51 protein-coding genes and 2 pseudogenes are annotated in these 56429 nt (G+C 64.7%); 21 read left to right on the top strand and 32 right to left on the bottom strand.

The genetic code is table 11. The annotated features are described in order from the left end of the window. The 4 genes and pseudogenes from H7225_RS01515 to H7225_RS01500 all read right to left on the bottom strand — a co-directional run. A pseudogene (locus H7225_RS01515) lies at positions 1-632 on the bottom strand (DUF692 domain-containing protein); the annotation flags it as partial. A 4-nt stretch (positions 633-636) separates the two neighbouring features. After that, positions 637-936, bottom strand: a complete 300-nt coding sequence (locus H7225_RS01510; RefSeq protein WP_290658880.1) for a hypothetical protein — start codon at positions 934-936, stop codon at positions 637-639. 119 nt (positions 937-1055) lie between these two features. Continuing rightward, positions 1056-1922 (bottom strand): AraC family transcriptional regulator, encoded by an 867-nt coding sequence (locus tag H7225_RS01505; RefSeq protein WP_290658878.1) that lies wholly within the window; start codon positions 1920-1922, stop codon positions 1056-1058. Continuing rightward, positions 1903-2457 (bottom strand): peroxidase-related enzyme, encoded by a 555-nt coding sequence (locus tag H7225_RS01500; RefSeq protein ID WP_290658876.1) that lies wholly within the window; start codon positions 2455-2457, stop codon positions 1903-1905. Before H7225_RS01500 ends, H7225_RS01505 begins: the two co-directional genes overlap by 20 nt. A 482-nt stretch (positions 2458-2939) precedes the next feature. Between H7225_RS01500 and H7225_RS01495 the strand changes: the two genes are divergently transcribed. After that, a complete protein-coding gene (locus H7225_RS01495; RefSeq protein WP_290658875.1) occupies positions 2940-3764 on the top strand; it encodes a hypothetical protein in 825 nt (274 codons plus the stop codon). On the opposite strand, the gene H7225_RS01490 is transcribed toward H7225_RS01495, so the two are convergent. After that, entirely contained in the window at positions 3755-4465 is a 711-nt protein-coding gene (locus tag H7225_RS01490; RefSeq protein ID WP_290658873.1) for a hypothetical protein, read from the bottom strand. The two genes, H7225_RS01495 and H7225_RS01490, sit on opposite strands and share 10 nt — an antisense overlap. A 291-nt stretch (positions 4466-4756) precedes the next feature. Between H7225_RS01490 and H7225_RS01485 the strand changes: the two genes are divergently transcribed. Both H7225_RS01485 and H7225_RS01480 read left to right on the top strand, forming a co-directional pair. Further along, entirely contained in the window at positions 4757-6580 is a 1824-nt protein-coding gene (locus tag H7225_RS01485) for an acyl-CoA dehydrogenase C-terminal domain-containing protein (RefSeq protein WP_290658871.1), read from the top strand. A 165-nt stretch (positions 6581-6745) separates the two neighbouring features. Continuing rightward, positions 6746-8476 carry an AMP-binding protein gene (locus H7225_RS01480; protein WP_290658870.1) on the top strand — a complete coding sequence of 577 codons (1731 nt, stop codon included), beginning with the start codon at positions 6746-6748 and terminating at the stop codon, positions 8474-8476. A gap of 81 nt (positions 8477-8557) precedes the next feature. On the opposite strand, the gene H7225_RS01475 is transcribed toward H7225_RS01480, so the two are convergent. The 3 genes from H7225_RS01475 to H7225_RS01465 are packed head-to-tail and all read right to left on the bottom strand — an operon-like array spanning position 8558 to position 11896. Next, complete coding sequence (locus tag H7225_RS01475; protein ID WP_290658868.1) at positions 8558-9574, bottom strand: alpha/beta hydrolase; 1017 nt, start codon at positions 9572-9574, stop codon at positions 8558-8560. Positions 9575-9577: 3 nt separating this feature from the next. Beyond that, positions 9578-10420 (bottom strand): SDR family NAD(P)-dependent oxidoreductase, encoded by an 843-nt coding sequence (locus H7225_RS01470; RefSeq protein ID WP_290658866.1) that lies wholly within the window; start codon positions 10418-10420, stop codon positions 9578-9580. A 9-nt stretch (positions 10421-10429) separates the two neighbouring features. Then, a complete protein-coding gene (locus H7225_RS01465; protein WP_290658864.1) occupies positions 10430-11896 on the bottom strand; it encodes an NAD(P)/FAD-dependent oxidoreductase in 1467 nt (488 codons plus the stop codon). A 72-nt stretch (positions 11897-11968) separates the two neighbouring features. Here H7225_RS01465 and H7225_RS01460 point away from each other — a divergent pair, with 72 nt between their 5' ends. Beyond that, positions 11969-12661, top strand: coding sequence for a TetR/AcrR family transcriptional regulator (locus H7225_RS01460; protein ID WP_290658862.1), 693 nt, complete (start codon positions 11969-11971; stop codon positions 12659-12661). Positions 12662-12817: 156 nt separating this feature from the next. On the opposite strand, the gene H7225_RS01455 is transcribed toward H7225_RS01460, so the two are convergent. The 5 genes from H7225_RS01455 to H7225_RS01435 are packed head-to-tail and all read right to left on the bottom strand — an operon-like array spanning position 12818 to position 18239. Further along, a complete protein-coding gene (locus H7225_RS01455) occupies positions 12818-14242 on the bottom strand; it encodes a phospholipase D-like domain-containing protein (protein WP_290658860.1) in 1425 nt (474 codons plus the stop codon). Between the two features lie 27 nt (positions 14243-14269). Then, positions 14270-15229 (bottom strand): lipoyl synthase, encoded by a 960-nt coding sequence (gene lipA / locus H7225_RS01450; protein WP_290658858.1) that lies wholly within the window; start codon positions 15227-15229, stop codon positions 14270-14272. A 17-nt stretch (positions 15230-15246) separates the two neighbouring features. Continuing rightward, on the bottom strand, positions 15247-15927 hold the full coding sequence (lipB, locus tag H7225_RS01445; protein ID WP_290658856.1) for a lipoyl(octanoyl) transferase LipB: 681 nt from the start codon (positions 15925-15927) through the stop codon (positions 15247-15249). Beyond that, entirely contained in the window at positions 15927-17051 is a 1125-nt protein-coding gene (gene dprA, locus H7225_RS01440) for a DNA-processing protein DprA (RefSeq protein ID WP_290658854.1), read from the bottom strand. Before dprA ends, lipB begins: the two co-directional genes overlap by 1 nt. Positions 17052-17069: 18 nt before the next feature. Next, positions 17070-18239 (bottom strand): LysM peptidoglycan-binding domain-containing protein, encoded by a 1170-nt coding sequence (locus H7225_RS01435; protein WP_290658852.1) that lies wholly within the window; start codon positions 18237-18239, stop codon positions 17070-17072. Positions 18240-18493: 254 nt separating this feature from the next. On the opposite strand from H7225_RS01435, the gene def reads away from it, so the two are divergent. From def to H7225_RS01415, 4 genes are all read left to right on the top strand, one after another. Further along, positions 18494-19009, top strand: coding sequence for a peptide deformylase (def, locus tag H7225_RS01430; protein ID WP_290658850.1), 516 nt, complete (start codon positions 18494-18496; stop codon positions 19007-19009). Positions 19010-19017: 8 nt separating this feature from the next. After that, entirely contained in the window at positions 19018-19995 is a 978-nt protein-coding gene (gene fmt / locus H7225_RS01425; protein WP_290658849.1) for a methionyl-tRNA formyltransferase, read from the top strand. 39 nt (positions 19996-20034) lie between these two features. Beyond that, the gene (gene htpX, locus H7225_RS01420) at positions 20035-20886 is read left to right on the top strand and encodes a zinc metalloprotease HtpX (RefSeq protein WP_290658847.1); all 852 of its coding nucleotides are present in this window, start codon (positions 20035-20037) and stop codon (positions 20884-20886) included. Between the two features lie 127 nt (positions 20887-21013). After that, on the top strand, positions 21014-24301 hold the full coding sequence (locus H7225_RS01415) for an EAL domain-containing protein (RefSeq protein WP_290658845.1): 3288 nt from the start codon (positions 21014-21016) through the stop codon (positions 24299-24301). A 474-nt stretch (positions 24302-24775) separates the two neighbouring features. Here the strand turns inward: H7225_RS01415 and H7225_RS01410 are convergent, their stop codons facing one another. The 11 genes from H7225_RS01410 to H7225_RS01360 form a co-directional block, all read right to left on the bottom strand. Then, positions 24776-27121, bottom strand: coding sequence for a DUF1631 family protein (locus H7225_RS01410; RefSeq protein ID WP_290658843.1), 2346 nt, complete (start codon positions 27119-27121; stop codon positions 24776-24778). 65 nt (positions 27122-27186) lie between these two features. After that, a complete protein-coding gene (gene secF / locus H7225_RS01405; protein ID WP_290658841.1) occupies positions 27187-28212 on the bottom strand; it encodes a protein translocase subunit SecF in 1026 nt (341 codons plus the stop codon). A gap of 29 nt (positions 28213-28241) precedes the next feature. Continuing rightward, positions 28242-30146, bottom strand: a complete 1905-nt coding sequence (secD, locus tag H7225_RS01400) for a protein translocase subunit SecD (protein ID WP_290658839.1) — start codon at positions 30144-30146, stop codon at positions 28242-28244. Between the two features lie 24 nt (positions 30147-30170). Next, a complete protein-coding gene (yajC, locus tag H7225_RS01395; protein ID WP_290658837.1) occupies positions 30171-30497 on the bottom strand; it encodes a preprotein translocase subunit YajC in 327 nt (108 codons plus the stop codon). Between the two features lie 77 nt (positions 30498-30574). Then, positions 30575-30868 carry a DUF493 family protein gene (locus tag H7225_RS01390; RefSeq protein ID WP_290658835.1) on the bottom strand — a complete coding sequence of 98 codons (294 nt, stop codon included), beginning with the start codon at positions 30866-30868 and terminating at the stop codon, positions 30575-30577. Positions 30869-30898: 30 nt separating this feature from the next. Beyond that, complete coding sequence (locus H7225_RS01385; protein WP_290658833.1) at positions 30899-32113, bottom strand: D-alanyl-D-alanine carboxypeptidase family protein; 1215 nt, start codon at positions 32111-32113, stop codon at positions 30899-30901. 26 nt (positions 32114-32139) lie between these two features. Beyond that, the gene (locus H7225_RS01380; RefSeq protein ID WP_290658831.1) at positions 32140-32775 is read right to left on the bottom strand and encodes an alpha/beta fold hydrolase; all 636 of its coding nucleotides are present in this window, start codon (positions 32773-32775) and stop codon (positions 32140-32142) included. Between the two features lie 22 nt (positions 32776-32797). After that, positions 32798-33121 (bottom strand): (2Fe-2S) ferredoxin domain-containing protein, encoded by a 324-nt coding sequence (locus tag H7225_RS01375; protein WP_290658882.1) that lies wholly within the window; start codon positions 33119-33121, stop codon positions 32798-32800. A gap of 17 nt (positions 33122-33138) precedes the next feature. Continuing rightward, positions 33139-33417 (bottom strand): hypothetical protein, encoded by a 279-nt coding sequence (locus H7225_RS01370; RefSeq protein WP_290658830.1) that lies wholly within the window; start codon positions 33415-33417, stop codon positions 33139-33141. Positions 33418-33446: 29 nt separating this feature from the next. Further along, the gene (locus H7225_RS01365) at positions 33447-34595 is read right to left on the bottom strand and encodes a VanZ family protein (protein ID WP_290658828.1); all 1149 of its coding nucleotides are present in this window, start codon (positions 34593-34595) and stop codon (positions 33447-33449) included. 25 nt (positions 34596-34620) lie between these two features. Further along, on the bottom strand, positions 34621-35049 hold the full coding sequence (locus H7225_RS01360; RefSeq protein ID WP_290658826.1) for a CopD family protein: 429 nt from the start codon (positions 35047-35049) through the stop codon (positions 34621-34623). Positions 35050-35349: 300 nt separating this feature from the next. Here H7225_RS01360 and hemB point away from each other — a divergent pair, with 300 nt between their 5' ends. Together hemB and H7225_RS01350 are read left to right on the top strand one after the other, a co-directional pair. Next, positions 35350-36363: a porphobilinogen synthase gene (gene hemB, locus H7225_RS01355; protein ID WP_290658824.1), complete on the top strand. Its 1014-nt coding sequence runs from the start codon at positions 35350-35352 to the stop codon at positions 36361-36363. A gap of 29 nt (positions 36364-36392) precedes the next feature. After that, positions 36393-37505 (top strand): magnesium transporter CorA family protein, encoded by a 1113-nt coding sequence (locus H7225_RS01350; RefSeq protein ID WP_290658822.1) that lies wholly within the window; start codon positions 36393-36395, stop codon positions 37503-37505. Between the two features lie 17 nt (positions 37506-37522). Here the strand turns inward: H7225_RS01350 and H7225_RS01345 are convergent, their stop codons facing one another. From H7225_RS01345 to tsaB, 3 genes are read right to left on the bottom strand one after another with little or no spacing between them, the layout of a single operon-like run. Next, entirely contained in the window at positions 37523-38371 is an 849-nt protein-coding gene (locus H7225_RS01345) for a uracil-DNA glycosylase (protein WP_290658821.1), read from the bottom strand. Further along, positions 38368-38904: a GNAT family N-acetyltransferase gene (locus tag H7225_RS01340; RefSeq protein WP_290658819.1), complete on the bottom strand. Its 537-nt coding sequence runs from the start codon at positions 38902-38904 to the stop codon at positions 38368-38370. Before H7225_RS01340 ends, H7225_RS01345 begins: the two co-directional genes overlap by 4 nt. Before the next feature lie 17 nt (positions 38905-38921). After that, positions 38922-39695 carry a tRNA (adenosine(37)-N6)-threonylcarbamoyltransferase complex dimerization subunit type 1 TsaB gene (gene tsaB / locus H7225_RS01335; protein ID WP_290658818.1) on the bottom strand — a complete coding sequence of 258 codons (774 nt, stop codon included), beginning with the start codon at positions 39693-39695 and terminating at the stop codon, positions 38922-38924. Positions 39696-39736: 41 nt separating this feature from the next. Between tsaB and dacB the strand changes: the two genes are divergently transcribed. Together dacB and H7225_RS01325 are read left to right on the top strand one after the other, a co-directional pair. Beyond that, a complete protein-coding gene (gene dacB / locus H7225_RS01330; RefSeq protein ID WP_290658816.1) occupies positions 39737-41293 on the top strand; it encodes a D-alanyl-D-alanine carboxypeptidase/D-alanyl-D-alanine-endopeptidase in 1557 nt (518 codons plus the stop codon). After that, complete coding sequence (locus tag H7225_RS01325) at positions 41290-41595, top strand: SemiSWEET transporter (protein WP_290658814.1); 306 nt, start codon at positions 41290-41292, stop codon at positions 41593-41595. The genes dacB and H7225_RS01325 overlap by 4 nt, the downstream gene beginning before the upstream one ends. Here the strand turns inward: H7225_RS01325 and H7225_RS01320 are convergent. The 4 genes from H7225_RS01320 to purE all read right to left on the bottom strand — a co-directional run bounded on the left by H7225_RS01320 (position 41586) and on the right by purE (position 45825). After that, positions 41586-43007, bottom strand: a complete 1422-nt coding sequence (locus H7225_RS01320) for an SGNH/GDSL hydrolase family protein (protein WP_290658812.1) — start codon at positions 43005-43007, stop codon at positions 41586-41588. The two genes, H7225_RS01325 and H7225_RS01320, sit on opposite strands and share 10 nt — an antisense overlap. A 79-nt stretch (positions 43008-43086) precedes the next feature. Next, positions 43087-44148, bottom strand: a complete 1062-nt coding sequence (locus H7225_RS01315; protein WP_290658810.1) for an L-threonylcarbamoyladenylate synthase — start codon at positions 44146-44148, stop codon at positions 43087-43089. Positions 44149-44158: 10 nt separating this feature from the next. Then, entirely contained in the window at positions 44159-45352 is a 1194-nt protein-coding gene (locus tag H7225_RS01310) for a 5-(carboxyamino)imidazole ribonucleotide synthase (protein ID WP_290658808.1), read from the bottom strand. Beyond that, positions 45349-45825, bottom strand: a complete 477-nt coding sequence (gene purE, locus H7225_RS01305; RefSeq protein ID WP_290658881.1) for a 5-(carboxyamino)imidazole ribonucleotide mutase — start codon at positions 45823-45825, stop codon at positions 45349-45351. Before purE ends, H7225_RS01310 begins: the two co-directional genes overlap by 4 nt. 82 nt (positions 45826-45907) lie before the next feature. On the opposite strand from purE, the gene H7225_RS01300 reads away from it, so the two are divergent. From H7225_RS01300 to H7225_RS01260, 9 genes are all read left to right on the top strand, one after another. Beyond that, positions 45908-46876, top strand: a complete 969-nt coding sequence (locus H7225_RS01300) for a tetratricopeptide repeat protein (protein ID WP_290658806.1) — start codon at positions 45908-45910, stop codon at positions 46874-46876. 21 nt (positions 46877-46897) lie between these two features. Further along, a complete protein-coding gene (locus tag H7225_RS01295) occupies positions 46898-47803 on the top strand; it encodes an alpha/beta hydrolase (RefSeq protein ID WP_290658804.1) in 906 nt (301 codons plus the stop codon). Then, entirely contained in the window at positions 47800-48648 is an 849-nt protein-coding gene (locus H7225_RS01290) for a sulfurtransferase (RefSeq protein ID WP_290658802.1), read from the top strand. The genes H7225_RS01295 and H7225_RS01290 overlap by 4 nt, the downstream gene beginning before the upstream one ends. 161 nt (positions 48649-48809) lie before the next feature. After that, a complete protein-coding gene (locus H7225_RS01285) occupies positions 48810-49292 on the top strand; it encodes a type IV pilin protein (RefSeq protein WP_290658800.1) in 483 nt (160 codons plus the stop codon). Between the two features lie 6 nt (positions 49293-49298). Then, positions 49299-49922 carry a GspH/FimT family pseudopilin gene (locus H7225_RS01280; RefSeq protein ID WP_290658798.1) on the top strand — a complete coding sequence of 208 codons (624 nt, stop codon included), beginning with the start codon at positions 49299-49301 and terminating at the stop codon, positions 49920-49922. Further along, on the top strand, positions 49922-50362 hold the full coding sequence (locus tag H7225_RS01275) for a pilus assembly protein PilV (RefSeq protein WP_290658796.1): 441 nt from the start codon (positions 49922-49924) through the stop codon (positions 50360-50362). Before H7225_RS01280 ends, H7225_RS01275 begins: the two co-directional genes overlap by 1 nt. A gap of 3 nt (positions 50363-50365) precedes the next feature. Then, entirely contained in the window at positions 50366-51484 is a 1119-nt protein-coding gene (locus H7225_RS01270) for a PilW family protein (RefSeq protein ID WP_290658794.1), read from the top strand. Beyond that, positions 51481-52134: a hypothetical protein gene (locus H7225_RS01265; RefSeq protein ID WP_290658793.1), complete on the top strand. Its 654-nt coding sequence runs from the start codon at positions 51481-51483 to the stop codon at positions 52132-52134. The genes H7225_RS01270 and H7225_RS01265 overlap by 4 nt, the downstream gene beginning before the upstream one ends. 28 nt (positions 52135-52162) lie before the next feature. Beyond that, a complete protein-coding gene (locus H7225_RS01260; RefSeq protein ID WP_290658792.1) occupies positions 52163-56284 on the top strand; it encodes a PilC/PilY family type IV pilus protein in 4122 nt (1373 codons plus the stop codon). A gap of 10 nt (positions 56285-56294) precedes the next feature. Here H7225_RS01260 and glcF read toward each other — a convergent pair. Further along, positions 56295-56429 (bottom strand): annotated as a pseudogene (gene glcF / locus H7225_RS01255) (glycolate oxidase subunit GlcF); the annotation flags it as partial.

Below are 56429 nucleotides of genomic sequence, written 5' to 3'. Positions count from 1 at the left end.
TGGATCTGCTGCACGCGGCCCACGGGGATGTGATTGATGAAGTCCAAAGCATCAAAGCCATGGTTCACGCTGCTGACGTGGATGTTGTTCACATCCAGCAGCAACAGGCAATCGGCCTCGTCACACAGGCGGGCAATGAAGTCCCACTCCGTCATGTGCGAGCTTTGAAATTGAACATAGCTGGACACGTTTTCCAGCACCAGGCGCCGGCCCAGCGCGTCTTGCACCTGGCGCACATTGCGCACGACCAGCGCCAGCGCTTCGTCGGTGTAGGGCAAGGGCATGAGGTCATGCAGCTGGCGGCCATGCACACCGGTCCAGCACAGGTGGTCTGACACCTACAGAGGATCGACGCGTTGCACCAGCGCGGCCAGTTTCTTCAAGTAATCGGGATCGGGCCCTGCCACCGAGCCGATGGACAGCGAGACGCCGTGCATGGCCATGGGGTAGCGCTCGCGCAGGGCATCAAGCATGCGCAAGGGCTTGCCGCCGGGCACCATGTAATTCTCGGAAATGATCTCCAGCCAGTCCACTTTTTGCGGTTCGGCCAGAAAGTCGGGGTAGTGCACGGTGCGCAGCCCCAACCCGAATCCGGGCGAGGGCCGCGTCAGCGCGGCAGGCCGCGTGGTCATGGGATTACTTGGCCGCGCCCAGATCACCAATGGTGCCGCCCTTGCTCAGGCAGGCCTTGGCGTCCATGGCCTTGAAGCCGTGGCCCTTGCAGGCGTTCTGGCCCTTGCAAGCGCTTTCCGTGGTCTTGCAATCGCTGTTGCCCTTGCAAGAATGCACGCCGTAGCAATGCACTTTGTCGCTGGCGGCCACGGCCGAGCCCATGCTGCCGGCAGGTGCTTCGGCTGCGAAGGCGGCGCCCGACATGGCGATCAGGGCAGCAGCGGCGGCCAGGCCAGCGAAAGAAGAGGTGGTGCGTTGGGTCATGGTGATTCTCCGATGGGGTCAAAAATGGGTTTGTGAACAAGGCCCGAACGCTGTTTTTCGTTCTGGACAAGGAGGTAGTCGGGGCCACCCGCCAGTTCTCACACCTCACCGGTCAAAAATCAAATCTCTTCGCGCGACTGCGCCAGCCACTGCCTTGGCGATACCCCGATCCTTTGCGCAAAGCCCCGCGACAGGGCCGACGCGTTGGCATACCCCAGCTCCGAGGCCAGCAGCTTGACCGCCTTGCCCTGGCGCAGTCCGGTCTGGGCCAGGCTCATGCGCCAGTTGGCCAGGTAGTCGCCCGGGGTGGCGCCCACCACGCTTTTGAACCGGGCCGCGAAAGCGGTGCGCGACATGCCGGCCTCTTGCGCCAGCGTGTCCAGGCTCCATGGCTGGCCGGGGTGGTCGTGCATGGCAACCAGGGCGCGTGCCAACCGCGAATCGGCCAAACCGGTCAGCATGCCGACAGGCACACCACCGTCTTCGGGGTGGTCCAGCAGCCAGCGCAGCATCTGCAGCAAGACGACTTCGAACAGGCGATCGGCCAGCAGCCGTTGGCCACACTGAACGCGCTCGGTTTCGGCAAACAGCAAGGCCAGCGCGGGCGCCAACCCCTCGACCCGGCTCAAAGGCAAGAGCACCAGGGACGGCAAGGCCCGCACCAGCGGGTGCGTGGGGCCGCCTTCGAAATCGAGCGTGGCGCAGGCGAAGTCGGCGCCATCCGCCGGGGCATTGTGGAACTGGTGCGCCAGCGGCCTGGGGTAGAACAGCAGGCTGGGCTCAGACACCTGGATGCGCTTGCACAGCCCCTTGCTGGCGCGGTGCGTGACCGCCATCTCGCCTTGCCGCAGCACATGCAGAAAGCCACGCCCGGGCTTGGCGGCGTAGGTGGTCACGCCGCACAAAGGCCCGGTGTGGAACAGGTGCGCCCGAACGCTGAAACGTTCGAGCAGCGAGGACAGTCGATCAATGGGCTGAGTCGCCATGCTGCAAGGCCACCTTGGGGAAGTCGACGGGCACGTTCAAGGCCACGTTGATGTAGTTGGTGAAGAGGTTCAAGGCCACATGGGCCAGGATCTCGACCACCTGCTCATCCTTGAAACCCACTTCATGCAGGGCGGCCACATCACCCTCCGTGACCTGGCCGCGCTCGCTGACCACCTTCAGCGCAAAACGCAAGGCAGCGGCCGAGCGCTGGTCGGTGGACTGGCCGATCTGCGCATCCGCCATCTGCTGCGCTGACGCACCGGCTTTCTGGCCCAGCGCCGTGTGGGCCGCCAGGCAGTATTCACAGTGGTTGCGGTTGGCAATCGCCACGGCGATCTGCTCGCCCAAAGTGGCACCGAGGCTGCCCTTGCTCAAGGCGCCAAAGGCAGCCCACATGCTTTGCAGTGCGACGGGCGAGTTGGCCACGGCCTTGAACATGTTGGGCATGGCGCCAAAGGCCTGCTGGATCTGGCCCAGGATGGCCTGGCTGGCAGCGGGTGCATGAGCGGCTTGGAGAAGAGTGACGCGGGACATGGTGCTTCCTTGGTGGTGAATGGAGCCCTCAGTGTCCCGGCGCATCATGAACCCGTGGGTTCATTCCGTACAGGATTCATGCCCATTCGTCCCAAACGCACCATCGTCGCCGCGCGAGAAACGCAGCCCCACCTCAACGTGTTCCAGCGGCCAGGCCTTGCGGTCCGCGTACATGCGAAGGGTATGGCCGTGCAAGCGCTCAGGCTGACCAACAAAAGGTCGCAGGGCGAGGGGCCTGCGTTGGCGCCACCCAGGGCCTCAGGCTCGCCAGAAACCAGGTCATGGCCTCCAACCTCAATTCGCTTGCTGTACTGATCGCACCCGATGCGGGCCACGCCGTGTGCCATGGTGCTGTTTCCTTTTTATCCAGTGAACCCGGGGCAAGGAGAAGCGGATCAGTCGGATCGCCTCGCCCCTCCAGGCAAGGGGAAGGCGCAGGGGCGAATTGCCGCTAGACTGCCCAAGCATTTCAAGGGAGACAGATGAAAACCACATTCAAATTCACAATGGCTTTGGCCATTTGGCTCAGCGTGGGCACGGCCATCGCGGCCCCCACCGAGACATTCTTGTCGGGCACCGGCACCCTGAACTTTCAGGACAATTACCTGCGCAGAGGGGGTATTTTGTGGATCAGCACAACACCCAAGCTCATCAATCCTGGCAGCCTACCTGCCAATACGGCCAGCTATGACCGAGACACCAGGGTGGTCTCGCTCGCCTACGACGGTGCCACCGTCTCTGCGGCCGATGGCAAAGTCACCTTCAGCGCCGCCAACTCCCACGTGGAATTGTTTTTCGGCATGACGAGGGAAGACAATGATGGCAACCCGCTGTCAACGCTCTACCGTGTGATCGCGCTCGACAACATCGCGGTCGATCTCGGCAACGCCTCGGTATACGCCAATGTGTCAAGCTACTACGGCACGGGTGAAGACTTTCCCATCTACGCCGATTTCGGCAGGCTCGCGGTGTTCAAAAGCATGGCACCGATTGCAAATGGCACACAAGGACTGATTGTCAATGGCCAGGCCAGTGGCAGCACCGCCGCAGACCTGATGCTAACCTCGGCCGCCGCAGACATCGTGATCAATGGCTTGTACCGGCTGGCAGGCGAACCGCCCGTGGATCCGCAATCCACCCTGTACAAGGGCGTCATGAGCGCGCTGTGGGGCAGTGCCAGCGCCTCGGGCACATTCGCATCCCCGGTGCCGGAAGCATCCACCCAAGCGCTGATCGTCGTGGGCCTGTTGCCCCTTCTGGCTTTCAGCCGCCGTACACGCCGCTCAGCCAGCGGGCCTCACTGGTAAGCCGCCACCCGAGCCACGTCCAACTCTTTTTCCATCTGCCCCTGGTCAATCAGCTGATCCTTGAAGCGCTTCATGATCACCGCCTCACGCTCCTTGTAGTCGGCGGTCTGGGCATCCTCTGACTTGAGCTTGGCATCCATGGCCGCGTCGTGCTCCAGGGCGCGCATCAGGGATTGGCGCGCGGCCTCTTCCATGGGCCTGCGCTGCGCCTCGTCGGGGATCATGTCGGCGTAGATCGCGGCCTGCAGCATCAAGGCTTCAGGCCCGGTCACCTCCTGATTGGCAAAGCGCACCGGCAAGGCGTCCAGGATGCGCTGGCCCACTTGCGCGCGCTCCAGCGCATTGGGCTGGTCCTTCAGCGCGGTCCATTTGTCCATGTCGCGCTTGAAGCGCAGGTAGCCCACCAGGCGTTTGAGTTCCTGGTCGCGCTGCGGATGGTTGCGCAAGGCATCCACCAGCTGCTGCCACTCCTTGGGGTCGATGTCGGCCGGGCGCTCCAGATCGTGGGTGCCTGAGGACGAGTCCGCCGCGGCCGGCGGCTCGCTGTCCAGCATCTTGGCGTAGGCCTCGACGTGCGGCGGCGTGGGCTGGGCATCGGCCGAATGCGTGCGGCTGGCGTAGTACGCGCCACCCAGCATGGCCACCACGGCCCCACCCACCACCCAAACGATTTTTGAGCGCTGTTTTTTGATCATTAACATGACTGCCACTTCCTCGATTCGGATCCGCGTTACGAAAGCGATCGTTGCACGCAAGGCATTCAAGCCAGGCAGGGTATCTCCGAATCACCCCCCTCTACAGGGGGCGGAAACTGTCGACAAGGCCAGCAAATTTGACCTTGCGGCGTCAAGACATCCCCCGAACGCTCCACTCTGCGGTATAAATGCGACCTTAATTCGAACGATCGTTTGAAAAGCACGGTCGTTCGAAAATCCCAGATTGCTCCCATGGCCCGGCCGCTGTTCACGCGGCTCACAAAGAGGTGATTCCCTATGCCGCAGTACAAAGCGCCCTTGCGCGACATGCGCTTCCAACTCAACGAAGTGTTTGACTATGCCGGCCACTACGCCAGCCTGTCCAACGGTGGCGACGCCACGCCAGACATGGTCGACGCCATCCTTGAGGGCTGCGCCACCCTCTGCGAAGAGGTGCTGGCCCCCCTGTACGCCACCGGAGACCACGAAGGCTGTTCGATCACCGACGGCGTGGTGACCACACCCAAGGGATACAAGGAAGCTTACGCCCAGTACGTGGCTGGCGGCTGGCAAGGCCTGTCGCACCCACAGGAATACGGCGGCCAGGGCCTGCCCATGTCGCTGAACCTGCTGAAGTCGGAAATGATGGGCACGGCCAACTGGCCCTTCACCATGTACCCCGGCTTGAGCTTGGGCTGCATGAACACCGTCTTTCAGTTCGGCAACACCGAGCAGAAGAACCTGTACATGCCCCCTCTGGTCAGCGGCGAGTGGACGGGCACCATGTGCCTGACCGAGCCCCAGTGCGGCACCGACCTGGCGCAGATCCGCACCAAGGCCGAACCCCAGGCCGACGGCACCTACAAGCTCTACGGCACCAAGATCTACATCTCGTCGGGCGAACACGACCTGGCCGAGAACATCATCCACATCGTGCTGGCTCGCCTGCCCGACGCCCCCAAGGGCACCCGTGGCATCTCGCTGTTCATCGTGCCCAAGTTCATGGTCAACGCGGACCGTAGCCTGGGCGAGCGCAACAGCGTCAAGGCTGGCGCGCTCGAGCACAAGATGGGCATCCGCGCCTCGGCCACCTGCGTGATGAACTTCGACGGTGCCACCGGCTTCATGATCAGCGAGCAGAACAAGGGCCTCGAAGCCATGTTCACCTTCATGAACACAGCCCGCATTGGTACCGCTCTGCAAGGCGTGGCCCACGCCGAGTTGTCCTACCAAGGCGCCGTGCCGTATGCCAAGGACCGCCGCTCCATGCGCGCCCTGACCGGCAAGAAAGACACGGACCACCCGAACGATGCCCTGATCTGGCACGCCGACGTGCGCCGCATGCTGCTGACGCAACGCGCTGTGGCCGAGGGTGGCCGCGCCATGATTTACCACGCTGCCAAGCTGGCCGACCACATGGTCGCGAGCCTGGCCGAGGGCGACAATGCCAAGTACGCAGAATACGACGACCGGCTGGGCTTCTACACCCCCATCCTCAAGGGTTTCCTGACCGAACTGGGTCTGGAGTGTGCCAACCTGGGCATGCAGGTCTTCGGCGGCCACGGCTACGTCAAGGACTACGGTATGGAACAGATCGCCCGCGACGCGCGCATCTCGACCCTGTACGAAGGCACCACCGGCATCCAGGCGCTCGACCTGCTGGGCCGCAAGGTGCTGCTGCAATCGCGTGGCAAGGTCGTCTTCGGCTTTACCGGCGAAATGATCGACCAGGCCAAGCCCTACCTGCTGGACGGTGGCCCGCTCGGCAAGATGGCGCGTACCGCCTTCAAGCGCGCCATCCAGTGGAAAGTGCTGACGGTGCGACTGATGCTGCGCGCTAAAAAGGACCGCGATGTCGTCGGCGCGGCCTCCTACGACTTCCTGATGTACGCGGGCTACATGATGATGGGCCACTTCTGGCTCAAGCAGGCCATCGTCGCCAGCAAGGCGCTGTCGTCGGGCAAGGGCGCTGAGTCTAAGGAGTTCTACACCGCCAAGGGACAGACAGCAGAGTTCTTCTTCGAGCGACTGCTGCCCCGCGCCGATGGCCACAAGGCCACCATGCTCTCGCCCACCAGCTCGATCATGCAGATGAACAACGATCACTTCACCTTCCAGTGATCGCCTTTGGTGCAACGCACCATGCGACAGGCCCTCTTCGGAGGGCCTTTTTCATGCCTGGGCACAACCCCGCACTTGACTGAGGGATGGCAAAAGTCCGGATTCATTGCAAAATGACAGCAGTTGTTTTCAGATTGATCCCCGCCTTTTCCACAGGACACATTCATGTCGATTGCCAAACCTTGGTTGACTCAGTACGGCGAAGGTGTGCCCGCCACGATCAACCCCGACGAGTACGCCTCGCTCGTTGACCTGCTGGAAGCCGCCTTCAAGACGCACGCCAAGCGCGACATGGCCGCGTTCATGGATTCCCGCTGGACCTTCGCCGAGATTGATGCGCACTCCAAGGCCCTGGCCACCTGGCTGCAATCATTGAACCTGGCCAAGGGCACGCGCGTGGCAATCATGATGCCCAACGTGCCGCAATACACCGTGGCCATCGCCGGCGTGCTGCGCGCGGGCATGGTGGTGGTCAACGTCAACCCGATGTACACGCCGCGCGAGCTGGAGCACCAGCTCACCGACTCGGGCGCCGAGGTCATCATCGTCCTCGAAAACTTCGCCGTGACCCTGCAAGAGGTGGTCGAGCGCACGCCCCTCAAGCACATCGTGCTGAGCGCCATGGGCGATGTCTTCGGCGCCATCAAAGGCCCGCTGGTCACCTTCAACACGCGCCACCTTGAGAAGAACGTGGTGGCCTTCACCCTGCCTGACAACGAGCGTTGCAAGCAAACGCCCTTGAAGACGGCGCTGGCCAAGGGCCGCTCAGGCCAGTACGTGCGACCCGCCATCCAAGGCGCCGACCCGGCCTTCTTGCAGTACACGGGCGGCACCACCGGCGTGTCCAAAGGCGCCACGCTGTCGCACCGCAACGTCACCGCCAACATCCTGCAGTGCGAGGCCTGGTTCAAGCCCGAGCTCGACAAGCTGGGCGGCCAGTTGATCAACGTGGTGGCCTTGCCGCTGTACCACATCTTCGCTTTGACGGTGTGCTTCTTCCTGAGTGCGCGCATGGGCACGATGAACGTGCTGATCCCCAATGCACGCGACATCCCTGGCCTGATCAAGACGCTCAAGAAGTACAAGATCACGCAGTTCCCAGCGGTCAACACGCTGTACAACGCGCTGGTTGAAGAGCCCGATTTCGCCAGCCTTGATTTCTCGCGCCTGCGCGTGTGCAATGGCGGCGGCATGGCCGTGCAGCAGTCGACCGCCGAAGAGTGGAAGCGCATCACCGGCGTGGCCATCGTTGAAGGCTACGGCCTGTCCGAGACCGCGCCCGTGCTCACCGTCAACCGGCTGGACAACACGCACTACAACGCCGCCATCGGCTTTCCACTGCCCTCCACCGAGATCGTGCTGCTGGACGACGACGGCAACGTGCAACCCACCGGCACGCCCGGCGAAATCGCGGTGCGCGGCCCACAAGTGATGTCCGGCTACTGGAATCGCCCGGACGAAACCGCCAAGGTCATGACCGCCGATGGTTTCTTCCGCACTGGCGACATCGGCTTGTTCGACGAGACGGGCCTGATCAAGATCGTGGACCGCAAGAAGGACATGATCCTGGTGTCGGGCTTCAATGTGTACCCCAACGAGATCGAACAGGTGGTGAGCCTGCACCCCGGCGTGACCGAGTGCGCGGTGGTGGGCGTGCCCGACGACCGCGCCGGCGAGGCCGTGATGCTGTTCGTGGTGCGCAAGGACTACAGCCTGACCGAGAAGATGGTGGCCGATTACTGCAAGGCGCAGTTGACTGGCTACAAGCGGCCCAAGTACGTGGAGTTCCGCGAAGACCTGCCCATGACCAACGTGGGCAAGATCCTGCGCAAGGACCTGCGCGATGAAGCCATCCGCGACATGGCGTTGCGCCAGAAGGCTCAGAAAGCGGCCTGAGGCCCGGGGGGCCTGTGCCCCTGCAAAAACAAAGAAGGCCGCTTGATGCGGCCTTCTTTCATGGGGCGGTCAGTCAGTGGCTCAGGAGACAACGCCCCATTGCTTCTTCAAAAACGCCGCCTGCCGTTGCAAGGCCAGCGTGGCGCTGGGCATGATGCCCGCGTGGATCTGGAACACGTGCCAGCGGCCCTCGTAGATCTCCAGCTCGACCTGGCGGTCAAAGCGCTTGGCGGCGTGCGCCAGCCAGACCGAGTCATCGTGCAGCACCTCGATCTCGCCGACCTGCACCAGCGTGGGCGGCAAGGTGGCCAGGTTCTGGCGCTTGGGGAAGGCCAGCGGATGATCGTGCTGCGGGCGGTACCACGTGAAGCCTTGGTGGCCCCACTCGATGTTGATCATCGGATCGAGCTTGCGATACTTCTTCACGCTCTGACTGTCGAGCTTGGCATCGAAGGCGGGCGACATCATCACCAGGCACTTGGGGCCCGCGATGCCTTCCAGCTCCAGCGCCTTGGTGACCAGCAAGGTCAGCGTGCCACCGGCCGAATCGCCCGCGATCGCGATGTTCTCGGGCTTGAAGCCGTCTTTCAACAACTGCTTGTAGCCGGTCACTGAGTCGTTGATCTGCGCAGGGAACGGTGCCTCGGGCACGCGGCGATAGTGAATGGCCAGCACCTGGCAATTGGCGAACTTGGCCAGGCGGCTGGTGATGCTGCGGTGGCTGCGCGGGCTGCCCGCCACAAACGCACCGCCGTGCAGGTACAACACGGCATGCTGGGGCTTGCTCAGGCCCTTGGGCGTCAGGCGCTCGGCCGTCATGTTGCCCACCTTGGTCTTCTCAACCGTGACGCCGCCCGTGCCCGGCATGACGACCGACAGCATGTGCAGCACGGCACGCTGCAATTGCGGCGGCAAGGGCGGCTTCATGATCGATTTGAAGAACACGCGCAAGCTGGTGCGCATGGCCAACGCTGTCACCGATTCGAGCAAACCGGGCAGCGGCGGGTAGCGGCGGATCACGGGCTCGGACGAGGCCGTGGAAGCTGCGTCGTCAGACACGTCAGGGCCTTCGGCATTCAAAGCATTGGAGTCGCTCATGGATTAGCCCATCATGCCTTTTTTGGCAAACAAGGTCGTCATCGGCTGGTACCAGGACCCGAACAGGCGCACCACCAGGTCCAGGAACTTGGCATCGGGGCCCACCAGCGCGCGGCGCTTGTTGCCCTCCACTGCGCGGATGATCTGACGGGCCGCGCTTTCGGCGGTGGTGGTGTTGAGCAGCTTGTCGAAACGCTCGCGGGCCTTCTCGGCGTCACCGCCTGTCTTGGCGTTCATGGCCGGGTCCATCTTGGCATCGCGGGCAATGTTGGTGCGGATGCCACCGGGGTGCACGCAGGTGGCGCTGACGCCGCACTTGTCGATGTCCAGCTCCTGGCGCAGGGCTTCGGTGAAGCCGCGCACCGCGAATTTGCTGGCGTTGTAGCAACCCTGGGTGGGCAAGGCCAGCAGGCCAAACAGGCTGGAGGTGTTGATGATGTGGCCTTCGCCCGACTTCTTGAGGTGCGGCAGGAAGGCTTGCGTGCCCCAGACCACGCCCCAGAAGTTGATGTCCATGATCCATTCAAAGTCAGCGGGCTTGACGCTCTCGATCAAGGCCCCCAAGGCCACGCCCGCGTTGTTGAAGATCAGGTTGACCTTGCCGTGGTCGAGCACCACTTGGTCGGCCCAGGCGTTCATGGCTTCGCGGTCGGACACGTTCAGCTTGTGCGTGGTGACCTTGACGCCCAGCTTGCCCGCCATGGCGCCCGTCTCGGCCAAGCCGGCTTCATTGACGTCGCTCAAAGCCAGGTGGCAGCCTTTGGCGGCCAGTTGCAGCGCCAGCGTGCGGCCCATGCCGGACGCGGCGCCCGTGATGGCCGCCACTTTGTTCTTGAAGTTTTTCATGAGTTTTTCTTATTTGGTTTTGATGACGTAATCGGCCAGCTTGAAAGAGCTGGTGGCCTGGCGGTAGCGGAAGGTGAAGCCTGGCCACAAGGTGGTGTTCTTGCCGCTGTCGTTGACATACCAACTCTTGCAGCCCGAAGCCCACACGGTGCCCTTCAGGCGCGACTGCATGTTCTCGACGAACTGTTGCTGCGCTTCCGCGCGCACGTTCACCACCGCCATGCCTTCCTTGCGCATCTTCAGGATCGCGTCGAGGGCGTACTGCACTTGCGACTCGATCATGTAGACCATGGAGCTGTGGCCCAGGCCCGTGTTGGGGCCCATCAGGAAGAACAAATTGGGGAAGCCCGACACCGACATGCCCAGGAAAGCCTCCGGCCCACCTTGCTTGGCCCAGCCATCGGACAGGTCGCGCCCGCCCAGGCCGGTGTAGGCGCCACGGGGCACCAGCTCCTGCACGCGAAAGCCCGTGCCCCAGATGATGACGTCGGCGGGGTGCTCCACCCCATCGGCCGTGACGATGCCTTGGGGCGTGATGCGCTGGATGTTGTCGGAGACGATTTTGACGTTGTCGCGCGCCAGAGCGGGGTAATAGTCGTTGGACACCAGCACGCGCTTGCAACCGGCGCTGAAGTTGGGCGTCAGCGCCTTGCGCTTGGCCGGATCCTTCACGTGCTTGTTGATGTGGCGGCGGCCCAAAACCTCGAGCACCTTCAGGATCTTGGGCGAGATCACGAAGCCCAGCACGCGGCCTTCGAGGATCCAGTAGGTGGTCCAGCGGTGCAGCTTTTGGGTGAAGGGAATCAGGCGCGTGATGTGCTTGGCCAGCTCCGAGCGCTTCCAGTCGGGCTTGGGCATGACCCACGGCGCCGTGCGCTGGAAGTAATCCAGGCGGGCCACCTTGGGCGCGATCTGGGGTACGAACTGGATGGCGCTGGCGCCCGAGCCGATCACGGCCACGCGCTTGCCAAGCAGGTCAACGTCGTGGCGCCAATCGGCCGAGTGGAACATCTCGCCAGCAAAGGTTTCGCTGCCTTCGGTCTTGGGGACGAAAGGATTGCTCAAGGCGCCAGCGCCCGAGACGAACACCTGGCCGTTGAACTGGCGGCCGTCTTCGGTGGACACCACCCAAGTGGAGGTGGCTTCGTCAAAACGCGACGCCACCACATTGGCGTTGTAGCGAATGTGGGGCAAGATGCCGTACTTTTCAGCACAGCGCTGCAGGTAGGCCCAGATTTCGGGCTGGGGTGCGAACTGCCGCGACCAATCGGGATTGGGCTCGAATGAATACGAATACAGGTGCGACTGGACATCACACGCACAACCCGGGTAGTGGTTGTCACGCCAAGTACCGCCCACGTCGTCGGCCCTTTCCAGGATGACAAAATCATCCACACCCGACTGCTTCAATCGGATCGCCATGCACAGGCCCGAAAAGCCCGTGCCCACGATCACCACACCTGCTCGCTCACTCATGCATCTGTCTCCGAGTCCACTGCCGCACTGCACCATTTTGACAATGGTCAACATCAAAAATAGTATTTGACAATGGCCGTTTCCAGAATCAGGGTTAACCCCGAATCACCCTCTACTTCGGGGACAACCGGCCGGCGTTACGCGGGGGTCGATCCAGAAGAGCGCCAACGCCAGCGCAAGGCGCGCCTGGTTGAAGGCGCGCTGGCGGTGTTTGGCGAAAAGGGCTTCCATCCGGCCACGGTGCGGGACGTGTGCAAGGAGGCGAAACTCACATCGCGCTATTTCTACGAGTCATTCGACAGCATGGAGGCGCTGTTCCGCTCGGTCTACGCCTCGATCAGCCGCGAACTGATGCAGGCCACCATCATGGCCTTGGCCCAGTGCCCGCCCGACCCCGAGAAGCTGACCGAGGCGGCCTTGCGCACGTTCCTGGGGTTCATCCAGGAGGATCCGCGCCGCGCCCGCGTGGCCCTGATCGATGCCCTGAACGTGGGCGAAGGCATGAACTCGTTGGCCAACAAGGCCAGCCAGGACTACGCCCAACTGGTGAGCACCTTCGTGCACCAGTTCTTCCCGAACATGGCCGAACTGGGCCTGAACCCCACCATCATCGCCGACGGCCTGGTGGGCTCCAGCAACCGCATTGCCACGCAATGGGTGGCCGAGAAATGCAAGACGCCGCTGGACGAAGTGCTGCACAACTGCCTGAGTATTTTCAAGGCCTGCATTGAAATGGCCCGGCGCGGCACCACCACCCCGCCATGAAAAAATAGGCTGCGATCAACCCATGCCCTGCCCATCGTCAGCTGATCAAGTGAACGATCAGAGGAAGGCGTCCTCGAACCATGACACCCGCCATTGGATCGGATTGACAGGAGGGATCTCCAATTTTTACAAAACGCGTGTGCAACGCCGCTGGTCTCAAAGCTGAAAGGCCAACCAGCGGATCAGGCCTTCGGCGATCCCTCGCACCACGCCAGGGGCTTGCGCGCGGTACAGCGCTGCACCGGCGCGTGGCCGCTCGGCCCACTGCGCAAATCGCCGCACATCGGCCGGGTCATCAAAGGCCACCATCAGCTCGTAGTTCAGAAACAGGCTTCGTTCGTCGAGGTTGGCCGAGCCCACCAAAGCCAGGTGGCTGTCGATGACGATGGCCTTGGCGTGGACCATGCGCGGGGCCAGCCAGACGCGGGCCCCGGCTTGCGACATCTCGCGCAGGGCCGCGTGCCGCGACAGGTCGGCCAGCCGGTGGTTGGACTGGGCTGGCAGGATCAGGTCCACGGCCACACCACGCCGGGCGGCCAGGGTCAAGGCCATCAGCAGCGTGGCGTCGGGCACGAAATAGGGCGTCACCGCCAGGATGCGGGTCTGCGCGTTGAAGCAACTGGCCACCAGCAAGGCGTAGAGGGTGTCATCGGCCTGGTCCGGGCCGCTGGCGATCAACTGGGCGCGGCAGGCGGCCTTGGCCACGGGGGCGATGTCCTGGGGCACAGGCCACGCAGCCGGTCTCGGCCCCCGGGTCGCGAAGGCCCAGTCCTGGTCGAAGCGTGCCTGCGTCTGGCGCACCAGCTCGCCCCGCAGGTCAAAGCTCAGGTCGATCCAGGGTGTTTTTTGGCAGTCGAGGTCGCCCACAAAATACTCTGCGGCGAGGTTGCGCCCCCCGGTCCACAAGCGTACGCCATCGGCGATGACCAGCTTGCGGTGGTTGCGCAGGTTGGTGCGGCCCGGCAAGGGCGAGCGCCAGGGCGACACGAACAGGGCCACCTGGACACCGGAGGCTTTCAGCGCTCTCAAGGGTGGGCGACCACCCAGGTACACGCCGATGCCGTCGATCAGAAAGCGCACGCGCACGCCCCCGCGCGCTTTGTGCATCAGCAAGGTGGTGATCTCCTGCCCCAGGGCATCCCGCCCCATCAGGAAGGTGCACAGGTCCAGGGTGCGGGTGGCGCCCATGATCACCGCGCGCAGTGCCGTCAACGCAGCCTGTCCATCGTCGTGGATGGCCAGTTGCCGGTAAGACGCCGCAGGAGGCACGCCCAAGGCGCCCGCCAAATGCTGGAAGCGGGCCACGGTCGTTTGGTCACCGGGCTCGTCGGTGGACAGCGTGGCGGGCGCCAAGCGCAAGGGCTGCCCGCGCAAGACCTTGCGGTTGCCGAACAGCAGGTACAGCGGCAGCGCAATGTAGGGCAGCAAGGCCAGCAGCACGACCCAGGCAATCGCGGCCGAGGGATGCCGACGCTGCCGGCGTGCGTGCGAGGCGATCACGTAGGTGCCCAGGCCCAGGATCACCATGAGCCCGTGCAGGGACAGCAGGTGGTGGCTTACCCAGGCATGGAGCATGTCCATGCCACGGATCCCTTCACGGCGTCGTCATCACACCCCGGCATGCGCCGCCTGTTGATCGGCGTGGTAGCTCGACCGCACCATGGCGCCGACTGCCGCGTGGCTGAAGCCCATCTCGTACGCCTCTTGCTCGAACATCTTGAAGGTGTCCGGGTGCACATAACGGCGCACCGGCAAATGGTGGCCGCTGGGCGCCAGGTATTGGCCGATGGTGAGCATGTCGATGTGGTGCTCGCGCATGTCGCGCATCACCTGCAGGATCTCTTCATCGGTCTCGCCCAGGCCCACCATGATGCCGCTCTTGGTGGGCACGTTCGGGTGCAGGGCCTTGAACTTCTTGAGCAGGTTCAGGCTGAACTGGTAGTCGGACCCGGGACGCGCTTCCTTGTACAGGCGCGGCGCGGTTTCCAGGTTGTGGTTCATCACATCGGGGGGTGCGGCCTTGAGGATCTCCAGGGCGCGCTCGTCACGGCCACGGAAGTCGGGCACCAGGATCTCGATCTGGGTGCCCGGGCTGAGCTCGCGCACCTGGCGGATGCATTCGACGAAGTGGGCGGCGCCACCATCACGCAGATCGTCGCGGTCTACGCTGGTGATCACCACGTACTTGAGCTTCAAAGCCGCAATGGTCTTGGCCAGGTTGGCGGGCTCTTCTGCATCCAGCGGGTCGGGGCGGCCGTGCCCCACATCGCAAAACGGGCAACGGCGCGTGCACTTGTCGCCCATGATCATGAAGGTGGCCGTGCCTTTGCCAAAGCACTCGCCGATGTTGGGGCAGGAGGCTTCTTCGCAAACCGTGTGCAGCTTGTGCTCGCGCAGGATCTTCTTGATCTCGTAAAAACGCGTGCTGGGCGAACCGGCGCGCACGCGGATCCAGTCGGGCTTTTTCAGCACCTCGCCGATGGGCACCACCTTGATCGGGATGCGGGCCATTTTGGCCTCGGCTTTTTGCTTGATGGTGGGGTCGTACTGCTTGGGATCGGTGGCCATGCCGCGACTTTAGCCGATCAGGGCGAAAGCCAGGTACCCAGCTTGCCGCCCAGCAGCTCGGCGGCCTCATCCCACGGCACGTTCACCCCGAGCGAGGCCAGGTCCACCGTCTTCAAGCCCGTGTAGCCGCAAGGGTTGATGCGGCTGTAGGGTGACAGGTCCATGGCCACGTTCAGCGCCACGCCATGGTAGGTGCAATGGCGGCTGACCTTGATGCCCAGCGCCGCGACCTTGCCCAGGCCTTTGAAGGGATCGCGAGGGTCCGCCGGCGCGGTCAGGGCCGAGTGGCCGGCGGGGTCGTCCAACCTGACGTAGATGCCTGGCGCGCCCGCCACGCGGTGGCCGGTCACGCCCAGCGCTTCCAGCGTTTTGATGAGCGCCTGCTCCAGGCGGAACACGTATTCCTTGACGTAGATGCCCTGGCGCTTCAAATCGACCAGCGGGTAGGCCACCACCTGCCCCGGTCCATGGTACGTGACCTGGCCGCCCCGGTTGGCCTGCACCACGGGGATGTGGTCGGGGCCGGGCGGGTTGAACAGCACATGGTCGGCCTTGCCGGCCAAGCCTTGCGTGAACACGGGCAGGTGCTCGCAGACCCAGAGTTCATCGGGGGTCTCGGGCGTGCGCGCTTCGGTGAAGGCCTGCATGGCCTGGGCCGTGGGCGCGTAATCCACCCGGCCCAGCAGCTTGGTCAACATCAGCCCAAGCCCACACGCTGGAACAAGGCACCGGGCAGGCGGGCCACCTGGCCCATCATTTCCAGCTCTAGCAAGCGCGCGCCCAGGTCGGCCGGGCCCATGCCGGTGCGGGCAGACAAGGCGTCCTGGCCCACCGGGTCGTAGCCCATGGCGTTGAGGAGCAGGTCTTCGTGGCCAGACGCTTCGTTGGCCTCGTCGCCGCCCTGGTCGGCCGATGCCAATGTGGCGACTCGCCAGTTCATCTCTTCCAGCACGTCCTGCGCGGTTTCCACCAGCTTGGCGCCTTGCTTGATCAGGGCATGGCAGCCCTTGGCTTGCGGCGAATGGATGGAGCCGGGGATGGCCAGCACCTCGCGGCCCATCTCCATGGCCAGGCGCGCGGTGATCAGCGAGCCCGATTGCACCGCCGCCTCGACCACCAAAGTGCCGCGCGACAGGCCCGCCACGATGCGGTTGCGCTTGGGGAAGTTGGCGGCCAGCGGCGGCGTGCCCAAGGTGAACTCGCTGATCAGCAGGCCGTCTTGCGCGATGCGGTGCGCCAGGTCTCGGTGCGTTTTGGGGTAGACGCGGTCCAGCCCGGTGCCCACCACGGCCACGGTGCTGCCCAGGCGACCGCCCGCCAAAGCCCCTTCGTGCGCCGCCCCGTCAATGCCCAGGGCCAGACCCGATACCACGGTGATGCCCGCCTGGCTCAAGGCCTGGGCGAACGCAAACGCGTTTTCCTTGCCTTGCGCGGTGGGATTGCGGCTGCCCACGATGGCGACGCTGGGCCTTTGCAGCAGCGCCAACCGGCCTTGCGCGAACAACAAAAAAGGTGGATCAGCAGTTTCCAGCAAAGCGGCCGGGTAACGCTCGTCGCCCAGGGTGACCAAGGTGCGGTCTTGTCCAGGCACGGCGGACTCCAGCCACGCCAAGGTGGCGGCCAGTTGCTCAGGCAGGTCTGCCGGGGTCTTCAGCAATTCGGTGGTTTCGCGGGCGGGCACCACCTGGGCCAGGGCTTCACGGGTGGCGGCAAACACCCCCTGGGGCGAGCCCAGCGCCGCCAACAGCCGCCGGGCGGAGGCCGGCCCCACGCGCGGCGTCAGCAATAGCCGCAGCCACGCGCCAATTTCGTCGCGTTCCATCGTCAACTCACAGGATCATCAGGGCTGGGTGAACTTGTCCCCGGGCTTGACCGGGTCCTTCACGCTCAGGATCAGGGCGTAGGACATGCGGTCAAAGGTGCGAAACACGAACAGCAGGCCATGGCGCTCATCGGGCAGCTTGATCTGGGGTTTGTCGGGCAAGGTCATGTCGCGGATGGTATTGCCTTCGCGCCACAAGGCCAGCACATGGCCACGCTCCATGCCATCGCGGGTACCCTTGTTCAGCGACACGATCTGGCTCTGGCCGGCCGTCAGGCTTTCGCCGTAGATGGACACGATCTGACCGCTGAGATCTTGGGTTGGCGCGTGCGGGGCCAAATTGTCGAATTCGCGCGGGGGCACCGAGGCCAGGCGATCGCCAATCATGCCTTCCTGGCGCAGGATGCTGGTAGTGAAGGTGGAGGGGATGACCATGGGCTTGCCATCGGCGCCCGTGCCTTCCAAGCCTTCGCGGACCAGGTTCATGGTGCCCACGTAGGCAGCCTCGTAGCCCAGCACTTCCTTGGTGGTGGGGTCGCGCAGGGGCTTGGGTTCGCGGAAAATCCGGAACTCGCGGCGGCCGCCCAGGTCACCGCGCACATAGGCGGTTTCACCACGCGACAACATCACGCGGCCCTCTTGCGTGGCGACCACGCGCGGCGCGTTCAGCAATTCTTGGCTGCTGTCAAAAATGACGGCCTCGTTGAAGAAAGGCTCGATCAGGTGCAGGGGCACGGCCGTGATCGCGTCTTCGAGCGAGCCTTCGCGCACGCGGGGCGACAGGCGGGCATCGCCATTGGTGCCCACCGGCTGACCCAGGCGCAGGCGTGCGCGGCCGTTGGACTTGTCCAGGTACAGCACCTGGCCAGGGAAGATCAAATGCGGGTTGCGGATCTGCTGCAGGTTCATGCCCCACAGCTCGGGCCAGCGCCAAGGGCTTTTCAGGAAGATCTTGGAGATGTCCCACAGCGTGTCGCCACGCTTGACGACGTACGAATCAGGCGCGTTGGGTGACAGCTCGGACAGCGGAACCCCGGCTTGCGACACCTGCTTGGCCGTGGCCTTTTGCTGGGTGGTGATGGGGAAGTTGGGGCCATCGGCAGCTTGTGCGGTGGGGGCCAAAATACCCAGGGATGCCAGGGCCGACAAGGCCAGGGCATGAGCAAGGGGCAGCAATCGCTGGGTCATGAAAACTCTCTCCAATCCACCCGCCGATGGGATCCCTGACAATAAGGATTCCCAATAACCGGCAAAATCTGGTCAATGATCGTTTGATTCTGCCCGCAAAAGACGAGCGATCGCAACGAAAATTGTCCACACTGGCCCGGTGAATTTACCGGGGCGCCTTGGGGTTCGTTGCGCCGCTTCCACATCCGAGCGGGAACACCCTGCCCTTGTCCGACCTGGCCCTTGACCGGCCATTTTCCCCGCTGAGAAGTCCCATGGCCCTGTTGTCCATCCTTTGCTACCCCGATGCCCGCCTGCACAAGGTGGCACGCCCGATCGCCCTGGTCGATGACCGCGTCCGCCAGTTGGTCGATGACATGCTGGAGACCATGTACGACGCCAAAGGGGTCGGCCTGGCCGCCACGCAGGTCGACGTGCACGAGCGCCTGGTCGTCATCGACACCAGCGAAGAGCGCGACGACCCGCGCGTGCTGATCAACCCGGAGATCATCAAAGCCAGCGACGAGATGATCATCTGGGAAGAAGGCTGCCTGTCGGTGCCCACCATCTACGACAAGGTGGAACGCCACGCCCGCGTGCGGGTGCGCGCTTTGAACCGCGATGGCAAAACCTATGAGTTCGACGCCGACGAATTGTTGGCCGTGTGCATTCAACACGAGCTGGACCACCTGATGGGCAAAGTGTTCGTGGAGTATTTGTCGCCGCTCAAGCGCAACCGCATCAAGACCAAGCTGCAAAAACGCGGCAAAGACGACGAGACCTCGGACTGACCACCTCCATGAAAATCGTTTTCGCGGGCACGCCCGAATTCGCCCGGGAAGCGCTGGCCGCCTTGCACGCCGCGGGTTTCGAGATCGCTTTGGTGCTGACCCAGCCCGACCGACCGGCGGGCCGGGGCATGAAATTGCAGGCCTCGCCGGTCAAGCAGTTTGCGCAGGACCATGGCATCGCGGTGGCGCAGCCGCCCAGCCTGAAGCTGGATGGCAAGCACGCCGAAGCCGCCCAGGCCGCGCAAGCCACGCTTGAAGCGGTGCAGGCCGATGTGATGGTGGTGGCCGCTTATGGCCTGATCCTGCCGAAGAGGACGCTTGCCCTGCCGCGATTGGGCTGCCTGAACATCCATGGCTCACTGCTGCCACGTTGGCGGGGCGCCGCCCCCATCCACCGGGCCATCGAGGCGGGCGATTCAGAGACCGGCATCACCATCATGCAGATGGACGAGGGCCTGGACACCGGCGACATGCTGTTGATGGAGCGCGAGCCCATCCGGCCTGAGGACACCACCGCGCTGCTGCACGACCGGCTGGCCAGCCTGGGTGGCCGCATGATCGTTGAGGCGCTTGAACTGGCGGCCTGCGGTGGCTTGAAGCCGGTGAAGCAACCCGACGCCGGCGTGACCTACGCCCACAAGATCGGCAAGGCCGAGGCCGCCATCGACTGGACGCTGCCAGCCAGCCAGATCGCGCGGCGCGTTCGCGCTTTCGATCCTTTTCCGGGCACCACCTTTCAGTGGGCCGATGGCCCGGGCGCGGACACCATCAAGCTGTGGTCGGCCAGCGTGGTACCGGCCTCGGGCAAGCCCGGTGACATCCTGCATGCCCAGGGCGAGACCCTGGTGGTGGCCTGCGGCGCGCAAGCGCTGGCCCTGCACACCCTGCAACGCCCCGGCGGCAAACGCCAGGGCGCAGAGGATTTTTTGCGCAATGGCCCCGCCGCCCCCCGCATCCTTGGCTTGAAATCACAGAACAAGCCCTGATTTAACTGCCAAACCCTTTGGGTCAAGGAGGCCCGCCCCATGTTCAACATTCTGAAAACCGCTGTTCTGATGGCCGCCATCACGGGCCTGTTCATGGCCATCGGCGCCATGATCGGCGGGCGCAGCGGCATGATGATCGCGCTGCTGGTGGCCATTGGCATGAACTTTTTCAGCTACTGGTTCAGCGACACCATGGTGCTGAAGATGTACAAGGCCCGCGAGGTCGATGCCACGACCGCGCCACACTTTTACGCCATGGTGCAAGAGTTGGCCCAGCGCGCCCAATTGCCCATGCCCCGCGTTTACCTGATCGACGAATCGGCCCCAAACGCTTTTGCCACGGGCCGCAACCCCGAGCACGCCGCCGTGGCCGCCACCACCGGCATCTTGAACGTGCTGACCGAGCGCGAGTTGCGCGGCGTGATGGCGCACGAGCTGGCCCACGTCAAGCACCGCGACATCCTGATCAGCACCATCAGCGCCACCATGGCCGGTGCCATCTCGATGCTGGCCAATTTCGCCATGTTTTTTGGCGGGCGTGACCAGGATGGCCGCCGTTCCAATCCACTGGTCGGCATCGCCGTGGCCATTTTGGCGCCGATGGCGGCTGGTTTGATCCAGATGGCGATCAGCCGGGCCCGCGAGTTCGAGGCCGACCGGGGCGGTGCCGAGATCAGCGGCGACCCGCACGCCCTGGCCAGTGCCCTGCAAAAAATCCACCGCCATGCCCAAGGCATGCCGATGGAAGCGGCCGAGCGCCACCCTGAAACCGCCCAGATGATGATCATGAACCCGCTGTCGGGGGGCGGATTGCGCGGCCTTTTTTCCACGCACCCTTCCACCGAGGAGCGCGTTGAGCGTTTGATGGCCATGGCACGCGGCGCGGCTTAATGTCACACGCCATGCACCCAGGTGTGGCGAACGAACGGTTTTGAGTTCAAGGCCCCTTGATTCCTACCGATAGTCCTTACAGCGAGCCTTCGTCTTCCCGAAGGCTGCGTCGTCACAAGGACAAGGCATGGATCAAACGTTGGATCAAGTCACCCGCTGGTCGGACCGTTGGAAACTGCTGTCCCGGGTGACCCTGATCGTGGGCATCTGCTTGAGCCTGCTGGCCTGGCAGAACGCGGCCAGGCAAGTGCAACGCGACGCGGACGACCGGTTTAACCGCGACGCCATGGAGAGCACCTACCGGCTCAACGAGGCGCTGATTTATTACGTCAACTTGATTGGCAGTTTTCAGGCCCTGTTCACGTCCACGGACGCGGTCTCCCGCAGCGACTTTCACCGCCATTTTCTGGGCCTGAACGTGGACAGCGGCTACCCGGGCCTGGTGGCCGTGCAGTTCTCCAAACGGGTGCCGCAAGAAAAAAAATCCGCGTTTGAGGCCTCGGTGCGCGCCGACAAAAGTTTGAGCGAGCAAGGCAACCCTGGCTATGCCATTCACCCCCCGGGCAAGCGCCCAGAGTACATGGCGGTGACCTATGTGGAGCCCACGGTCAACAATGAGAAAGTCCTGGGCTATGACCAGATCCATGAAACCAGCCGGCGCGAAACCACCGAGCTGGCACGTGATAGCGGCAAACCCACAGCATCGGCGCCCTTGACCCTGGTGTCCGGCGACCGCCAGGCCCTGGGCTTCGTGATCCGCGCGCCCCTCTACCAGCCCCACAGCCCGCTGGCCACCGTGGAGCAACGCCGCCAGGCTTTCATCGGGCAGATTGGCGCGGCCTTCCAGGCCGAGTCCATCCTGGGCACCATCATCAACCCCGACGACTGGGCTTCACGCCGGTGGGTGGTGCGCGATGTCGGTCCTGCCGAGCGCACCGTGGCGTTGGCTCAGCCGCAGCAGTTGTTCGACACTGCGCAACTGGCAAGCACCGCCTTCAAGCCCCAACGGCCTGTGGCCGATGAGGACCACCGCTTGCAAACCGTGGAAGCGGCCGGCCGCCGCTGGGAGTTGATCATGGTGCGCCCGCCGGTCAATGCGGCATGGCAGCGCTACCCGATGACACTGCTGATCAGCGGCCTGCTGGTCACCGCCGGTTTGTGGTTGGCACTGCGCGGCTTTGCCACGCAATACGGCCGGGCCACGCGCATGGCGCACCGCTTGAGCAGCCAAGCCCTGTCCAGCGAAAAACACCTGCGCTCGGTGATCGACAACACGGTCGATGGCATCGTCACCGTGAACGAAGCCGGCACCGTGCTGACGGTCAATCCGGCCATCAGCCGCATCTTCGGGCATGACGCAGACGAGATGGTGGGCCAGCCCTTGAGCCGCCTGATTCCCGGCATCCGCAGCCACGGCCTGGACCAACCCATGGAAGACTTCCTGCTGACCCAGCAGATGAGCTTTGACGGCGTGGGGCACCGCGTGGAGGGTAAGCACCAGGACGGCCGTACCTTGCCGCTGGACTTGGCCGTCAGCCACATGGACGTCAATGGCGAAAAACAATGCGTCGGCATCCTGCGCGACCTTAGTTCCGAATACTTGGCGGAGCAGTCCGTCCAAGAGGCGCAACGCCAGCTCAACGAGGTGGACGAGATGCGCCGCGTCATCGTGCACAACGCGCCGTACGCCATCTTCGTGCTCAACCGCCACGGCATCATCCAGACCGTCAACCCGGCGGGCGAGGCCTTGCTGGGCTACAAATCCAACGAGTTGATCGGCAAGAGCACCGCCGAGCGCTTCTTCGAGCCCGACGAGGTGAACGAGCGCGCCCGCATGCTGGCCCTGCGCCTGAACCGCCCGATCGAGCACATGCAGGTGCTGTCCCACCTGGCGCACGAATCGCCCGGCCTGCCCAGCGAGTGGACCCTGGTGCGCTGCGATGGCCGCCACCTCACCGCCGAGGTCACCGTCACCATCCTGTGCAACGAGATCGATGAGATGACCGGCTACCTGGCCATGGCCTCGGACGTGACCTCGCGCCGCGAAGCCGAGAGCCAGTTGCAGCACCTGGCCCTGCACGACTCGCTGACCGGCCTGCCCAACCGCAACATGCTGCAGGAGCAGCTCAAGGCCTCGGTGACCCTGGCCGAGCGCGACGGCAACAGCCTGGCGCTGATGTTCCTGGACCTGGACCGCTTCAAGAAAATCAACGACACGCTGGGCCACCACATCGGCGACAGCGTGCTGATCGAGGTGGCGCGCCGCCTGCGCTCCGAGATGCGCACCTCCGACATCGTGGCCCGCCTGGGCGGCGACGAATTCGTGGTGATGCTGCCGCGCATCGCCTTGGCGGAAGACGGCGCCGTGGTCGCGCAAAAGCTGCTGGACATCTTTGCCGAACCACTGCGTGTGGGCCCGCACGAGTTGCGCGTCACGCCCAGCATCGGCCTGGTGATTTACCCTGCGCACGGCACCGACGCGATCACGCTGATGCGCCACGCTGACCTGGCCATGTACCAGGCCAAGAGCCACGGCCGAAACCGCGTGCAGATGTACACCGAGCACATGGAGTCGCCCACGCTGGACACCCTGCGCCTGGAAAACGACCTGTACAAGGCGTTGGAGCGCGACGAGTTGCGCCTGCACTTCCAGCCCCAGTTCGACTGCATGACCGGCCGCATCACGGGTGCCGAAGCGCTGGTGCGATGGGAGCATGGCGGCAAGCTGGTGCCCCCGGCCGATTTCATCCCCCTGGCCGAAGAGACTGGGCTGATCGTGCCCATGGGCGAATGGGTGCTGCGCCGCGCCTGCCAGAAGGCCCAGGCCTGGCGTGAGCGCAGCGGCTGGCCCATGCGCATCGCCGTCAACCTGTCGGCCATCCAGCTGGACCAGCCCGACATCGTCGATGTGGTGGACCGCGTGTTGAAGGAAACCGGATTGCCGCCGACCGCGCTGGAGCTGGAGATCACCGAAAGCGTGGTGGTGCGTGAATCGCTGCGCGCTGCCGCTGTGTTGACGCAGTTGCGCTCCTTGGGTGTGGGCATTGCCATTGACGACTTTGGCGTGGGCTATTCCAGCTTCTCGTACTTGCGCGAGTTGCCGGTAGACCGGCTCAAGATGGACCGCTCATTCTTGAGCAATGTACCGAGCTCGCCCGGCGACAGCCGCCTGGCCGCTGCCTTGATCGCGATGGCTCATCGGCTGGAAGTGGGCATCGTGGCCGAGGGTGTGGAGAACGACGCGCAGTACTCGTTTTTGAAGGCGCACGGGTGCGACGAGTGCCAGGGTTATTTCCTGGCCCGCCCGATGGCCGAGCCTGCTTTTGAGGCTTTGCTGATGGAGCACAGCCGGGACAGCGCGGCGAAGGATGCGCTGGCGCGCATCGCGGCCACGGCGAAGAATCCGGCTTCGTAGGGTTCTGGTGCTTGGCAACCGTTGTGGCGCTTGGTTATTCAGCGCGGGGCGCGGGCTGGGGCGGTCTCCGGCAGGGCTTCAGCTTGGTGGTCCCGCTGTTAGCGGGACTGCCTTGCGATGCTCGTGCCAAGGTGGGGCCGTGGAACTCACTGCGCGGATTGCATCCGCTTCGTTCAAACAACCACGGCCAGTCAGTTATTGATGCGTGCTGCGCACGCCCACCTTGGCACTGCGCTTCTCAGCACCAAGCCAGGCGCCCCGCCGAAGACCGCCCCAGCCCTTTTTCGCCCCGCTGGTGGTGTGGCACGGCCCCCTTGGCGAGAATCTTGCCGCTGGTGGCACGCCACCTCGGGCCACGCCACCAGCGAGGCGTCAAAGGATGAGCCGGTGGGTGGCAGGGCGACGACGCCGCCACCATCGGCGCCCTGCCAGCCACCGGCTCAGCCCAGCCTCGCGCGCTAAGCAAAGCAAAAACTAATTCAGCAACCGCGCCGGATCAGCATCCAACTTGGCCAAGGCCTCACGCGTGGCACGCACAGTGAGGGATTCATCCTCCACCGGCACCAGCAACCCCGCTTGCAGAAAAGCTGCCAAGCGGTGCAACTGGAACAGCACGCCCCGCCCCTGCGGCGTCACGAACAAAGCCAGTTGTTTTTGCAGGCCTGACCAGGCGAACTGCACCGGCTCCTGGCTGCCCCGGTAGTCCAGCTGGAACCAGGCGCCAATTTGCAACTCGCGGGCCCAGGCCATCATGGCGGGCGTGGGCATCGTGCCGCCTTCGGCCACCACCTCGAGGTCGTCGCTTTCGTGGCCCGACAGGTCGCGCAAAGTTTGCGCGTCGAGTTCAACCTCGGCCAGGTTGGGCAGGATGTCGTCCAGCGCCTCCAGGCGTTCGGTCACTTCCTTCAAATGGGCGGACGAGATCGTGGCCGAGCGGGCCGAGAAGGCCGCGGCCAGCGCAGCGTTGAGCACGTGCACGTGCTCGTCCTGCTTTTCGACGGACATGCCGGCGCGCCCCATGCCATCACGCACCTTCTTGAGCAAAGGCGGCAGGCGGCGCAGCACGTCGGCGCGGTCTTCGCGCGAATGCTTGGCGCTGGCCGACCAGATCAGGTCGGCAGCAGCACGCTTGAGCACGCGGGTTTCTTCACTCGACGGGCTGGTCTGCACCGCGCTGTGGGCCAGCACATCGGCCCAGACGCGGAACAGGAATTCGCGCACGCCTTCGTGCACCGGCACATCGGCCAGCATCTTGCGCAGCTCAATGGTGTACTGGATCGCCCAAGTTTCGCGCTGCTCAACCTGCTGCGCCAGGGACACACCCTTGCGACTGGATTCGTTCTCGTCGCGGAAATAGCGCTCGAGGAATTTTTCGAACTCGAGCAGCACGGTCTGGAACACGCGCCGACCGGTGTCGGGGTAAGCCTCGACCACCTGCACGATGCGCTTGATCTCGCCGGGCAAGGTGTCTTCCTGCTCGCGGGTGCTGGCGGCAAACCCCATCACGCAGGCGCCCATGCGGTCGATCAGGGCACGGGCCGGGTGGTCAATGGTGGCGAAAAAATCGGGCTCGGTGACGGCCACGCGCAGCACCGGCATCTGCAGGCGGGCGAACCAGACGCGGATGGCGGCCGGCAAGCGCTCTTCGGTCAGGATGCTTTGAAACAGCAGCGCCACGATCTCGATGACGGCGCGCTCGTTGGGCGTGCTGGCCGCTTGCTTGAGGGCACGCCTGCTGTCCTGCAGATCTTGCAGCAAGGCCGCAGGGGTGCCCGTGGGCACGCCCGACTCGCCATCAGCGTGGCGACGCACCGCCTGGCCGGCGTCCTGGATGGCCTGGCCCAACGCCGGCGCGACCACGCCCACCACGACGTTGGCGCTGCCCAGCACCTGCGTGAGCGCGAAGCCGGGCACCTTGTGGGACACGAACTGGTTGAGCTTGCCCAACACCGCTTGGGCCGGCACCGCCGAGCGGCGCAAGGCGGGCGTTTGCGTCATCAATCGGGTTTCTTCATGGGCGCCGCCCATGGGCTGCAAGCCGCTGTTGCCGCCCATCTGCGAGGCGCCACCCAGCCCGGAGTTCAACATCGGCGCGGCGCTGCCGCTCACATAGGGCGAGGCGGAGCGATGAATGGTCGGGCCCACACCCGTGTCCTTGGTCCGCCGGATGAAGGGCCGCAAATCGATTTCAGGCTTGACGCCGTGGTCCAACAGCACATGGTTGGCGTCGTGATAGGCCTCTTGCGCCAGGTGCGTGGCCTCGTCATGCAGCACGGTTTGCAAGGTCATCCAGTGCGTGGCGCCCAGGCCAGCGTCGGTCCAGCTGTCGATCAGCCAGCGCGCCAGCACTTGTGGGCGCAGCACGTCGCCTGCGGGGTCAATGTGGTTGGTGCTGCCGGCCTCCAGGGCATTCAGGCGCGAGCACAGGTCGGTGTACTCCCAACCAGCCCGGTCGGCGATGGCCTGCCCCAGGCGGGAAGCCATCATGTCTTGTTCGACCGCGCTGTCTTCGACCAGGGTGAGGTTGGACACCAACTGCCCCACGGGCTTGGTGTCCAAGGGTCGGGCCAGACGCACTGCCGTCAAGGCAGACTGGATGCGCTGCTCAAACCCACGCTGCCAGGCATCCAGGCTCAGCGGCATGTCCAGCACCAGATCGCGTCGGCGCATGTACAGCCCGGGTTCCGCCGTTTGCGAGGCCAGCAACTTGCCACCGTTGGCACAGGCGTGGATCAACCCGGAGGCGCCCCGCAAGAGGGTTTCCAAATAGGTTTTTCGGGCCGTGATGGCCAATGCACGCGAAGAGCCTATGGATGACATGTGGTCAATTGATCAACGGGGTTCGGCCTGGCCTTCCTGGCCGAACATTTCATGGTTGATCAACTCTACACCACGGCCCCAGAGTTCGGATCGTTGGGATCGACCTCTTTCTGAGTGCTTTTCATGAGGTCTTCACGGGTCACGCCCAACCACATCGCAATCGCCGCCGCCACGAAGACAGAGGAATAAATGCCGAACAGGATGCCGATGGTCAACGCCACCGCAAAGTAGTGCAAAGTCGGGCCACCAAAGATCAGCATGGACAGGACCATCATCTGGGTCGAGCCGTGCGTGATGATGGTGCGGCTCGTCGTGCTGGTGATGGCGTGGTCGATGACCTGAGCCGTGCTCAGCTTGCGGTAACGGCGGAAGGTTTCGCGGATCCGGTCAAAAATCACCACCGACTCATTGACCGAGTACCCCAACACAGCCAGCACCGCTGCCAGCACCGACAGCGAGAACTCCCACTGGAAGTAGGCGAAGAAGCCCAGGATGATGATGACGTCGTGCAGGTTGGCGATGATGGCCGCGACCGAGAACTTCCACTCGAAGCGGAAGGCCAGGTAGATCATGATGCCCAGCACCGACACGCCCAGCGCCAAGGCGCCGTCGCGGGCCAGCTCACTGCCCACTTGCGGGCCGACGAACTCACTGCGCTGCAAGGTCAGGTTGGTCTGGCCGGCGGCCTGGCAGGCCTTGGTCGATGAGGGGTGGCCGGGCGTGGGCGCCAGCATCGTGACCACGCCCTTTTCAGCGGTGCACAGGGTGCCGAACACTTTGTCCACCACCTCGGCCTGCTTGAGGCTGCCCCGCAAAGGCAGGCGGATCAGCACATCGCGCGAGGTGCCGAAGTTCTGCACCTGCACTTCGCCATAGCCCAGCGAATCGACGGCGTGACGCACTTTCTCAAGGTCGGCGCTTTGGGCGTACTGCACCTCGATGACCGAACCGCCGGTGAACTCGATCGACAGGTGCAATCCCCGGGTGACCAGGAAGAACACGGCGGCGGCGAAAGTCAGGAACGAAACAATGTTGAAAATCAGCGCATGCCGCATGAACGGGATGTCGCGCTTGATGCGGAAAAATTCCATGGCGAGTGTCCTTCAGGGGGTGCGGGGGGTCATTGGTCCACGGGGTCGACGTCGGTCGACAGGCTGCCGGGCTTGGCAGCGGCCTTCCAGACCTGACCGATGGACACGCTCTTGAGCTTTTTCTGACGGCCATACCAAAGGTTGACCAGCCCACGCGAGAAAAACACCGCCGAGAACATCGAGGTCAGGATGCCCAGGCAATGCACCACGGCAAAGCCCTTGACCGGGCCCGAGCCGAACATCAGCAAGGCCAGGCCCACGATCATGGTGGTGACGTTGGAGTCAAGGATGGTGGCCCAGGCGTGCTCGTAACCGGCCTGGATGGCCGACTGCGGCGCCGCGCCGTTGCGCAGTTCTTCGCGCACGCGCTCGTTGATCAGCACGTTGGCGTCAATGGCCATGCCCAGCGTCAAAGCGATGGCCGCGATGCCGGGCAAGGTCAACGTGGCTTGCAGCATCGACAGCACCGCCACCAGCAGCAGCAGGTTAACGCCCAGCGCCAGCGTGGAGAACACGCCGAACAGCAGGTAGTACGCCATCATGAAAACGGCGATGGCGCAAAAACCGTACAGCAGACTTTTGAAGCCCTGGTCGATGTTGGCGGCGCCCAAGCTGGGGCCGACGGTGCGCTCTTCAATGATGTCCATGGGCGCGGCCAGACTGCCGGCGCGCAGCAGCAGCGCGGTATCGGCGGCTTCGTCGCCTTGCATGCTGCCGGAGATCTGCACGCGTCCGCCCGAGATTTCAGAGCGGATGACCGGGGCCGTCACCACCTCGCCCTTGCCCTTTTCGAACAGGATGATGGCCATGCGCTTGCCGATGCTCTCGCGGGTCACGTCCTTGAAAATCCGGGCGCCACGGGCGTCCAGGGTCAAGTGCACGGCGGCTTCGTGGTTCTCATCGAAGCCGGGTTGCGCGTCGGTCAGGTTGTCGCCGGTCAGCACCACCTGGCGCTTGACGATGACGGGCACGCCTTGGCGGTCGGCGAATTTCTCGGTGCCAAAGGGCACCGTGCCACCAGCCAGGGCCGCGTGGGCCTCGGTGCTGTCATCGACCATGCGCACTTCAAGCGTGGCAGTGCGGCCGATGATGTCCTTGGCCTTGGCGGTGTCTTGCACGCCGGGCAACTGCACCACCACGCGGTCCAGGCCTTGCTGCTGGATGATGGGCTCAGACACGCCCAGCTCATTGATCCGGTTGTGCAGCGTGGTGATGTTCTGCTTGAGCGCGTTTTCCTGGATGGTGCGCTCGGATTGGGGCTTGAGCTTGCCGACCAGGGTCAGGGCGCCACTGCCATCGCTGTCGGTGCCGTCAGCCCATTGCAGGTCGACCAGGCCGTCGGTCAGCAGGTTGCGCGCGGCCTTGCGCCCGGCTTCGTCTTGAAAGCGCACGGTGATGGCTTGGCCATCACGGCGGATACCACTGTGCCGGATGTCCTTGTCGCGCAGCAAGCTGCGGATGTCGCCGGTCAGGCTTTCGATCTTCTGCGTGAGCGCGCCCTTCATGTCGACCTGCATCAGGAAGTGCACGCCACCGCGCAAGTCCAGGCCCAGGAACATGGGGTTGGCGTGCAGGGTGCGCAACCAATGCGGCGAGCGCGACACCAGGTTCAGCGCCACGATGTAGCGCTCGTTTTGCGGATCAGGATTGAAGCTGCGGCCGAGAACGTCGCGGGCCTTCAGCTGTGTGTCGGTGTCGGCGAACCGCGCCTTGATGGACGCACCGTCGAACTCGACGAAATCAGGCGTGATCTTGGCCTCGGCCAAAGCGGCGTTGACCTTGGCCAGCGAGCTGTCGTCAAGTTTGACCGTGGACTTGCCGCTGGACAGTTGCACAGCCGGCGCCTCGCCAAAGAAGTTGGGCAAGGTGTAGATCAGGCCCACCAACAAGGCGACGGCGATGATCAGGTGCTTCCACCAGGGGTAGCGGTTCATGGTTGTAATCCTGCGATTTATTGATTACTTGTAGCTGCCCTTGGGCAAGACCTGGACGATGGCCGAACGCTGCACTTGGAGCTCGACGCCATTGGCCACCTCAACGGTGGCGAAGGTTTCGCCCAGCTTGCTGATCTTGCCGATCACGCCACCTTGGGTGACCACTTCGTCGCCCTTGGCCAGGCTGTCCATCATGGCCTTGGTCTCTTTTTGGCGCTTCATCTGCGGGCGGATCATGACGAAGTACAGGACCACGATCATCACGATCGGCAGCAACATGCTGTTGAGCAGACCTGCGGGGCCGCTGGCGGCAGGGGCAGCGGCTTGGGCGAAAGCGTCGGAAATGAACACGGTAAAAATCCTTCAAACGGACGGCCACCAAGGCGGGCCAAATCCATTCGATTGTATGCCGTGGGGGTGAGTCCCTTTCAGAGCACGTACTTGACCAGGGGATGCCCGGTGAAAGCGCGGTAAATGCCGTCCAGGTGTGCGCGGCTGGTGGCGTTGACCGTGATGGTCAAACCCATGTACTTGCCGCCGCTGCTGGGGCGCAGTTCCAGCGTCTTGGCGTCGAATTCGGGATCGTGCTGAATGGCCAACGCGACCATGGTTTCCAGGAAAGGCGGCTCGTGCAGGCCCATCACCTTGATCGGGAAGGCGCAGGGGTATTTGATCAGCGACTCTTCGGGCGGGATCTCGGGGGGAACAACGGGTTCATTCATGCGGCTACTCCTTGCTCACGGCTTCTTGCTTCACTTGACGCCCAGGCGGATGGCGTCCCACAGGCGACCGAACCAGCCGGCGCTGGGCACGGCGTCCAGGGTTTGCAGGGGCACATCCTGCCAGGGATGGCTGGCCAGGGTGATTTTGAGCGAGCCAACGGTCTGGCCCTGCGCCAAGGGGGCCACCAGGGGATCGTTGCGGGCCACGGTGGCTTTCAGGCCGCCGGCCTGGCCACGCGGCACCACCACCACGACGGGTTGGACGCGCCCCAGGCGCACGGTGGACGACTGGCCTTTCCACACCGGCGCATTGGCCACGGCCTTGTTCGCATCGAACAGCTTGACCATGTCAAACGCGCCGTAGCCCCAGTTCAACAGCTTCTGGCTTTCGTTGGCGCGGGTCTCGGGCGAGGTCGCGCCGATCACCACGCTCAAGAGGCGGCGCGGACCGGCGGGCGTGGCGCGCAAGGCTGTGGCGATCAGGCAATAGCCGGAGGCGTCGGTGTAGCTGGTCTTCAAGCCATCGACCGTGGGGTCGCGCCACAGCAGCAGATTGCGGTTGGGCTGGCGGATGCCGCCGAAGGTGAATTCCCTGCTGGCGTAGTAAGGCAGGGCCTGCGGGAAATCGGTGACCAATCGCAGGGCGATGACGGACAACTCGCGCGCCGTGCTGCGGTGCCCGGGCGCGGTCTGGCCTTCCGGGTTCTTGAACGTGGTGGCCTTCAGGCCAAAGGCCTGGGCTTGCCGGTTCATCATGGACACGAAATTCTCGACCGTGCCGCCCACCGCTTCTGCCAAGGCCACGCTGGCGTCGTTGCCGCTCTGCACGATCATGCCCTTGAGCAGGTCGTCGACCTTGACGCGGCTATTGGCGGCGAGAAAGCTGCGCGACGTGCCCGTGATGCCGACTCGCCAGGCACGCTCGGACACGGGCACTTCTTGCACCAGAGTCAGCTTGCCCGACTGCACGGCCTGGAACGCCAGGTAGGCGGTCATCAGCTTGGTCAGCGAGGCGGGCTCGACCGGCTGGTCGGCGTTGCGCGCGGCCAGGGTTTGCTGGCTGCTCAGGTCTTGCAGGACAAAGGCGCGCGCGGCCAGCTCGGGCGGCAGCGGCATGGTGGCGCTGGGCGCGGCGAAGGGAAACACGGGCGGGGCCACGGGCGCCGCTTGGGACCAGGCCAGGGGCCAGCACAATGCGCCGGTCAGCGCGACCAGCAGGCCGCGTCGGGACAGGGAAAACAGCATGGGATCAGGCAATCAGGTGAGGTCAATCAGGCCGAAGTGCCCGAAGTGCCGCGCAGGTGGCGCAGCACGCGGTCGCGCAGGACGCCGAGCTGGCCATGGAAAAAATGGCCCACGCCCGGCACCACCGTGACCGGCAAGGCCTGGGGCCGCGCCCAATCAAGCACGCTTGCCATCGACACCACATCATCCTGCTCGCCCTGCACCACCAGGGTGTGGGCCGGCACATGCGGCAAGGCGTAGCGGGTGGCCGGGCTGACCAGCACCAGCTCACTGGGCGGCTCGGTCAGCCGCGCGCTGGCACTGGCCGCAATGAACCCACCAAAGGAGAACCCGGCCAGCGCCAGGGGCAAGCTTTGCACGGCCGGGTCGGTGCGGTGGTGGGCCAGCACGGCCAGCAGGTCATCGACCTCGCCCACGCCTTCGTTCCAGGCGCCTTCGGACTGGCCGATGCCCCGGAAGTTGAAGCGCACAGCCCGCCAGCCCGCCAGCACAAAGGCTTTCGACAAGGTGTGCACCACCTTGTTGTCCATGGTGCCACCCATCTGCGGATGCGGGTGGGCGATCACCACCAGGCCGATGGGCGCGGTGGCGGGGTCTTCAAGCACGACCTCGAGCAAGCCGGCCGGGCCGTCAATGGTGGTGGAGTCAGGGCGTCCGATCATGGTTTTGCTTTGGCGCGCGGGTTCAACGGCCCACGTCCGGCGGCAGCACCAGGCGCTCAACGACCTGGCCTTTGACCAGGTGTGATTCGACGATCTCTTCGATGTCGGATTGGTCGACGAAGGTGTACCAGGTGCCTTCGGGGTAGACCACGGCCACCGGGCCGCCAGCGCAGCGGTCCAGGCAACCGGCCTTGTTGACGCGCACCTGGCCCGGGCCGCTCAAGCCGGCGCTTTTCACCAGCTTCTTGCAGTGGTCGAAACCATCCTGGGCCCCGTGGTCGCCGCAGGAGCTTTCACCGCTGATGCGCTGGTTGAGGCAGAAAAAGATGTGGCGTTCGTAGTACATGGCGTTCGATTCAGTGGTCAATCCAGAGGCTCCTCGCTGGGCTCATCCCACGGCGAGGACATCTGGCTCATGCCTTCGTCCAGCTTCGGGCCGGTCCAATCCGAGAACTTGCCGACGTAGGTCGTGGCGGTGGTGTCGTCGGCATAGGCGATCAGCACGATGGCCAGGTCCGCCATGCGTGACACCTGCATGACCTCGCCGGTCTTCGCGTGGTCGGCCAGACAGCTTTCGGGATTGAACACTTTCAACGTGATCCGCTCAAGCTGCTGTCCGAAAATCTTGAGGACCTGGGCCATGCATTGCTCCGAAGGTGGGTGGGTGGATTTTAGGTGGGCGCATCGGCCTGCCGGCTTTCGCGCCCGAAGATGCGGGTGATCAGCCAGGCCATGGCCACGTAGGGCCACAAGATGCCGAACCAGCGCGACAAGCCGTGGAAGCGGATGAAGCGCCCATGCTCCCACGATTCCAGCGCCAGGGCGTAATAGGGGTCGGGCGGCACCTGGTGCACCAGGGCGATGAGCCCGGCCAGCGTCACCACGCCCAGGCTGGCGCAGGTGGTGCGGCTGCGCTCCAGCAACAAGGTGCCCGCCAGCGCACCGACCAGCAAGCCGGTGATGGTGGGCACGCTCATCCAGGTCAGGGCGTGCTCGGGGCCGAAGTTCATGGCGGTGGACAGCGCCGTGGTGCCCACGCCCATCACCACGGCCCCCACCAACAGAAAAACGCGGGTGTTGCGCGGGCGGGCCAGGGCGCAGGCCACGCACATGGGGGCCAGCAGGCCCAGTGCCACGGTGGAGGCCTCGCGCGCGGGCAGCCACAGCGACCCGGGGTCAGCGGAGATGTTGTCGGTCCACAGGCTCAAGGGGTCGGCGGGCAGCACCCACGCCTGCCACGGCGTGTCGCGGGTCAACTCCATCAGGCCGATGAGCAGGTGCGGCAGGAACTGCCCTTCGCCCAGGGGCAGCGGCGGCGGGAACAGCAGGCCCAGCGGCCACATCCAGATCAAGGCCAGGCCAAAACCCGCCTGGGGGATGAACCAGCGCTCGCGCAGCCGGTGCCACACGTCCACCAGGCCCAGGGCGCTCAGGGTGACGGCGGCCAGGGCGCCCCAGGCCATGCCCAGGGTGTTGAGCGCCCAGTCGGAAATCGAGGGCACGCGGTTGGGCACCGTGAACTGGGCCAGCTCCAGCAGGTAGGACAAGGCCGAGCCCGACAGCAAGGCCAGCACCGCCGCCACGAAAGCACCCCGCCCGCTGCGCAGGTGGGCCACCGTCAGGATCAGGCCCAGAGGCAAGTAGCCCAACAGGTTGGCCACCAAATCAGACGGCACCTCGTGGGGCAGCTTGGGCAGCTCCCAGGTGAACACGTGGCGATCCGGCCAATGCCAGCCGGCCAAGGGGAACAAGGTGGCGTAGACGATCAGGGCCACCGCCACCCAGGTAAGCGGCCAGGCGGTGCTGCGGTGCAAAGACATCAGCAGGCCTTCAAGCGAGGGCGGATCAGAAAGGCTTGACCACCACGAGGATGACGATGAGCGTGAAAATGACAACCGCCCCCTCGTTGAACACCCGCAGCCATTGGTGCGTGCGGCGCTTGCTGAGCTGCTCGAACTCACGCAGGATCTTGCGGCAGACGTGGTGGTAGCCAATGGCGCCGACCACCAGCAGCAGCTTGGCGTGCATCCAGCCGTTGCCTGGCCCCTTGCCGATGCCGTAGTACAGCCACAGGAACAGGCCCAGCGCCACGCCCGGGATCATCAAGAGGGACGTGAAGCGGTACAGCTTGCGCGCCATGAGCAACAGGCGCTCGCGCTCGGCGTGGCTGTCGCCCGGCACCATGGCCAGGTTGACGAACAACCGCGGCAGGTAGAACAGGCCGGCAAACCAGCTGGCGACGAAGACGATGTGAAAGGCTTTGATCCAGAGCATGGCCGATTATGGCCAACGCGGGGATCGATTTGAAGACTGATTGCGCGGCGCAACATGGCCGACACAAAAAAAAGAGCCCCGGCATGGCCGGGGCTATGGAAGCCTTAACGCTGTCATCACGGTAAGGCACCTGCTCAGGGAGGAAAAGCAGGGAATGAAGGCCTTGCGGCGTATCATTCAGGATCGATTATAGAGGGCTTGCAGCGTCATGTCTGCAACGCATGTCCGCAAACCGGGGATTGCCACCGATTTTTTTGTTCTCTTTGCATTCCTTCACACTGCTTTCATCATTTGTCCCGCATGTCTTCTTTGCACCGTTTCCCGCAGCACCGCCCTCGCCGCCTTCGCCGTGATGAATTCACGCGGCGACTGGTGCGAGAGCACGCCCTGACTTCAGCCGATTTGATTTACCCCGTCTTCGTGTTGGATCAAGACGACGGTGTGCAAGACATTGCCTCCATGCCCGGCGTGCAACGTTTGAGCCGTGGTGCCCTGTGGGCCCAGGCTGAGCAATGCGTGAAGCTGGGCATCCCGGTGATGGCGCTGTTCCCGGTGATTGACCCGGCACTCAAAACGCCGGATGGCCAAGAGGCCCTGAACCCCGAGGGCCTGGTGCCCCGCACTGTGCGCGAGTTGAAGCGGCGCTTCCCTGAGCTGGGCGTGATGACCGATGTGGCGCTGGACCCGTTCACCACCCATGGCCAGGACGGCCTGCTGGACCCGGATCCCCAGAACAAGGGCTACATCCTGAACGACGAGACCGTGTCCATGCTGACCCGCCAGGCTTTGGTCCAGGCCGAAGCTGGTGTGGACATCGTGGCCCCCAGCGACATGATGGACGGGCGCATCGGCGCCATCCGCCAGGCGCTGGAATCGCAGGGCCTGATCCACACCCGGATCATGTCCTACAGTGCCAAGTACGCCAGCGCCTTTTACGGCCCCTTCCGTGATGCGGTGGGCTCCAAGGCCAACCTGGGCAAAAGCAACAAGAAGGTCTACCAGATGGACCCGGGCAACAGCGACGAGGCCCTGCGCGAGGTGGGCATGGACATCGCCGAGGGCGCCGACATGGTCATGGTCAAACCTGGCATGCCTTACCTGGACATCGTGCGGCGGGTGAAGGACGAGTTCCGCGTGCCCACCTTCGCCTACCAGGTCAGCGGCGAGTACGCCATGATCAAGGCCGCCGCCCAGAACGGCTGGCTGGACCACGATGCCGCCATGATGGAAGCCTTGCTGGCCTTCAAGCGCGCGGGCGCCGATGGCGTGCTGACCTATTTCGCGCTGCAGGCCGCCGAGTTGCTGCGCGACTGAATGAACGAATGAACGCTGGAGTTGTCTGAGTGCGTTTTTTCCTGATCAATGATCGCTTCCAGGAGCTGCCGGATTGGCCGGACACCCCGCCCACCCAAGGCTTTTTGTGGGTGACCACAGCCCGTCGTGAGTTCGAGGTCGGCCTGGACAAAGTCCAAGCGCAGTTGCTGCACCTGGCCGGCGGCAATCTGGTGGACCTGCACGTCATGGACTTGCTGAACTCGCAGTTGCCATCCCAGTACGACTACACCTCCTGGTACGACATGCTGGTGTTCCGCCGCCTGGCCGCCGCACAAGGCACGGAGGGCATGTTCCTGGACGACACGCATGGCACCGCCAGCAGTGCGAGGCAAGCCCTGGCCAGCATCGACACCAGCCCGGTGGGCTTCGTGGTGTTTGACCGCGTTCTACTGACCGTGCACCCGGCCGATTGCTCGGTGCGCGACTTCTTCGAGGCCCGACTCAACCAGATGGTCAGCGCCGACGAGCGCAACGAGAACCGCACCGACGGGCGCGGCTCGGTCAGCCGCCTGCCGCCCAGCTCGGCCGACCTGATGGTGCGCATCGTCAACCACATGGTCGACAGCTACCTGGACCTGCGCCGCCTGCTGACAAAGCAGTCGGCCTATCTGCAGCAAGAACTGCTGAGCGACCGCAAGCAGTTCAACCACTGGCAGTCGCTGCTGGAGGCGCGCAACACCCTGCACTTGCTGGAAGACACGTGCGAGGATCAGCGCAGCGCCGTGCAAGAGTGGATCGACGCGCTGGACGACTGGCCCATGCCGACCGAGCCCACTGCCGCGCGCGAACGCGAGGTGCTGCGCGTGCGTTCGCGCGACGTGCAGGAACACATCGAGCGGGTGCTGGGCCATGTGCGGCGTCTGGAGTCGTCGTCGGAAGGCGCGGTGCAGATGCATTTTTCGTTGCAGGGCAACCGCACCAACGACATCATGCGCACCCTCACGGTGATGACGGCGGTGTTCCTGCCGCTGAACCTGATCACCGGCGTTTTTGGCATGAACTTCGATTTCTTGCCGCTGATCCACACCAAGCTTGGCTTCTGGGTGGCGTGTGGCTTGATGGCGGGGGTGGTGCTCGCCTTGGTGATGCTGTTCAGGCGCAAGCGCTACCTGGCGCAATGACGCATTGAGCGCTCGGGTCAGGTCGGCTGATTGAGTTGCTCGCGCACCCGGCACAGGTCATCCCACACCAGGCCCTTGTCGACCGGGTTGCGCAGCAAGTAAGCGGGGTGGTAGGTGACGATGACCGGTGTGCCCTGCAAATCGTGCAGGCGCCCGCGCAGGCGGCCGATGGGCTCGCTGGTCTTGAGCAATGATTGCGCCGCGAAGCGCCCCATGGCGATGATGATGCGCGGCTTGACCAGCGCGATCTGGCGCATCAGGTAGGGCTCGCACTGCGCGACTTCGGCGGGCAGCGGGTTGCGGTCGCCGGGCGGGCGGCACTTGAGCACGTTGGCGATGAAGACCTGGCTGTTGGCATCCGCGTCGGCGCGGGTCAGGCCGATGGGGCTGAGCATGCGGTCGAGCAACTGGCCGGCGCGGCCCACGAAGGGCTCGCCCTGGCTGTCTTCCTGCTCGTCGGGGGCTTCGCCAATGATCATCACGCTGGCGTGTTGGTGGCCCACACCGAAGACGGTCTGTTTGCGGCTTTCGCACAGGCCGCAGGCGGTGCAGCCGGACACGGCCTGGCGCAGAGTGGGCCAGTCCATCTGGTCGATGCCTTCGGGGCGTTCGCGCAGGATGGCTTGGATGCCCGCCGTGGCGGCGGCCGCAATCGACACCGGGGGCTTGACTTCGGGGCGGGCCGGCCTGGCCAATGGGGGCGTAGGCGTAGGAGTAGGCGCGGGCGCAGGTGCAATTGGGGCCACGTCAGCAACAGCGGCTGCCACCATCGGCACGTCTTCCGCCGGCGCGGAAGGCGGCACCGGCCAGAACGCCGGGATGCCCATTTCGCGCAGCATGGCGCGTTGGCGTTCGGACCAACTCATGGCTGGGCCGCCTTGTTCAAATCCAGGCGCATCACCAGCGCGTCTTCGCGGCCGCCGGGCGCGGGGTAGTAGCCCTTGCGCACGCCGACTTGCACAAAGCCCTGGCGCCGGTACACCCCCAGCGCGCGCTCGTTGGAGGGACGCACCTCCAGCCACAGCAAGGGCACTCCGGCCTGACGGCAAAACGCGTACAAGGTGTCCAGCAGGCCACGCGCCAGGCCAGCCCCATGCAGGGTTTTATCGACCGCGATGTTGAGCAGGTGCATTTCCTCGAATCCATCCATGGCCACACACACGCCGACGATGCGGTCAGTGTCAGGCCCGGTGCGCACCCGCGTCCAATAGCCACTGCGCAGTGAGGATCGGTAGTTGTCTTCGGACCAGGCGTGCGCTGGGTGCGGGCAGGCCAGGCGCTCCATGTCGAGCACGGCGGGGATGTCGGCCTCGGTCATGGCCCGGTCGGCGAAGGCCGACGCCTCGGCCACCTCGGCCAATGCGCTGAAGGGTGACGTTGAGCGTGAGGGCGCGGACATGGGGTGGATTGTCGCGCTCACAGGCGCTTGGCCGCCAGGCGCTCGGCAGTGGTTTGCGCCACTTTGTCGCGCACGTACATGGGCAGGGCCAGGGCGGCGTCGAGCAGCTCATCGCGCGCCCAGGCTTGTCGGGCCAGGGCGGCCAGCGCGGCGCCACGGGGCGCGGCTTGTGGCCAGGTCATCTGCGTTAGTCCGTCGAACGCCGCAGGGTGCGCCAGCAGGGCGTTGCCGGCCACGCGGTGCACGCCGGGGGTCTCGGCCCATCGATCACGGGGCACGCCCAGGGCCCACAGGCTGGGGTCGGTCTGGGCTTGCCAGTGGGCGCCTTGCCAACGGTAAGCCGCCACGTACAACTCACCCATGCGCGCATCCTGGGCCACCCACAGGGTGTCACCCTCAGACCAGGCGGCGGGATCGGACTGGCGGGCGTCTTCGGCCACGGCCATCAGGGTGTCCAGCGAGATGACGGGACAGCCGGCCGCCAGGGCCAGGCCTTGCGCCAGTGAACAGGCGGTGCGCAGGCCGGTGAACGCGCCGGGGCCTCGGCCAAAAGCGATGGCGTCGAGTTGAGACCAGCTCAAGCCCGCGTCGGCCAGCAGCTTTTGCAGGGCCGGCAAGGTGGTGCTGGACGCCTGCGCGCCGCCGCCCACGTGCAGCGCCTGCACTTCATCCCCCAGCACCAGGGCCAGGTGCACCAGCTCGGTCGCGGTGTCCAGCACCAGCAGGCGGGGCTTGGCCAGGGCAGCGCTGGCGGCGGTGGGCAAAGAGGAAATCGAATCAGCAAGCGACATGGCCGGAAGTGTAGCCAACGCCGCCCTTCTATGATGCGGCCATGACGGTCACTTGTTCACATCGCCCCACCGCGCCTTGGCTGGGCGCACTTATTCTGGCACTGCTTTTAGCCCCACAGAGCGCGGTCTGCCAAGCCCAGGCCGCGCCCCAGCCCCCCGCCACGCCGACCGATGAGCCGCGCTGGCCACCGGCCCTCCAGCAGGCCTTGCAAGCCACCGCGGTCCCCGCCTCGGCGGTGTCGCTGCTGGTGATCCCGGTGGATGGGGGGCCGCCCCGACTCAGCACGGGCGCCGACACGGTACGCACCATGGCTTCGGTGATGAAGCTGTTCACCACCGGCGTGGCGCTGCAAACCCTGGGGCCCGCCTTCACCTGGCGCACGCAGGTGGCGCTGGGTGGGCGGCTGCGGCCCAACGGCGTGCTGGAAGGCCCGCTGTTGATGCGCGGCGATGGCGACCCCAGCCTGGTGATCGAGCGGGTGGCGCTGATGATGAGCCGCCTGCGCGCCGCCGGCCTGCGCGATATTCATGGCGACTGGCTGCTGGACCGATCGGCCTTTGCCGCCGTGCCAGAGCACGATGCCGCCGCGTTTGACAAGCAACCGTTGAAAACCCACAACGCCGGCCCCGACGCCCTGCTGGTCGCCCACCAGGCCCTGACCCTGAGGCTGCGGCCCGACGTGGCCAACCCGGGTTGGGCCAGGGTCAGCATGGAGCCCGAGTTGGGCGGCGTGCGCCTGGACGCCAAGGTCCCGCTGGACGACAAGGCGGCCTGCAGCGACTGGCGCGAGTCCATGGCCCTGGAGCTGCGCCCGGATGCGCCGCCCGCACTGGGTTGGACCATCACCCTGAAAGGCCGCTACCCCACGGCCTGTGGCGAGCGCGACTGGCCCGTGCACTGGCCCGGTGGCGTGCATCAGGACCACACCGAGCGCGTGCTGGACATGGCCTGGCGCCGCGCGGGCGGCCTGCTCAAAGGCCAGGTCCAGGCTTCGGGCCCGTGGCCCTTCGAGACGCCCGCCTGGTTCACCTGGGAATCGCCGCCGCTGGCCACCGTGGTGCGCGACATCAACAAGTTCAGCAACAACGTGATGGCCCGGCAGTTGTTCCTGACCCTGGGCCGCGATGCCGCCCCGACCGAACTCAGCCCGCTGGGCCCGGCCACGCTGGACGCCGCCCGCGCCCGGGTGACGAAGCATGTGGTGCAGGCCACCACCGAGTCGTCCACGGGCACATCGCCCTGCGGCAACGGGGTGCTGGTGATGGACAACGGTTCGGGCTTGTCGCGCACGGAGCAGGCCTCGGCCGCGTGCGTGGGGCGCTGGCTGCAGGCGCTGTGGGCCAGCCCGGCCATGCCCGACCTGCTGGCCTCCTTGCCCATGGCGGGTGTGGATGGCACGGCGCGCAGGATGGCGTCGGTGGCGGGCCGAGCCCACCTGAAGACCGGCTCGCTGGACGGCGTGGCCTCGGTGGCCGGCGTGGTGCTGGGTGATTCAGGCCGACGTTACGTGGTCGTGGGCGTGGTCAACGACCCCAAGGCCGACGCTGCCCGGCCCTTGCTGAAGGCGCTGATCGAGTGGACGGTGCACGACCAATGAACGCGCTTCAAACCCTGGTGACTTTTCTGGATCCCACCTGCGTGGAGACGATTGGCTCGGCGGCGGCCATGCTGACCACCGGCGCCTTCATCCCCCAGGCCCTGCTGACGTTTCGCACGCGCGATGTCAGCGGGATCTCGCTGGGGATGTACAGCGCCTTCACGGTGGGCGTGCTGCTGTGGCTGGTCTACGGCCTGGCGTTGGGCTCGTGGCCCATGACCGTGGCCAACACCGTCACCCTCAGCTTGGCGGTGGCCATTTTGGGGATGAAGGTGAGGTTCATGCGCCGGGATCAGAGCTGATCGCGGATGCGGGAGGCGGCCAGGTTGGCCAGGCTGCCATGGCCCAATGGGGCAAGGCGCAGGTCATCGGCCCACAGGTAGTCACGGTAAAAAGCGCGGACTTCGTCGTTGGGCACGGCAGGCGATATGGGGTTCAAAACCCTTGGCGTGAGCACGCGCAAATTGTTGGACCGACAATTGAGCAACAGTGCCTTGGCCCTGAAGTCAGCATTCACAAGCGCACCGAAATCGATGCTGGGAAAGGCAGCCGTCAATGTCTTGCCATTGGGCATCGTGACTGTGGTTGGGTCTGATTGGCAAGCGGCGGCGGAATGGCTGGCGCCGAGTGACGCGATCAGGCTGTAGCCGTCCACTTTCACAATCTTGTGGCCGTTGGTCCCCGTGCTGAAGGTCAGGCCCCCCTTGTCGAGATACCCCTCGTTGAAGGCCTTTGTCAAGTCGTTGGCCAGTGTGGTTTTGCCATCACTCACCGCCTTGGGCGTTTTGCCCATGTCTGGCACCGTCAGGTACACCACGCGGGCGCCCGTGGCCACAATGCTCTTGATGAGCGCCCCCAGGATCGCCCCTTGTTCGCTCATCCGAATCTTGGCGGCTTCTTCGGTCGACGGTGTAGCCACCACCTCGGCGTAGGCCGCCATGATGTCGTTCTGGCCGGCCAGCAGAGTCACCAGGACGCCGTCTCGCAACTCCCCACGGTTGGTGTTGAACTGTTCAACCACGTCGGCCACCTTGGCGCCCCACTTGGCGTAAGAACGGCTGCCACCGCCATCCTGCGGGCAACCACCAGTGGCGCCGCCGAGGTTCAACCCGCCGCCGCCCAGGCCATGGGCCAGGCGCTGCACCCAGTTGCCGTAGTCGTCGGCGAAGTCCGTGGAGCAGTAGTAGGTGTGATCGGTGGTGAGGTAGATGGTCGGAGGCGACGAACCGCCATCGTTGAATGACCCGGTGAAAACCTCATTCACGACGGGAATGATGCTGCTGGCAACGCTGTAGCGGTACACCCCAGGAATGGACGATTGCGGGACAAAGAACGACTTGTCGCTTGGGTAGTCAGCCGCGATCAAGGCGGCACTGGATGCGCAGAAAACATCCGTGGGCAAGCTGGTCTTGCAAAAATTCGGCCTGTCGGCGATCACGTTGATGGTGTACCTCGCCCGGTAAGGCACATCCGCCGTCGAAGTTGGCGCGCCCGGGATGGTCTTGAAATCCACCAACGGCGCCCCGAGCGTCGCGGTGTCATCAAACGCACTGTTCTCATCCCCGAACGCGATGATCTGCTGGGGCTGAAACGGCTTGACCCGCGCACCACCCCCACAGCCCGCCACCAAAGCGGCCGCGCTCAAGCAGGCGGCCACCGCCACGCCCGTGCGGCGTGAGTTCAGGAGTCGGGCGGTATCAGGGATGCGGAACATGGACACTCCAAAAGGATGAGAGGCGGTCAAGCAGGGCCGAAGCTTACTAGAGTCGCGCTGTGCGGGTGTTAAGGGCGTGTTAAGCCGCCGACGCGCGGGCCAGCCGGTCGCGAACGCCGTCCCAGACAGCGTCGACCGGGGGTTTTTCAACCCAGATCAGCTCCACGCCCAGGGCGTCGAGTTCGCGCAGGTCAGAAAACAGGTGGTGCGCGGCGCTGATGGCGTCGGCGGGCATGGCGCGCTGCACCACGCCGGGGCTGGCCGGGCGGTGCGCCCACAGGCTACGCGAGTACACGGCGATGCCCGGTGGCGTGACCGCTTTGTTGGCCAGCGCCTTGGCGGTCAGCTCGGGTTCGATCAGGTCGAGCGCCGACGACAGTTGCAGGTCGCTCATCAGGCGCAGCTTGGCGCGCGGGGCGTAGTGCGCGGCCAGGGTGCCAGAGGCGCGCGGGGCGCCGGCATCGCGGGATTCAGGCGTGGACAGGGCCACGGGCTCGCCAGCGGCAGCTTCGATCTCGTCGCGGGTCAGGCGGCCGGGGCGCAGGATGACTGGGTGGGCGCGCGTGCAGTCGACGATGGTGGACTCGATGCCCACATCGCACAGGCCGCCTTGCAGCACCCAGACTTCGTCCAAGCCGCTGCCTTGGTCCTGGAACTCGTCGATGACGTGTTCGGCGCGCGTGGGGCTGATGCGGCCAAAGCGGTTGGCGCTGGGCGCGGCCACGCCCATCACGCCCAGGCGCGCGGCGGCTTGCAGCAGCTTCAAGGCCACGGGGTGATCGGGGCAGCGCAGGCCGATGGTGTCTTGCCCACCGGCGGAGGCGGCGGCCATGCCGGGGGCGCGCGGCACGATCACCGTCAAGGGGCCGGGCCAAAAGCGGTCCATCAACTGCTGGGCCACCAAAGGCACGGCGGCGGCGAACTGCCAGGCGGCTTCAGCGTTGGCCACGTGCACGATCAGCGGGTGGTTGCTGGGCCGGCCCTTGGCTTCGAAGATGCGGGCCACGGCGGCATCGTCATCGGCGCGGGCGCCCAGGCCGTAGACGGTTTCGGTGGGCAGGGCCAGCAGGCCGCCATCGGCCAGGCGCTGGGCGGCTTGTTCGATGGCATCGGTTTGTGTGTCGGGATCGAGCAGTCGCATGGGTGACAGTTTAGAAAGGCTCGATGCCCAGGACGGCCGCGGCTTTCAAGGCCACTTCGCGCGCAAGGTCGGCGGTGGCGGCAGTCACCGTGAGGTGGCCCATCTTGCGGCCACGGCGTGCGTCGGTTTTGCCATACAGGTGCAGGTGGGTGCCGGGCAGGGCCACCACGGCGGGCCAGTCGGGCTCACGCTGCACGGTGGATGCGATGCCCTCGAACCACAAATCGCCCAGCAGGTTGAGCATGAAGCAAGGGCTGTGCAGTTGCGGCGCCACCAGGGGCAGGCCGGTCATGGCACGCACCTGCATCTCGAATTGCGAGAGGTCGCAGGCGTCAATCGTGTGGTGGCCAGAGTTGTGCGGGCGGGGCGCCATCTCGTTGGCCACCAGGCTGCCATCCTGCAGGATGAAAAACTCCAGGCACAGCACGCCGACGTAGTTCAAGGACGCGGCCAGGGTTTGCGCGGCGTTGACCACTTGGGCGGACAGGGCTTCGCTGACACCGGGGGCGGGCACGGTGGTCACGGCCAGGATGCCGTCGCGGTGCAGGTTGTGCTGAACGGGGAAGTGCACGATCTGGCCGTCGCGGCCCCGGGCCACGATCACGCTGACTTCAAACGCCAAGGGCAGCATTTTCTCAAGCACGCAGGGCACGCGCTTGAGTTCGTCCCAGGCCTGCACCAGCTCGGCCCGGGTCTTGACGCGGACCTGACCCTTGCCGTCGTAGCCCAGGCGGGCGGTTTTGAGGATGCCGGGCAGCAGGTCGTCGGCGATGGCGGCCAGTTGCTCGGGCGTTTCGATCAGGGCGTGGGGCGCGCAGGGCACGCCGCTGGCCACGAAGTGGGCTTTTTCGCGGGCACGGTCTTGGCAGACCCGCACCGCCGAGCCGGTGGGCGCCACGGGCCGCGTTTGCGCCAGGGTGTCCAAAGCCTGGGCGGGCACGTTCTCGAATTCGGTGGTGATGGCCGCGCACAGGCGGGCCATCTCGGCCAAAGCGGCCGCGTCCAGGTAGTCGGCTTTCAGGTGGTGGTGGGACACCAAACCCGCCGGGCTGGCGGGATCGGGGTCGAGCACCGCCGTGGCGTAGCCCATGGACTGGGCGGCGTGCACGAACATCCGGCCCAATTGGCCACCGCCCACCACGCCCAGGGTGGTGGCCCCGCTGCCGCCCAGCGTGGCGCCGGGCAAGATCACATCAGCCGTCATTGGGGATCCAGGGTCAGGTCTTGCGTCATGTTGCGGGCAACTTCGGTCTGGCGGGCGCGGAAAGCATCCAAGGCTTCGCGCAGGCGGGCATCGTTCTGGGCCAGCATGGCCACGGCGAACAAGGCCGCGTTGCCCGCGCCCGCCGTGCCGATGGCAAACGTGGCCACGGGGATGCCTTTGGGCATCTGCACGATGGAATGCAGCGAATCGACGCCCTGGAGGTGCCGCGACGGCACGGGCACGCCCAGCACGGGCACCGTGGTTTTGGCCGCCAGCATGCCCGGCAGGTGGGCCGCACCGCCCGCCCCCGCGATGATGGCCACCAGCCCACGCTGGCGCGCCGCCTCGGCGTAGGCGAACATGTCGTCGGGCATGCGGTGGGCTGAAACCACCTTCGCCTCAAAGGGGACACCGAACTCGGTGAGAATGTCGGCTGCATGGCGCATCACGTCCCAGTCACTGCTGGAACCCATCACCACGCCAATCAAGGGAGTCGCGTTATTCACGGCTCGCTCCTCACTGTAAAACCTGCAATTTTAGGCGCTAGCTGCCACCATGATCGACATCACCCTCGAGAACTTTGAAACCGACTTGTTGGCCGGCTCTGCCCAACAGCCCATCTTGCTGGACATCTGGGCGCCCTGGTGCGGCCCGTGCAAGGCGCTGGGCCCGGTGCTGGAGAAGCTCGAAGTGGACTATGCCGGGCGCTTTCAGTTGGCCAAACTCAATGCCGACGAGCAGCAAGAGATCTCCGGGCAGCTGTCCGAGATGTTCGGCGTGCGCTCCATCCCCTTCTGCGTGATTTTTGTGGGTGGCCAGCCGGTAGACGGCTTCGTGGGCGCCCTGCCCGAGGCCCAGATCCGCGAGTTTCTGGACAAGCATGTGCCCAGCGAAGAGGCCATTGAGGCCGAGATGGAAGTCGCCCAGGCCGAGCAATTGGCCGATTCGGGCGACACCGCATCGGCTGTGGACTTGTTGCAAGACGCCGTGGCCCGCGACCCCGGCAATGACGAAGCGCGCTTCGAGTTGATCAAGTGGCTGCTGGTCGCGGGCAATGCCACCGCCGCGCAGGCCGTGTTCGCGCCCGTGGCCGCGCGCGCCACCGGCTTGTTGGCCGAACCCCGGGTGGCCGCTTTTGGCCGCTACGTCGCAGCGGCCCTCGTGGCACCCGGCACGCGCCCAGCCGCGGCATTGAACGAGGCCATCGCCGCCAACAAGCGCGACTTCGCCGCCCGCTTCGAGCTGGCCCAGCAAAACTTCGCGGCCGGGCACTTCACCCACGCCATGGATGAGTTGATCGAGATCATCATGCGCGACAAGGCCTGGTCGGACGAGCTGGCCCGCAAGACCTACGTGGCCATCTTGGAAGTGATGACCAAGCCCATCCCCAAGGCCTCGGCCAAGCCAGTGGCCGCGCCCGCCGACACCAAGGGCAAGCTGGAGATTGCCGGCAAGCACGAGGTCGCCAGCGCCGACCCCGTCATCGACCAATACCGCCGCAAACTGAGCATGGCGCTGTTCTGACCGCCCTCACGAAAGCACCCCATGGACATCACCAGCCGCCGCATCGCCCTGCCCTCGCCGGGCGCGAACCAGCCCGAGGCCTGGCTGGATTGCCGCATGGCCGGCCCGGACGATGCGCCGCTGCTGGTGTTCCTGCATGGCTTTCCGGAAGCGGCCTTTGCCTGGGACGAACTGCTGGCGCACTTTGGCGAGCACTACCGCTGCGTGGCGCCCAACCTGCGCGGCTACCCAGGCTCGTACTCGCCCCCCGAGGTGAAGGACTACCGCGCGCAGTTGGTTGGGGGCGATGTGCTGGGTTTGATCCAGGCCTTGGGCGCCCCCGCCGCCGCCCTGATCGCGCACGACTGGGGCGGTGCCATTGCCTGGGGCCTGGCCGCCATGGCGCCGCAGATGATGGAGCGCCTGGTGATCTTGAACGCGCCCCACCCGGCCTTGTTCATGCAAGCGCTGCGCCACGACCCCGCGCAACAGGCCGCCAGCGAGTACATGAACCTGCTGCGCCGCCCGGGTGTTGAAGCCTATTTGCAGGCCGATGATTTCGCCAAGATGTGGTCGTTCTTCGAGCGCTTTGGCAGCGCCGACTGGCTCACGCCCGAGCTGCGAGGTCAATACCGCCAGGCCTGGTCGGCAGGCTTGAGTGGCCCGCTGAACTACTACCGCGCCTCACCCCTGCACCCGCCCACGGCGCCCACCGACGCGGTCATGCATTTGACCTTGCCCGAGGCCATGCTGCACGTCAACATCCCCACCACGGTGATCTGGGGCGAGGCCGACCTGGCCCTGCCGCCCAGCCTGCTGGATGGGCTGGAGGCTTATGTGCCCAACCTGCACGTCACCCGTTTGCCAGAAGCCACTCACTGGCTGGTGCATGAAGAGCCTGCCGCCGTGATCCATGCGCTTCAAATCGCCTTGAACCGATCCGCATGAGCCCTCATCAACACACCTTGATCTCGGCCGCCGAGCTGGCCGACTTGTTGAAGCAGGCTGGCGACGAGGTGCTGGTGCTGGATTGCCGCTTCAGCCTGGCCGCGCCAGAGGCTGGCCAGCAAGCTTACGCACAAGGCCATGTGCCCGGCGCCGTCTACGCCAACCTGGACACGGATTTGTCGGGGCCCAAGACCGGGTTGAACGGCCGACACCCTTTGCCCACGCCCGAAGCCTTCCTGGCCACCCTGCGCCGCTGGGGCCTGCAAGCCCACACCGAAGTCATCGCCTACGACGACGCTGGCGGGATGTTTGCCGCGCGGGCCTGGTGGATGTTGCGCTGGATGGGGCACCCGTTGGTGCGGGTGTTGGATGGCGGTTGGGCGGCGTGGCAAGGGCACGGCGGCCAGGTCATCAGCACGGAGGCCAAGTTGCGCGCACCGTCGCACATCCAGCTGAGCCCTCACGACGAGCACTTGAGCCGCATCGACTTTGTGCAAACCAACCTGGGCAACCGCAGCGTGATGCAATTGATCGATGCCCGAGCGCCCGATCGGTTTCGCGGCGAGAACGAAACGCTCGACCCGGTGGGTGGCCACATCCCGGGGGCCATCAACCGCTTCTTTCAGTTGAACCTGGCGGCCGATGGGCGCTTCAAGCCCGCGCAGGTGTTGCGCGATGAGTTCACGGCGCTACTGGGCTCGCGGCCGGTTGGCACGGTGGTGCATCAATGTGGCTCGGGCGTGACGGCTTGTCACAACCTGCTGGCGATGGCGCACGCGGGGCTGGAAGGATCGCGCTTGTACGCGGGGTCGTGGAGTGAATGGTGTGCGGACCAGGATCTTTGACCGCCAGATTTTGTCGGTGTTAACAATCAACGCCGTCAGGCAACACAAACCTGTGAATTAGGGCCAGATTGGGACTGCTTTTCCACCACTGGGAAAAGCCGCGCATTCCTAAAATGAAGCAAGGGGCCTTGACAGGGCTCCATTTCATCAAAGGATGCCCCATGGCACTCAACACCGACCACCTGCGTCGCCGCGACCTGAACGGGTTCACACTGATCGAGTTGATGATCGTGGTGGCCATCATCGGCATCCTGTCGGCCGTGGCCTACCCGGCATACACCAACTACATCCGGCGCGGCCAGTTGGTCGAAGCCTTCACCACCTTGTCGGATCTTCGGATCAAGATGGAGCAGTTCTACCAGGACAACCGAAGCTACGGCACCTCGGCCTGCGGATCCAATGGCACGCCCGCCAGCTGGGCGGCCCCGATCAGCTCGTCCGCGCTCAAGTACTTCAGCATTATTTGCTCGACATCCAACACTGCTCAGAACTACACCCTGACTGCCACAGGGAGTTCTGCTCTGGCGTCTGGTTACACCTACACAATCAATGACGCTGGCACCAAGGCCACTACCCAATATGCCAATGCGACGGTCGCCCTGAGCAACTGCTGGGCCGTCAAGTCCACCACCGACTGCAATTGAGAAGACATGCGCCAACGCGGCTTTTCAATGATCGAGATGGCGGTGACGATGGGCGTGCTCGGCCTGTTGTTGGCTGCGGTGATGCCCAGCGGCGCATCCTGGATCCGCAACATGCGCCTGCGCTCCACCGCCGAGTCCATGCAGAACGGGCTGCAGCGGGCCCGCATGGAGGCGATTCGCCGCAACACCTCCGTGTCATTCTGGATGGTGTCCACCCCCTCGTCTGGCGCACTGGACAGCACCTGTGCCTTGTCGTCCACGGGCGCTTCATGGGTCGTCAGCCAGGATTCGCCCGCAGGCGCGTGTGCAGCCGACCCGTCCAAGACGACGACACCCCGCATCGTGATTTCGCGCTCTTCGGCCGAAGGCAACGCGCAGTCCTTGTCCGTGGTCGCCCGACAGATCGACCAGAACACCGCCGCCCAGGCCGTGACCTTCAATGGTTTGGGGCGGGTGCTCACCACCGCGGCCGATGGCAGCGTTCCGATTGGCGTGATCAACTTCGTGGTGGCGGCCTCGGACACTGACAGCCGCGCACTGCGCATCGTGGTGTCCTCTGCGGGCATGATCGCGCTGTGCGATCCGGCCTTGGCCGCGACCGCAGTAGGCGCCTGCCCGACACCGTCTTGATGGAACATCACAAGATGAAGCGCATCGCGTCTCCCAGCAGCCCCCCCCATGGCTCGCGGGGCTTCATGCTGATTGAAGTACTGGTCAGCATCTTGATCTTCAGCCTGGGCGTCCTGGGCCTGGTCAAACTGCAAACGTCCATGACCCGGGCCAACACCTCGGCCAAAGGCCGCGCCGATGCGGTCTACCTCACCAGCGAAATCATTGGCGTGATGCGGACCGACACCGCGCACGTCCTCAACTACAACGGCAGCAGTTGCGCTTCGTATGGCCTGTGCAAGGACTGGCAAAACAAGGTGGCGGCCACGCTGCCGACCGCGACACCCGTGATCGCGGCCAGCGCCACCTCGGTCAGCGTCACCATCACCTGGACACTGCCCAACGAGGACGCACACACGTTCACGACCACCACGGTGGTCAAGTCCGCCGCCGCCCTCTGAGCCATGCCCTCCACCATGTCCGTGCCCGCCCCGACACCCCGCCGACGCCTCGCTGGCTTCACCCTGATCGAATTGATGGTGGGCCTGGCCCTGGGCCTGCTCACCACACTCATCATTGCCCAGGTCATGGTGAACTATGAGTCGCAAAAGCGCACGACCACGAACGGCGGCGATGCCCAGACCAATGGGGCATTGGCCATCTATGCCCTGCAACAGGACATTCAGAAAGCGGGCTACGGACTGATCAACGACCCAACGGTCATCGGCTGCGCCATCACCGGCAGCTTCAACGGCACCGCGCTCGTGCCCACCATCACCGCGTCATTGACCCTGGCACCGGTGGTCATCACCACAGGTGCCACCACAGACCGCGTCAGGGTCATGTCCAGCGACAAGGCCAACTACTCGGTGCCGACCAAGCTGACCTCGGCCCACACGCAGACAGACACCAGCTTCATCGTTCAATCTTCGAATGGTGCGAGCGACACGGATCTGATGATCGCGGTGCCCGACACCCTGGCCACGGGTTGCTCCATTTTCTCCGTCAAATCCGATGCCTCCACGACGGTGACGTCAACCACCATCCCGCACGTGGCGGACTCAGGCTGGAACCAGGCCAATACCTTCCCGGCCGGCGGGTTCAGTTCAGGCAGTCAACTCATCAACTTGGGCAAGACGCTTTACCGCGACTACGCCATCGGAACGGATGGGCTGACCCTGACCGAGGTCAATGCCACCACGGGCCTCGGCGGTGGCAATCCGGTCACCCGCACCTTGTTTCCGCAGGTCGTGGTCATGAAAGCTTTGTACGGCAAAGGCAAGGCCGTGCCCGGCGTGATCGACACCTACGATGCCGTGCCCCCGGCCAACAACGCCGAATGGCAGCAAGTCCTGGGCATACGCCTGGTCCTGGTGGTGCGCAGTGGCCTGTACGAGAAAGACAACGTGACCACCACCGCGCCAGTGTGGCGAGTGGGCGCCACCATCGCGGTCACCGGCGCCACCACCTGCGGCTCGGACCAATGCCTGACACTCACCATGCCCGGCGCCGACTGGCAGCACTACCGCTACAAGGTGTTTGACACCGTCATCCCCTTGCGCAACATGCTGTGGAACTCATGAGAACCACCGCACACGCCTCCAGAGGCTCGGCACTGATGTTTGCACTGATCGCGCTGACGGCACTGTCATTGGCCGCACTGGCGCTGGTGCGCTCATCTGAAACCGCGACCTTGATCCTGGGCAACCTTGGTTTCCGGCAAGAGGCCACCGCTGTGGCGGAACAAGCCACCGAAGCGGCCATCACCTACATCAGGAACGCGACCTCAGCGGACGCCAATGACTCGTCGGGCACCGCCCCAAATGGCTACTACGCCTCCAGCCACGACCAAAACCCCGAGATCGTCGACGTGACCGGCCAGCAGTACTCAACGCCGGCCAACCGAACCATGGTGGACTGGGAGGGCAACAACTGCGCCAGCGGCAGCGGGCTTTGCCTGCTGCCAGCCACCCTGACCACCGGCTTTGCCGGGATCGAGCAAAAATACATCATCCTGCGCCTGTGCCCCGTCGTGGGGGCCGCCAACACGGGGGGCAATATGTGCAGCCGCCCGCCCACGGCCACGGGCGGGGACACCAACACCAAGGGCAACCTCGGCTACGGCAAAGGCGGGCGCCTGTCCCTCACCTCTGGCGCGTACTACCGCATCGTTGTGCGGGTCAAAAGTTCGCGCGACACGACCAGCTTCACTGAAACCATCGTGCACCAGTGATCCGCGCATGAACCGAAAAGGAAGCGCCATGTCTTGCTCGAAAATATCGACCCCGGGTCGCCATGGACTGATCGCAGTGTGGAGCACAGCCTGCCTGCTGATGGCCAGCCCCAACGCCTGGTCCGCGCTCACCGACATTTCCAACACACCGCTGATCAACACCTCAACCGCGTCCAAACCCAACATCATGCTCATCCTGGACGACTCCGGGAGCATGGCCAGAGACTACATGCCCGATGCTGCGGGTGGCGTGGGCGACATCGGCCTGAAGGCCTACCAATGCAACGGCGTGGCCTACAACCCATCGTCCACCTACGCAGCCCCGGTCAAGGCCGATGGAAGCTACTACAGCAACATGAGCCTGACGGCGGCCGCCGATGACGGCTACAACCTGACGGTCACGTCCACATCCTCGAGCTCGTCGTCCATGGCGATTGGCACGGGATCAAAGACATTCACCACGGGGTCGGTCACCTCTTATGCCGTGGGCGACACGCTGTTGATCTCCAATGGGTCCAACACGATGTCGGGCACCGTCACAAACGCCACGACCAACTACACCCTTTTTATCTTTCCGGTCAGCCAGACCATCACCGTCAACGTCACGTCTGTCACGGGATCAGGCACGTTTTCCTCATGGACGATCGGCAAGCCGTCCACCGTGAACCTCGCCTCCGACGCCACCAAGAACTACTACTACAAGTACACCGGATCGGTCCCAGCCCTGTCCTGGACCTACGATTCGGCCACCAGCAGCGTCTTGACCAACACCACCTTCTACTCCGAATGCCTGACCGGAAAGAATGGGCTCACCACCGTCCTGACCAAAACCACGCTCACCACCGGGTCGAGTGACGCGCAGAACTACGCCAACTGGTACTCGTATTACCGCACCCGCATCAACATGATGCGCTCGGCCACGGGGCTGGCATTCCAGTCATTGACCTCGAACTACCGCGTTGGCTTCACCACCATCAGCGACAACTCCGTTACCCCATCGGGCACCTTTGTGGATGTCGATGACTTCGGCTCAACGCAGAAAACCAAGTTCTACAGCGACCTCTATTCCGCCGCCCCGATTTCAAGCACCCCACTGCGCAGGTCTTTGTCCAAGGTGGGCCGCTATTTCGCCAAGAAAGCCTCGGGGCAAACCTATGACCCGATGCAAAACAGCTGCCAACGCAACTACGCCATCCTGACCACCGACGGCTACTGGAACGACACCGATGCCGACGCCACCAAGCTGGATGGGACCACCCAGGTCGGCCAGCAAGACGGGTTCGACGTTCGCCCCATGTACGACGGTTCCAAAAACATCGTCACGGACAAGACCACCACCAGCTATGTGCAACGACAAAAGGTGGAAACGGTCAAGACATCGCTCTACTCTTTGGGCACGAAATCCGTGGTGATCTCATCCTCGTGCCCCTTCTTCCTGCAGCCCAACCAGACGGACAGCTCGGGCACGGGCACGGAAACGCTGGTTCAAACACAAACCGTGGTGAACGACGTGACTTACTCGGTGGTGCGCACCGTGGTCACGACCAACGGCAGCGTGACAAATGACACCAGCAGCACATCGTCCAGCACCAGCCAGGTGTCCAACAACACGGCCACCAACAGCGACACCATCAACTGGAGCCCTACCGCCAGCAGCGGCACCCCTTACTGCAACATTTTTCCGCCCGCCGTGGGCACCACGTACATCAAAGGCACGCCGAGCGCCACCAGCGCACCCGCGGTCGTGACCATCGTCAGCACCTCCGTGCCCGCCTCATCCACGAACACCACCACCCAGACCTCCGGAGGCGCCACCAACACCCTGGCCGACGTGGCGCAGTACTACTACAAGACGGATCTGCGCGACAGCAGCCTGAGCAACTGCACGGGCAATGGCGGCGCCGATGTCTGCACCAATCAGGTTCCAAGCTCAGGCCGTGACACCATCAGCACCCAGCACATGACCACCTTCACCGTGGGTCTGGGGGTCAGCGGCCTGGTCACCTACGACAAGAACTACCTGACCCAGACCTCTGGCGATTTCTACAACATCGCCAACGGCGTGGGTGCGCGGCCAGACTGGCCTGCCCCCACCGCCGACGGCGTCACGGCGGTGGACGACCTCTGGCATGCCGCGGTGAATGGGCGTGGGCAGTTCTTCTCGGCCGGCGACCCCGCCACCTTGATCGCCGCCCTCAGTGGCGTGCTCAACGGGGTCAACCAGGCGCTGGGCACCGGGGGCGCGGCGAGCAGCAGCTCCCTCATCCCGGCGTCAGGCAGCGACCAGGTGTTCCAGACCAGCTACAAGTCGATGGCCTGGACGGGTGAGCTGCAATCCAACATCACCAACATCAACAGCTTCACGGGCGATATCACGTATACCAGCAGCTGGAGTGTCCAGACGCAGCTGAACAGCGTGCTCCCGACCAGCCGCAACATCTACTACATGAAGACGACGGGCAGCGGCGCGAGTGCCACCCGCACATTGCGGGGCTTCAACTACACCAACCTGTCGGCAGATGGCCAAGCGGGATCCTTTGACAACTTCTGCACCCAGGCCGGCGGAGTCCCCAGCCAGTGCGCCAGCTTGAGCACCGCGCAAAAGGCCATCGCCAACGCGGGCACCAACGTGGTCAACTGGCTGAGGGGCGACCGCACCTACGAGCAGACCAACACGAGCAATCCACTGTTCCGGACCCGGGAGCACATTCTGGGCGACATCATTGGCTCATCGCCCATCTACATCGGCTCCCCCGGCTTCAGCTATGGCGATGCCGGCTATGCCACGTATGTGAAGAACAACGCCACTCGCTCGGGCATGGTGTACGTCGGGGGCAACGACGGCATGCTGCACGCCTTCTCGGCCGACATCGCCTCGGGCGGCACCGGCGGCAAGGAGATGTGGGCTTATGTGCCCACCATGGTGATGCCCAACATGTACAAATTGGCCAGCTCCGGCTACCCGAACAACCACATCTTCATGGTCGATGCCACGCCGGTGGCGGGCGATGTCAAGTCATCAGCCGGGGTTTGGAAAAGCATCGTGGTGTCAGGACTGGGCGTCGGAGGCAAAGGCTACTTCGCACTGGATGTGAGCAACCCCACCAGCCCCTTGCCCCTGTGGGAGTTCACCGATACGGACCTGGGCTTGACCGTGGGCAACCCCGTCATCACCAAGCGGGCCGATGGCACCTGGGTGGTGATCTTCAGTTCGGGCTACAACAACACCGGCGTGGGCTACCTGTACGTGGTGGACGCGAACACGGGCGTGCAGCTCCTCAAGATCGCGACCAAGGACACCAGCGGCGTCAACGTCGGCACTGCGGCCACCCCCAGCGGCCTGGGCAAGATCAACGCGTGGATCGACGACCTCACCGACAACACCGCCAAGCGTGTTTATGGTGGCGACATGCTGGGCAATGTCTGGCGCTTTGACCTGGACAATGTGGTCCTGCCCAACCAGGCATCCTTGCAGCTGGCCAAACTCAAGATCGCTTCGGTCACCGCGCAACCCATCACCACACAGATGGAGCTGGCATCGGTCACGTACAACGGGATCAAGTACCCGGTGGTGTTCCTGGGCACCGGGCGCTACCTGGGCGCCACCGACCTCACCGACACCACCATGCAGACCATTTATGCCATCAAGGACCCCCTGACCAACACCAGCTGGGGCGACATCCGGACCGATGCGCGATTGGTGGCCCAGGCCTTCACCACCACCGGATCAGGCACATCCCAGGTGCGGACAACCAGCACCAATGCCGTGAACTGGACCACCGGGATTGGCTGGCGGCTGGACTTGCCAACCTCGGGCGAGCGGGTGGCGTTCGACCCCGTCCTGCAGTACGGCATCCTGGGCGTTCTTTCGGCCATCCCGGGTGCCAGTACCTGTGTGGCGTCGGGCAGCTCCTGGCGTTATTTCATCGACATCGCCACGGGCTCAGCGCTGTCCAATGCGACGGGTGGCGTGGCCGGCACCTACCTGGGCAACACCATCGCCGTGGGACTGGCCTGGGTTCAGACCAGCCAGGGACCCCGCACCATCACGACCTACAGCGACGGCAAGCAAACCATTGACACACCGCCGCCACCGCCGCCGAAGCCAGGGAGCCTGCAACGCACGGCGTGGCGCGAGTTGTTGAACTGAAGCGGGCAGCTCAGCCGCTCAGGGCTTCGTCCAGCAACTCCACCCAGTGCTTGACCGGCGTGGCGGTGCCGCCCTGCAGGTGCGAGATGCACCCAATGTTGGCACTGGCAATCACCTGGGCGCCGGCAGCTTCCAGCGCCTGCAC

The organism is Aquabacterium sp., assembly GCF_014378415.1.
Lineage (GTDB): Bacteria > Pseudomonadota > Gammaproteobacteria > Burkholderiales > Burkholderiaceae_C > Aquabacterium.
The sequence above is the reverse complement of the archived record's forward strand: the minus strand, read 5'-3'. Positions and strand labels throughout refer to the sequence as shown.

Bases quoted from the DNA above. Each gene is read 5' to 3' on its own strand.
- lipA (WP_290658858.1), bottom strand. From the start codon at position 15,229: ATGGCCACCGATCCCAAGCAGTACGACCCCACCATCAAGCAAAAAGCC.
- H7225_RS01315 (WP_290658810.1), bottom strand. From the start codon at position 44,148: ATGCGACTGCTCGATCCCGACACACAAACCGATGCCATCGAACAAGCC.
- htpX (WP_290658847.1), top strand. From the start codon at position 20,035: ATGTTCAACATTCTGAAAACCGCTGTTCTGATGGCCGCCATCACGGGC.
- H7225_RS01385 (WP_290658833.1), bottom strand. From the start codon at position 32,113: ATGCTGTTTTCCCTGTCCCGACGCGGCCTGCTGGTCGCGCTGACCGGC.
- H7225_RS01285 (WP_290658800.1), top strand. From the start codon at position 48,810: ATGGCACTCAACACCGACCACCTGCGTCGCCGCGACCTGAACGGGTTC.
- H7225_RS01370 (WP_290658830.1), bottom strand. From the start codon at position 33,417: ATGGCCCAGGTCCTCAAGATTTTCGGACAGCAGCTTGAGCGGATCACG.
- H7225_RS01510 (WP_290658880.1), bottom strand. From the start codon at position 936: ATGACCCAACGCACCACCTCTTCTTTCGCTGGCCTGGCCGCCGCTGCT.
- H7225_RS01380 (WP_290658831.1), bottom strand. From the start codon at position 32,775: ATGATCGGACGCCCTGACTCCACCACCATTGACGGCCCGGCCGGCTTG.
- purE (WP_290658881.1), bottom strand. From the start codon at position 45,825: ATGGGTTCCAGCAGTGACTGGGACGTGATGCGCCATGCAGCCGACATT.
- H7225_RS01505 (WP_290658878.1), bottom strand. From the start codon at position 1,922: ATGGCGACTCAGCCCATTGATCGACTGTCCTCGCTGCTCGAACGTTTC.
- H7225_RS01345 (WP_290658821.1), bottom strand. From the start codon at position 38,371: ATGAGTTGGTCCGAACGCCAACGCGCCATGCTGCGCGAAATGGGCATC.
- H7225_RS01480 (WP_290658870.1), top strand. From the start codon at position 6,746: ATGTCGATTGCCAAACCTTGGTTGACTCAGTACGGCGAAGGTGTGCCC.
- dacB (WP_290658816.1), top strand. From the start codon at position 39,737: ATGACGGTCACTTGTTCACATCGCCCCACCGCGCCTTGGCTGGGCGCA.
- H7225_RS01360 (WP_290658826.1), bottom strand. From the start codon at position 35,049: ATGCTCTGGATCAAAGCCTTTCACATCGTCTTCGTCGCCAGCTGGTTT.
- dprA (WP_290658854.1), bottom strand. From the start codon at position 17,051: ATGGAACGCGACGAAATTGGCGCGTGGCTGCGGCTATTGCTGACGCCG.
- H7225_RS01295 (WP_290658804.1), top strand. From the start codon at position 46,898: ATGGACATCACCAGCCGCCGCATCGCCCTGCCCTCGCCGGGCGCGAAC.
- secD (WP_290658839.1), bottom strand. From the start codon at position 30,146: ATGAACCGCTACCCCTGGTGGAAGCACCTGATCATCGCCGTCGCCTTG.
- H7225_RS01300 (WP_290658806.1), top strand. From the start codon at position 45,908: ATGATCGACATCACCCTCGAGAACTTTGAAACCGACTTGTTGGCCGGC.
- H7225_RS01500 (WP_290658876.1), bottom strand. From the start codon at position 2,457: ATGTCCCGCGTCACTCTTCTCCAAGCCGCTCATGCACCCGCTGCCAGC.
- H7225_RS01455 (WP_290658860.1), bottom strand. From the start codon at position 14,242: ATGGACATGCTCCATGCCTGGGTAAGCCACCACCTGCTGTCCCTGCAC.
- H7225_RS01390 (WP_290658835.1), bottom strand. From the start codon at position 30,868: ATGAATGAACCCGTTGTTCCCCCCGAGATCCCGCCCGAAGAGTCGCTG.
- H7225_RS01365 (WP_290658828.1), bottom strand. From the start codon at position 34,595: ATGTCTTTGCACCGCAGCACCGCCTGGCCGCTTACCTGGGTGGCGGTG.
- H7225_RS01320 (WP_290658812.1), bottom strand. From the start codon at position 43,007: ATGTTCCGCATCCCTGATACCGCCCGACTCCTGAACTCACGCCGCACG.
- H7225_RS01275 (WP_290658796.1), top strand. From the start codon at position 49,922: ATGGAACATCACAAGATGAAGCGCATCGCGTCTCCCAGCAGCCCCCCC.
- H7225_RS01490 (WP_290658873.1), bottom strand. From the start codon at position 4,465: ATGTTAATGATCAAAAAACAGCGCTCAAAAATCGTTTGGGTGGTGGGT.
- H7225_RS01495 (WP_290658875.1), top strand. From the start codon at position 2,940: ATGAAAACCACATTCAAATTCACAATGGCTTTGGCCATTTGGCTCAGC.
- H7225_RS01325 (WP_290658814.1), top strand. From the start codon at position 41,290: ATGAACGCGCTTCAAACCCTGGTGACTTTTCTGGATCCCACCTGCGTG.
- H7225_RS01410 (WP_290658843.1), bottom strand. From the start codon at position 27,121: ATGTCATCCATAGGCTCTTCGCGTGCATTGGCCATCACGGCCCGAAAA.
- H7225_RS01310 (WP_290658808.1), bottom strand. From the start codon at position 45,352: ATGACGGCTGATGTGATCTTGCCCGGCGCCACGCTGGGCGGCAGCGGG.
- H7225_RS01470 (WP_290658866.1), bottom strand. From the start codon at position 10,420: ATGAAAAACTTCAAGAACAAAGTGGCGGCCATCACGGGCGCCGCGTCC.
- def (WP_290658850.1), top strand. From the start codon at position 18,494: ATGGCCCTGTTGTCCATCCTTTGCTACCCCGATGCCCGCCTGCACAAG.
- H7225_RS01485 (WP_290658871.1), top strand. From the start codon at position 4,757: ATGCCGCAGTACAAAGCGCCCTTGCGCGACATGCGCTTCCAACTCAAC.
- H7225_RS01435 (WP_290658852.1), bottom strand. From the start codon at position 18,239: ATGACCCAGCGATTGCTGCCCCTTGCTCATGCCCTGGCCTTGTCGGCC.
- H7225_RS01340 (WP_290658819.1), bottom strand. From the start codon at position 38,904: ATGTCCGCGCCCTCACGCTCAACGTCACCCTTCAGCGCATTGGCCGAG.
- H7225_RS01465 (WP_290658864.1), bottom strand. From the start codon at position 11,896: ATGAGTGAGCGAGCAGGTGTGGTGATCGTGGGCACGGGCTTTTCGGGC.
- H7225_RS01260 (WP_290658792.1), top strand. From the start codon at position 52,163: ATGTCTTGCTCGAAAATATCGACCCCGGGTCGCCATGGACTGATCGCA.
- H7225_RS01375 (WP_290658882.1), bottom strand. From the start codon at position 33,121: ATGTACTACGAACGCCACATCTTTTTCTGCCTCAACCAGCGCATCAGC.
- H7225_RS01265 (WP_290658793.1), top strand. From the start codon at position 51,481: ATGAGAACCACCGCACACGCCTCCAGAGGCTCGGCACTGATGTTTGCA.
- H7225_RS01270 (WP_290658794.1), top strand. From the start codon at position 50,366: ATGCCCTCCACCATGTCCGTGCCCGCCCCGACACCCCGCCGACGCCTC.
- H7225_RS01280 (WP_290658798.1), top strand. From the start codon at position 49,299: ATGCGCCAACGCGGCTTTTCAATGATCGAGATGGCGGTGACGATGGGC.
- tsaB (WP_290658818.1), bottom strand. From the start codon at position 39,695: ATGTCGCTTGCTGATTCGATTTCCTCTTTGCCCACCGCCGCCAGCGCT.
- fmt (WP_290658849.1), top strand. From the start codon at position 19,018: ATGAAAATCGTTTTCGCGGGCACGCCCGAATTCGCCCGGGAAGCGCTG.
- hemB (WP_290658824.1), top strand. From the start codon at position 35,350: ATGTCTTCTTTGCACCGTTTCCCGCAGCACCGCCCTCGCCGCCTTCGC.
- H7225_RS01460 (WP_290658862.1), top strand. From the start codon at position 11,969: ATGGCCGTTTCCAGAATCAGGGTTAACCCCGAATCACCCTCTACTTCG.
- H7225_RS01415 (WP_290658845.1), top strand. From the start codon at position 21,014: ATGGATCAAACGTTGGATCAAGTCACCCGCTGGTCGGACCGTTGGAAA.
- H7225_RS01290 (WP_290658802.1), top strand. From the start codon at position 47,800: ATGAGCCCTCATCAACACACCTTGATCTCGGCCGCCGAGCTGGCCGAC.
- lipB (WP_290658856.1), bottom strand. From the start codon at position 15,927: ATGTTGACCAAGCTGCTGGGCCGGGTGGATTACGCGCCCACGGCCCAG.
- secF (WP_290658841.1), bottom strand. From the start codon at position 28,212: ATGGAATTTTTCCGCATCAAGCGCGACATCCCGTTCATGCGGCATGCG.
- H7225_RS01475 (WP_290658868.1), bottom strand. From the start codon at position 9,574: ATGAGCGACTCCAATGCTTTGAATGCCGAAGGCCCTGACGTGTCTGAC.